This is a genomic window from Candidatus Woesearchaeota archaeon, assembly GCA_030651135.1.
Taxonomy (GTDB): Archaea; Nanobdellota; Nanobdellia; order Woesearchaeales; family JACPBO01; genus JACPBO01.
In genome coordinates, this window is sequence record JAUSCS010000013.1 from 107135 (window position 1) to 163130 (window position 55996).

Sequence of the window (55996 nt, forward strand, 5' to 3'; positions counted from 1 at the left end):
GTGATTTCAGACGAGGTTTATGAATTTTTTATTTATGATGGGAAAAAACAGTTTTCAATTGCATCTTTGAATGATCAAATAAAAGCTCTTACAATAACAGTTAATGCTGTTTCAAAAACATATTCAATGACGGGCTGGCGAATAGGCTATTGCGCCGGGCCGAAAGAAATAATAAATGCAATGGACAATTTACAGAGCCATACAACATCAAATCCAACTTCAATTGCGCAGAAAGCTGCATTGGAAGCATTGAACGGGCCGCAGGATTCTGTTAAAATAATGGTTGATGAGTTTGACAAAAGAAGAAAGTACATGACAGAAAGATTAAACCAAATAAAAGGGATCAGCTGCAGCCTTCCTGAAGGCGCTTTTTACTGCTTCCCGGATATAAGCAAAACAAAATTAGGCTCAATAGACTTTTCAAACAGATTGTTGGACGAAGCAAAGGTTGCAGTTGTGCCTGGAATTGCATTTGGATCAGACAAGCATGCAAGGCTGAGCTATGCAACTTCAATGGATGACATAAAGAAAGGGATGGACAGGATAGAAGAGTTCTGCAATAAATTGTAATCAGTGGTTCTTAATAATTCTTATTATCAAGAATCAAATCATCGCCAAATCCTTCAAAAGAATTGTTTAAAGGCAAGTATGGTTTTGCGAATAATCGAAGAGTGACTCCTTCTGACTCGACTTTTGTTTTTCTCGAGAACCCTCTTGCAAGAACTAATCTTGTTGAACTTTGATTCAGCCATGGCTCTTCAGGAATTGCGCAAATAACACCCGGCACTTTTTCTCCCCTGATCATATGCTCCCAGGCATCGCTTAAACGAGCAGCCAAAGTAAGCGGGTAATCTGGATGTAAAAAGAGCTGGTCAATATAAACAGCATTTTTATCAAATGCCTTAAGGCTGTTGTGAATGGAATCCTCTTTGCTTTCAAATTCAGGAATGTAGGATAAACTGTATGCCAGTACATAGCCAACCAGCCTGCCTTCAGATTTTTCCATAACCAATGAAAATGGCATTCTTGCCCTTGCTGCAATATCATCATAGCTCAGGTGATACTCATAAAACCCCCTTTTAGGCGCACTTCTATCAAGATTTTGTTTTGAGACTTGCGCTCTTATAAAATGCTCATAAATCTGTTCAGCATCAGCAGCTTTTGGCATTCGGATTATCATATCAGGCAGAAATCATTATTTATTTATAAATATTTACAAATCACTATTGCAATTGCATTTTATACATATATTTGACACACTAAAAACAAAACAGGTTCGGTAGCTTTATAAATAAGCTTTAATTAATATTATCATTATGTTAAGTAAAACCTCAAAAATCCTTTTAGGGGTGTATGCTTTTTTGTTACTGGTAATCTTACTCACCTTTTCAGATGACTTCGGAACTTTTTTACTTCTTGGAACAGGAGTATTTACTTTAATTATGTCGATATTTGTTGTGAAAGACATAAAAAAATTAAAAAATTCTTTAGCTTCAAGAATTTTGAGTGTTGTGTTAATTGGCTTAATTTTGTATTCAGCAATTATGCTTTTTTATGGTTTGGGAAATATCGGCATTGGCGATAAAGGGTTTCTCTTTGCATTTACTTCGTTGATTTATTTGGTTTTTTCAGGATTATCTATAATAATAGGGGTCATTTTAGTTATCATGAGTAAAAATCAAAATGTTCGAAACAATCCTAACAAAATTTTATCAATAATTCTACTGGCAGTTTTAATACCCTTATTTTATAGCACAGCTGTATCTGGAATGGCAAGATTAACAAATAACCCGGGATTCTGCACGATGCACATTGAAATAAAAGAGAATTCTTTTATTTTTAGGGAAAGAAGTAAGGATTCTTGTATTCTTAGAGTTGCTTTGGATACTTCAAATGTTGCTTATTGCAACCAAATAAAGGATACTTATGCAGATGTATTAAACTCACAAAAAAACAGCTGCATTCTCAATATTGCGAGAGATTTAGGAGATGCTAACATTTGTTATCAAATAACAAATGATGAGGAGAAACAAGGAAGATGTATCGAAAATATTGCTGAAAAATTAGGAGACCTTGCATTATGTGAAGCACCCGGCGTCATTAATAAAGATTCATGTTATTATGGAATTGCAAGAGAAAGTAATAATGGAAATCCAGAACTCTGCAATTATATTAAAGATAATGAAGCAAGATACCATTGTTATAGCATAATTGCTATAGATAAAAGAGACACAAGTATTTGTGAAAAGTATTTTCCTTCAAACGAAGTTTTAATACAAGAGGGAGTAAATCCTGCTTACTATTCTAAGGAAGAATGCATTAAGGATGCTGCTAAGGGTGCTTTCAATTAAACTTTCTTCAACAAATCCGCCTTTGTTATCAGCCCTTCTAACTTGCCTTTGTCGGCAACAAGTATGATCGGATAATGCTTCAGCAGATCACTTACCAGGCCCATTGATGAGTTTTTTGATATTATCGGCGGCGTTTCCTCCATTATGTCTTTTAATTCCAGCGATGCAATGTCCTTGCCTATGTTGTTTATTATTGTCGCTTCTGAAACAATGCCGACAACATTATTCCGCTCTACAATCGGAACCTGCGATATTGCATGCTTTCTCATCAGCTTTATCGCCTCATCAACCTTGTCATTGGGCTTTAAGGAAATTATCTTTTTAATCATGAGCTGCTCTGCCTTTGGATCTTTTTCCTCTTTAAAGGAAGTCAGCACTTCAAAAAGCTTCTTTGTTTTTGTGTAAGAAGGCTCGATTAATCTTGCTTCGAGCTTTGCGATGAAGCTCTGCGATACATTGGCCAGCTTAGCGAGATCTGACTGCGTTATCCCGAGCTTCTTTCTCAGCAGCCTTATTTCTTCAAGTTCATGCGGCATAAAAGCTATAAATCATAACCTATATTTAAATTTATTCCTATTGGAATATTATTTTCAATAATATTTATAAATAAGAATAAATGAGGGCATGGTATGTTTGTTTATTTAAGGGTGGAATTACATGTCTAGTTTTCTTTTCTTTAGTTTAAAACACAACGAAACAAGGAGGAATTAAAATGGCAAAAACATATTTTGTAACAAGCGAAAGCGTGACAGAAGGCCATCCGGATAAGATCTGCGACCAGGTAAGCGATGCGATAGTCGACAATCTGTTTGCGCAGGATCCTATGTCGAGAGTGGCAGTTGAAACAATGACAACAACGGGATTAGTAATATGCGCAGGCGAAGTCACAACAAGAGGATATGCAGATGTGCAGAAGATTGTGAGAGCTACACTGAAGGACATAGGGTATACAGATCCGCAATTCGGAATTGACTGCGAGGATGCTGGCGTTTTGGTTTCAATCCACGGCCAAAGCGCGAATATTTCACAGGGAGTTACAGAAGGAGCAGACCATGAGCAGGGAGCAGGTGATCAGGGAATGATGTACGGCTTTGCATGCAATGAAACTCCTGAGCTGATGCCTTTGCCGATAATTCTGGCTCATAAACTGACAAGAAGAATGGCCGAAGTCAGAAAAAATGGTGAGATAAAACATATCGGGCCGGATGGGAAATCGCAGGTAAGTGTTGAGTATGAAGATGGGAAGCCAAAAAGAATAGATGCGGTTGTTATTGCGCAGCAGCACAAAAAGGACATTTCAGAAGATGAACTAAAGAAAGAAATCCTTGAAAAAGTTGTAAAGCCTGTATGCGGCTATATGATGGATGCCAAGACAAAAGTCCATATCAATGCAACAGGCGTATTCGTGATTGGAGGCCCTGAAGGTGATACAGGAGTTACAGGAAGAAAGATAATTGTTGATTCTTACGGCGGAGTCGGCCGTCATGGCGGCGGCGCTTTCAGCGGAAAAGACCCAACCAAAGTTGACAGAAGCGGGGCTTATGTCTGCAGATATGTTGCAAAAAACATTGTTGCAGCAGGCCTGGCTGACAAGTGCGAAGTTGCTTTAAGCTATGCAATCGGAGTTGCAGAGCCCACATCAATAAATGTTGACTGCTTTGGCACAAACAAGATTCCTGAAGATAAGATAAATGAGCTTGTAAGGAAACATTTTAATTTAAAGCCGCGCGGCATAATTGAAAGCTTAAAGCTGAGAAACCCGATCTACAGGGAAACAGCAAATTACGGCCATTTCGGAAGAGAGCCTGTTGTGAAAGACGTGAAGATCGACATCAACGGAAGAACAACTGTGTTTGAGAACATTGAATTCTTCACATGGGAGAAGACTGACAAAGCAGAGATACTAAAGAAAGAAGCCGGGCTGTAAGTTTATTTTATTTTTTTCTTTTTTGTAAAGTCCTCAACTTTAACTATATCGCCTGTTTTTATTCTTTCTTCCATCATCTTTTCTCCGATCTTCATGGTTTTCCTGATAACATCTTCAGGAATTTCAATTTTGAAGTCATTCTTTAATTCATATAAAAAATCAAATAAATAAACCGGGAAAATATAGTCTCCTATTTCAGTCTGGTGCACGCTTTCCTTCATTATGACATTCCAATCAATATTGAATTTTTCTATTAATGAAGCAGCATCATCCCTATCTTTCTCCCTTTCAGTTGCGCATTTGAGCATTATTATGTCTTCAGGCGAAATTATTTTTATAATTAAATTGCCAAATTCGTGGGTTTCTTTGACTCTGCTCAATATTGAATCGGATATTTTCAGGCTTATGACCTCATTTAAGAACAGATTAAATCTTGTATCTCTGCCTTCCATCATTATTGGCTTGTTTTTTGCGATTTCATAATGCGGGAATATGATTTTTACATTCTTTTTTTCATTAAAGCCTATTTCGTATAAGGCGATCTTTACCAGCTCAAATGGTTTTTTATTTAAAAAAACCAAATCTACATCCTTTGTTTCTGTTTTTGCTCCGTAAAACATCATTGCAGAGCCGCCAATAGCCAGGCATTCAGCTTTTTCATCAAGCTTTGCTCCTAAAAGATTGAATAATTCATTTTGCCCGGTTATGTTGATCATTCTCTATACGCCTCTAAATCTGCTTTGTTAAAAGGAATGAAAATGCCCCAATTTTTCTCAATGTCCTTGAAATCTGACGACCTTATCCCTTTTATGATGTGCTTGTCTTTGGTTTTTCCTTTAAGCAATGCATTCCTTGTTCTTTCATCTATTTTCTTCACCCTGATTGTTTTTCTTGCAACATCATATAAGGCTCCTATTTTTCTTGTCATTTGCTCTTTTTTTGCAAATTCCAGCAATTTTGGCCAGCTCTTTATTCTATTGAACAAGCCCAAAGCAGCCAGGATTGTCCTGAAATCGCCCTCTTTAACTGCCCTCACTATCGCTTCTTCAACTGTAAGCTCATGATCATGAATCCTGTATTGCTGCGCAGTGAACAGCTTGACCTTTGAATTCTCATTTATTATATCATACAGCCCTTTGAATCCAGTTTCAGGCTTTTTTATTGTTCTGATCCTGTACATTCTTATTTTCCTTCCCCCATAGCCGGTTTCAACCAGGCCTTTTTTCCTTAGCTTCCAAATCGTGTTTATGGCGGTTCTTTTAGATACATTCAGCCTTTTGGCTGCTGTGCCTATTGTCTGCAGTCCTTCAAGCATTTTTGCTGTTTTAGTTAGATCCATTTACATCACTTTTTTTATTATTTTGAGTGATGTATGAGAATTAATATTTAAAGGTTACTGTTTTTTACTTATACTCATCCCAGCTCTTCACTTTCAGCTCTTCAACCTTTGTCCTTGCTATCGCTTCCACAAACCTTTTTGCGATCTGCAGATTGGTGATCAGAGGAACATCAAAATCAACTGCCTTCCTTCTTATTAAATAATCATTGTCAAGCTCTTCTTTTTCAATGCTTTTCGGGATATTTATGACAAGATCTATCTTCCCATCAGTTATATAGCTGAGAGTATTCGGCTCTTTCTTTTCCAACGGCCAGTATAAAACTTCTGCATCCAGCCCGTTGGATTTCATAAACTCGGCTGTTCCTTCTGTTGCATAAAACTTGAAGCCCATTTTTGCAAGAATCTTTTTGCTTTCCAATAACTCCGCTTTTGCATATACGGGGCCGGTTGACAATAAAATGTTTTTCTTCGGCAATTTAAAGCCAACTGAAATAAGGCTTTTTAAAAACGCTTCATTAAAATCATCTCCCAGACAGGCAACTTCGCCGGTAGAAGCCATCTCAACACCCAAGACAGGATCAGACCCCTTCAGCCTTGTGAATGAAAACATTGGCGCTTTAACTCCAACATAATCAAGATCAAACGCTGACTTGTCTATTTTAGGCACATTCTTGCCCATCATAAGCTTTGTTGCGATATCAATGAAATTTATCTTAAAAACTTTTGAAACGAATGGAAAGCTTCTTGAAGCCCTTAAATTGCATTCAATAACCTTGACATCATTGTCTTTTGCTATGAACTGGATGTTGAATGGCCCGGTTATTTTCAATGCTTCTGCAATCTTCCTTGTTATTATTTTGATCCTTCTCATCGTCTCCAGATAAGTTCTTTGCGGCGGCAGCACCATGGTTGCATCGCCTGAATGAACTCCTGCATTTTCAACATGCTCTGAAATTGCATAGCAGAATAATTCACCATTATTTGCAACAGCATCTATTTCTATTTCTTTTGCATCTGTTATGAATTTGCTTATCACAACAGGGTGCTCCTTGTTTACAGATGATGCTTTCTTCAAATATTCTTCCAGCTCATTCTCATTTAAGACAACGCTCATTGCAGCGCCGCTTAAAACATAGCTTGGCCTTACAAGAACAGGATAACTAACTTTTTTTGCAAATGCTTTTGCATCAGTTAAAGAAGTGAGTTCGTTCCATTCCGGCTGATCAATTGAAAGCGTATCAAGCAATTTAGAAAATTTATGCCTGTCTTCTGAATTGTCTATATTTAAAGGAGATGTGCCGAGTATTTTAACGCCGACATTGTGGCATTTCAAGGCAAGGTTATTGGGAATCTGGCCGCCCATTGAAATTATTACGCCGAGCGGAGCTTCTTTTTCATAAATATCAAGAACTCTTTCAAAGCTAAGCTCGTCAAAATATAATTTATCGCAGATATCATAATCCGTGCTTACAGTTTCAGGATTGTAATTGATCATTATTGTATTGTATTTCAAGTTTCTCAATGTCAAAACAGCATTAACGCAGCACCAGTCAAACTCAACTGAAGAGCCTATCCTGTAAGCTCCGCCGCCTAAAACTATGACCTGGTTTTTTTCATTGAAATCAATATCATCTTCATTGCCATTGTAAGTCAAATACAGGTAATTTGTTTTTGCAGGGTATTCTGCTGCTAAAGTATCTATCTGCTTTACATAAGGCACTATGCCTTGTTTTTTTCTTAATTTTCTAACTGCTAATTCATCGCTTTTTGTAAGGATTGCTATCTGCTTGTCAGAAAACCCTTTTTGCTTTGCTTCTTTTAGTAATGATTGTGAGATTTTTTCAAGTTCATATTTCATTACTTCTTTTTCCAGTTCAACAATGTTTTTAATTTTATACAAAAACCATTTGTCAATTTTAGAGAGATCGTGTATTTTATCTATCGAATGCCCTTTTTTAATTGCTTCTGCTATTGCAAAAACCCTCTGGTCAGTAGGATTTTTAAGCTCTTTATCCAGATTGTTCAGCTCTATCTCATTTGCAACTATGCCTTCCATACCGATTCCGAGCATCCTTATTGCCTTCTGCAGCGTTTCCTCAAAATTCCTGCCAATTGCCATGATCTCGCCGACTGATTTCATTTCAGTGCCTATCTCTTTCTTGACCATTTTGAATTTCTGCAGATCCCATCTTGGTATTTTGACAACAATATAATCAAGCGCAGGCTCAAAGCATGCCATTGTTTTTTTTGTTATCATATTCTGCAATTCTGTAAGGGAATAGCCTAATGCCAGTTTTGCAGCTATAAACGCCAGAGGATAGCCTGTTGCTTTTGAAGCAAGAGCAGAGCTTCTTGAAAGCCTTGCATTGACCTCAATTATCCTGTATTCTTCAGAGTCAGGGGCAAGAGCATACTGTATGTTGCACTCTCCGACAATGCCTAAATGCCTTATAACTTTTATTGCTGCATCTCTTAACATATGATATTCTGAATTTGTCAGCGTTTGAGAAGGAGCAACAACAATGCTTTCTCCTGTATGAATTCCCATTGGATCAAAATTCTCCATATTGCAGACTGTAATGCAGTTGTCATACTGGTCTCTTACAACTTCATACTCGATTTCCTTCCACCCTTCAAGATATTCTTCTACTAAAATTTGCTTTGTAAAGGAAAATGCTTTTTTTGCCCTTTCTGACAGTTCTTCTTCACTGTAAGAAACTCCGGATCCTAAGCCGCCTAAAGCATAAGCAATTCTTATCATCACAGGATAGCCGATTTTCTTTGCAGCTTTTAATGCGTCTTCTACATTGCTGGCAGCCGCGCTTCTCGGCACTTTAAGCCCTGCTTCAACTATTTTCTTAACAAACAATTCCCTGTCTTCTGTGTTCTTTATAGCATCTACCGGGGTTCCTAAAACTTTAACATTATATTTCTTTAGAATGCCTTTATCATGAAGCTCGACTCCAACATTTAATGCTGTCTGGCCTCCGAAGCTGAGCAGGATTGCATCTGGCTTTTCTTTTTCTATTATTTTTTCAACAAAATATACATCTATTGGCAGAAAATATATTTTGTCTGCAAGATTTTCAGATGTTTGTATTGTAGCAATGTTTGGATTGACAAGAACTGTTTTGATCCCTTCTTCCTTTAACGCCTTTATGCACTGGCTTCCTGAATAGTCGAATTCTCCGGCCTGGCCTATTCTGATTGCTCCTGATCCCAATATCAAAACTTTTTTTGGCTTGATCATTTTAGCATCTCCAGAAACTTGTCAAATAAAAATCCTGTGTCTACTGGGCCGGGCGCTGCTTCTGGGTGGAACTGAATTGACATAAATGGTTTGGCTGAATGTTTTATTCCTTCATTTGTGTTGTCATTCACATTGACAAACCAGGGCTTCCATTCATTTGGCAAAGTTTTAATGTCGACAGCATAGCCGTGATTCTGCGATGTGATAAAACACCTTTTTGTTCCGATTTCCAGGCATGGCTGATTCTGAGATCTATGCCCGTATTTCAGCTTATAAGTATCGCCGCCTGCTGCTAAAGCCAATATCTGATTTCCTAAACAGATGCCAAATGTTGGAATATTGCTTTCCAATGCTTTTTTTACATTTGCAATTGTTTCTTTTGCCATTTTAGGGTTGCCTGGGCCATTGGAAATAAGCAATGCATCAAATTCAAGCTTTAAAAAATCATAATCCCACGGAACCCTGATCACAGTGATGTTTCTTTTCAACAGGCTTCTTATGATGTTGTTTTTTATTCCGCAGTCTATAACAACAACTTTTGTTTTTCCTTTTTCATATGTAATCGGCTCTTTGATGCTTACTTCTGCAACCAAGTTTCTTTTGTTCGGGTCTTCAAGCTCAATGTCATTATTGCCATATATGATTTTGCCGAGCATTGTTCCTTTTTCCCTTAGTTTTTTTGTCAATTCCCTTGTGTCAATGCCTTGGATTGCCGGAATATTGTTTTCTTTTAGCCAGTCTGAAAGGGATTTCTTTGCATTCCAGTGAGAATAGTTTTCGCTGTAATTCGAGACAATCAAGCCGGAAATCTGTATTTTGCCTGATTCAAAATATTTCAATAAATTATCTTCTGTTTCATTTCCAGGAACGCCGTAATTGCCGATCAACGGGTATGTAAGAACTAATATCTGGCCCCTGTAGGAAGGATCAGTCAGAGTTTCAGGATAGCCGACCATTCCTGTGTTGAATACAACTTCTCCTGCAGCGCTTTTTTCAGATCCGAAGGAAGAGCCGCAGAAAACAGAGCCATCTTCAAGAACAAGCTTTATATCGCCCCCTTTTGATTGCATATTAAAAAAATAAAAGAATTAACCCAGTTTATAAGCTTTTTTGTTGTGGAGAATATATGTCATACAAGCCCGGTTGTTTCGTCAAAGCCGTGCATCAGGTTAAAATTCTGCACTGCCTGGCCTGCTCCTCCTTTGATCAGGTTGTCTAATGCAGAGATAATAATTACTTTGTTGCCGTATGCGCAGGGCTTTATATCGCAAAAAATAGTTGAAACTATTCCTTTATATGCTGTGTCTATTCTCTGCGGCACGAATAATGAATTTTCCAAGCCCAATGCTTTTTCGATCTCAACAATCTGCGGATGCACATTTCCTTCTTTATATATTTTAAAATTATCCTCTTTCTGCACTTCAAGCCCAGCTCCTGAAATGCCGCTTGTTGAGGCTATGTGAACATCAGAGATTTTTTCTTTTATCGGGGCTAATGCCAATATAATTGAAGTTGCGTAGCAGCCAGGATTCGCAACCTTTTGTGCAGCCTTTATCTTGTCCTTGTTCAATTCAGACAGGCCATAAGCCCAGCCATCATCAAGCCTGTGGTCAATGCTCAGGTCTATCAGCTTCTTTCCATTCAGTTCTGGCAGATAATTTCCGCTTTCCCCATAAGGCAGCGCAAGAAAAACAAGCTCAGCATCTGACAAGCTTCCTGTGATGCCTTCTTTCCTGCTCTCTGTATAGACTATCTCTGCATAAGGATGCTTGCTCAAAATCTCAGCTAAAGGCTTTCCAAGCTTTCCGGTATGGCCGATTATGCCGATTTTTATTTTAGTCATTTTGCCACCAATGTCTCTTTTTTGTTCAAAGCATACTCAATTATGTCATGCAGCTCATCTTTAGGGCCGCCTATCCAGAATACAATGAATGGCTTGCTGTAATAGCAGCCGCTTTCACTGTTTTCTTCTATTTTTTTCTTGTACATCTCTTTTTTATCATTATCAACCTTGCATCGCCAGAACAATCCTGATTTTTTTGAAAATTTGCCGGTATTTTTCAGCTTTAACAGTTCTAAGAATATCTTTGATCCAAGCCCGTTTCCCTCTACATTTTTATTGACAGCAAACTTATCCATATAAGCCCAGCCTTTATGATCTTCAATTATTGCTGCTCCATCGTAATCTTCTTCAAGAACAACATGCGTAATGGGCTCTGCACCAAAATAGCTCTCAATTAATTTCTTGCCTTTAAAGGCAGATTCAATAAGCTGAGTAAGCTTATCTTTATCAATTCCATTTATGCCATCATCATATGTAAGCGTATTATAACCATAAATGATCTTTGTTCCTGATCCCTTGTAGCTGAACAATTCTGACCACAGATCTTTCAATAAGGGCGATATAATCTGAACGCTATTTTTGTTTCCTAGCTTTTCAAGCAGGCTTTTTGCTTCATTGAGCTTTTTCAGCATCCCCCCGCTTACAACGCCTTCATCTGCAAGTTTTTGGTAATCATCAATTATGCTTATTTTTTCTATAAGCTTCCCATCTTTATCCAAAACACCACCTGTATTGGTTATGGATATGTATTTGTGCGGCTTCAGCGCCATTACAAGAGCTTTTGTTGCTGTATCTGCATTTATATTGTAAATTTGGTTTCCATCATACCCAAGCGGAACCAATAATGGCACAGCTTTGCTTTCGCATGCCTTTTTGATAAGCTCTGTGTTTACGCCAACAACATCGCCAACATAGCCCAAGCTGTCATTTGATTTTTTAGCAGCAAATATCGGCTCATTTGTAAGGTCAGCAAGATTGAGTCCGTATTCTTTTGATAAAGAAAAAATTTTGCCCTTCAATTCACTAACTACTTCCGTTATTATGCCCAATGTCTTAAAATCAGTAACCCTGTTGCCGCCAATGAATTTTGATTCAATTCCCTCTTCTTTTAATTTTTTATTAAGCGGCTTACCCCAGCCAAATAAGACTATGGGGCATAGCTTCAGATATTGCAGCACGCTTATGCTCATGATTATTTCTTCGAGCGAATTTTCAATGCAATCGCCGCTTACCTTTATGACTGCAAATTTAGATGGCTCTAGCTGCTGGTATTTGCACAGATAGCTCTCGAATTCCTTGCCTCCGATGCTGCTTGTTAAATATCCAATCATATCTGTCATATTTTTCATGTATTGCAAAAACCTATATTCTTTTATAAAGTTATCGTCCTATTTAAAACAAAATAAACATTAATGTCCGAAACAAAACATTTATAAATAAGCGAATAATTCTGCCTTTATGGCCAATATAACGAAGATTACGGAAGATTACATAAAGAACAGCCCGTTCATCAAGCAGGCCCTTAAGAATAATCTTGTCAATTATTCCAAATTGGCCAGATTGATAGCCAAAGAGAAAAACATTAAGAATTTTGACGCTATTTTGGTTGCATGCAGGCGGTATTATCACAAATTAAAAAAATCTGCTTATTCGCCTCCGATAATTGACCTGTTGAAAGGCAGCAAGCTGTCTATAAGGGATAAGATCATTGTTGTGATTCTTGAACCGGATACGTTTTTTAAGGAAATACTGCAGCTCCAGAAGGAAGTGGAAGATAAAAATGAAATAATGCATGTTATCAGGGGGGCAAATGCGATAACGCTGATAACAACAGAGGATTTTTTAAGCGACATAGAACGAAAGTTTAAGCATAAGATACTGAAAGTATCCAAAGATCTCGTTGAAATCATGATGAAAAGCTCAGTTAAAATGGAATCCATCCCCGGAGTAATGGGCTATATTTATTCTTTATTTGGCGAGAACAGCATAAACATCCTTGAAACAATGTCCTGCTGGACTGATACGATCTTTACGATTAAGAAGGAAGATCTTCCGAAGACGATGGAGATATTGAGCTTTTAATTCATAGCGCAGAAATCGTATGAAGAAAAAGAATAAAGGGCAAGAATTGTAGTTTTATCTATTTCTTATAGATTGATAAACTTTTTCACCTACTTCATAAAGTACTTTTCCAGTCATAGCTCCTAATGTGATGTATAAGGTATTTTTGTCTTTAATTTTATCGACAAATGTTTCTGGTCCACCTATTGCAGTTATTCCTGAGTAAATAGGATAAAATATGACTCCAAAACCTAAAGCATCTATTACAATTTCTTGTAAGCTTTTTCTTTCTTGCGTCATTTTATTTACCTCCTAACATATGTAAGATAGAACTACTATTTAAATCTTTCGGTTTTATAGTCTTTTAGAAGTAGTGACAATTATTGTCAAATCCGTTAAATTTGCCCTGTAATGACTGAGATCACCTATTCGCTCTTTGCAGCCTGGTAATTGCACTTCTCATTAGGGCATTTGTAGATATCATAATTTGTTTCGCCAACCTTATAGCTGGACTTCTTCACAAGATCTGACTTGCACAAAGGGCATTTCTTGGCTACCATATTGCGCTTATTAATTCAAAGAAATATAAAACTTTCTATTATTTCAGCGATCTTGCCAGTTTTTTATGATGGGTTTCCTGCGCTGTAAGCTTTCCGAATATTTTCTTCAGCCTGGCTTCTTTAGTCCTGTTATTCTCATACTCGTAAATTGCCCTCATTCCCTCTTCCTCTTTAACTGCCCTTTCAATGGCTGCTTTCAGCGCTTTTGCTGAAGAGCTCCTGCACAGCCTGCAAAGCTCCTCTGCAACAATCCTTAAATGCGTCATCGAACCAAAGAGCAGCTCATTTACAAGCTTGTAGTTCTTGCCATAATTTAAGTCATCAATGTTATCAACATAGAAGTTAATCGCATTTATCTCTGTTTTGATATCCTGCTTTAAAACCCTTATAAGATCCTTTTTTGTGTACATAAGATGAACCAGTGAAGCGTGCTTTTTAAACTTTTCTTTTTTCAGTATTCCACTCCCCTTCTTCCTACAACTCCGCTCTGCATCGGATGCTTCAATTCATCCATCACAGTAACAAGATCTGCAATGTCAATTATCTCTTTCGGCGCATTCCTTCCTGTCAGGACAAGCTCTACATTGGATGGCTTGTTTTTTATCAGCTCCAGAACAGCATCCACATTCACCAATCCCTTGTCCATACAGTTGTTTATCTCGTCGAGAACAACAAGATCATAATCGCCTGAATTGACAACGCCTTTCGTATGCTCAAATGCCTCTATTGCGAGCATTTTCTGCTCGCTGTCATCAAGAAAGCACTCCCTGCACTCCCCGCAGTCAACATCTTCCCTTATATAATTCAGATGCGGAAATCCGTTTGCTCCTTCAAGCTTCAGCTGCTTCTTCTCTTTCACGCAGTGCTTCCCAAACTGCTTTATCTTGAGCTGCGGCAGAAAATTAGTAGCTGCTATGAATTCGCCTGTATAAGCTCCTCCTTTAAGAAACTGCACAATATAAACTTTTAAATTCTGCCCAACAGCCCTCAACGCAATGCCTAATGCAATGCTTGTCTTCCCTTTTCCATTTCCTGTGTAAACCTGGACCAGTCCAAGCCTGTTTGTTGGCATTGTGTATTAAGTAAAGTTGCTAATGAATAATCCCATCATAGAAAAACACCACCACAACTGGCAGCAGACGGACATTTTCTCACAAAAATGTCCTGCGAGCCACCCCGTAAGGGACAACCCCCGTCTCGCCTGCGCCAGTGGTGGTGTTTTTCCTCGAATAAAAAATCCAGCCATGGTGCCTACGAGGGAGGGGTTGCTCCCTACGGGAAACCCGAGTAGGACAAAACTTGTTTTGTCCGTAGGCACCATGGTTGGCTGGATTTTTTGGTTTATCGCGACAATAATATTCGAAATTTAATTTGTTCTTATAAGCTACAAATTGAATATCCGCATTGCGGGCATGATGAGCAGCCCTCTTCGATCTTCATCTTGCTGCCGCACTCAGGGCATTTCTCTAAAAACTTGCCTTTCTTCTTTCCGTCCTCTTCTTTTTTTGTTATCTCTATGTTCAGCACTTGATTTTCCCTGCTTCCATCCCTATAAACTGTAATGCCCTTGCAGCCGAGCTTGTAAGCAGTGAGGTAAACTGTTTTTACATCTTCAGTTGTCGCCCAATTCGGGAAATTAACTGTCTTGCTCACAGCATTGTCTACGTGCTCCTGGAAAGCGGCCTGCATATTGACGTGCCACTCAGGCCTTATGTCATGGCTTACAACAAATATTCTTCTTCCCTCTTCAGGAATCTCCTTGACGTCATGTATTGATCCTTTATTGGCAATGCTTTTCATCAGCTCCTCGCTGTAAAACCCTTCTTTCTTTGCATAATTCTCAAAATGCGCATTCACATAAACCAGTTCCCTGTTGTCCATCACCCTTTTAACAAAGGATATTGCAAACAATGGCTCCACTCCCGAGCTGCAGTCAGCTATCATGCTTAATGTTCCGGTTGGCGCGATTGTTGTGACAGTAGCATTCCTCATTGTCTTGTATTTTGAAGCCCAGATGCTGTCCTTGAAGTTAGGGAAAGATCCTCTTTTTTTGCCCAATTCTTCAGACATTTTTCTTGCTTCATCACATACAAACTTCATTATATTTTTTCCTGTCTCAACGCCGTCTTTTGAATTATAGGCGAAGTTCAGCTGGAAAAGCATGTCAGCAAACCCCATGACACCCAATCCGATTTTCCTGTTGGCTTTTGTCATGTCTTCGATTTTCTTTAATGGGAATCTGTTCATATCAATAACATTGTCAAGGAAATGCACAGCTTTTTTTACAGTTTCCCTTAATGCGTCATAGTTTATTTTTTCATTTTCAACAAATTTGCCGAGATTTATGCTGCCGAGGTTGCACGATTCGTAAGGCAATAATGGCTGCTCACCGCAAGGATTAGTGCTTTCAACCTCACCGATTTTTGGCGTCGGATTAGCCCTGTTGATTTCATCAATGAAAATTATTCCAGGTTCGCCGTTCTTCCACGCCATCAAAACAATCAGATCAAAAACATTTCTTGCAGGCAGCCTTTTGACAACAGAATTGTCATGAGGGCTTATTAATTCATATTCCTCATCCTTTTCAACAGCCTTCATGAACTTGTCAGTCAATGCAACAGAGATGTTGAAGTTATTCAGTGCATTCAGTTTTTCTTTGGAAGTTATAAAGTCAATAATGTCGGGATGGTCAACCCTTAAAATAGCCATGTTAGCTCCGCGACGTTTTCCGCCCTGCTTTATAACCTCTGTTGTAACATCAAATACGCGCATGAAAGACAATGGCCCGGATGCAACTCCTTTGGTTGACATTACAAGATCGTTTCTCGGCCTTAATCTTGAAAATGAAAATCCTGTTCCGCCGCCGGATTTATGGATCACGGCAGTATTCTTTACAGTCTCAAATATTTCTTCAATAGAATCGCCGACAGGAAGAACGAAGCATGCAGATAATTGCTGCAATTTTGTTCCAGCGTTCATCAATGTCGGTGAATTCGGCAAAAATTCAAGATTTGACATCATCTGAAAGAATTCTTCCTCTGTTTTGCTTAGCTCTGCATCTTTATCATAAAGCTTGTCTGCCTGCGCAACATTCTTTGCAACCCTTCTGAACAATTCATCTGGAGTTTCTATTAAAGCGCCGCTTTTGTCTTTCAATAAATAGCGCTCCTTAAGAACCTGCAATGCATTGACAGAAAGCTTTGTTTCAACTTCCTTGCCCATTATCATTGACTTCGCTTCCCTAAGCTCTTTATGCTTCTGCCTGTAGAGAATGTATGCCTTTGCAGTCTGCGCATGGCCCTGCTCAATAAGAACTTTTTCTACAATGTCCTGCACTTCCTCAACATGGGGAATTCTTTTGCCATCGTACTGGTCATCAAGAACATTGACAACTTCATCAGCAAGCTTTTCAGCTGTTGCGCGATCCTCTCCGCCAACAGACTGCGCTGCCTTGAAGACTGCTGTTATGATCTTCGTCTTGTCAAAATCAACTGTACTGCCGTCTCTCTTTATTATCTTTGTTACTTTCTTAGAAACTGCCTTGCTATCATCCTCTTGCTTCATCTTTCCCCCTCTTTTCAAGTGATTTACTGGTATTTATTAATGATCTCTTACAAAAACCAACATCAAGCCATATTTAAAGTTTTGTGCTTTGAATAATATATATCGCAAAAATAACTTTGAATGATTTAAATTAAATTGCTTATTCTCCTTCAAACTCTACCAGATTGAAAACCTTGTAATTATTTTCCAGTAATTTGTTCTTTCTTTTCAATCCTTTTTCTTTTGTCTTTTTCCGTTGCAGAAAGGTAATTCTCACCTGAAATGATTGATCTGCCTATCTTTCTTTCAGCATCCTTCCTGGCGTTGCCCGCAACCTCTCCGCCTTCTTTTGCAGAATCTTTGCATTCTGGAAAACCCTCATCATCTTTATTTCTTGTAATTTCAGTAGTAACCCTCTCGCCAAGCATTGTAAAGATAAGCTCCAGATCATTCATATGATCCCTAAGATTCTCTTTTTTCAGCCCTTTGAGCTTTTGATATTCGCCTGGCGTCATTCCAAAAGTTGCTTTTGAGATCTCTGCCGTTAAAATAGCAAATTCCCTGTCAGCTTCCACCCCTCTTTTCTTCCATTCATCTGTGAGTTCGTCTCTTATAGCAATTCCCCTTACTCTTTTTTCAATCCAATCATCAGAATAGCCTTTAGCTTTGTAGATTTCCTTCATTCGTTTCTGGGCAAGCTCTGGGTTCTCTATTTCCTGCACTCGTTCATAGCCTGCCTTTGCTAACCAAAGCTTAAACGGCTCTGCTTTTTTAGAAGGGATTGACTGGATTAAGCGGAATATTGTCTGCGTATTTGCGCAGTCACCCTCATAGAACTTGCCATCAGATGCAGGTAATTTCAGTTGGTTACAATTTGTAACCACCTCACTGCCCTCCTCCTTCAATCTGTGTTTAAGCACTTTCCAATAGTTTCTTGGATCTTCACTTTCAGCTAAAATGCCTATAATATCAACTACGGAAAACCACCATTCATCATTATGCCAGATTCTTCTTATCTGCTTTCCTTGGAATACAACTAATGCGTTATTTTCTTCCAATTTATTCCCCTTCAAACTCCACCAGATTGAAAACCTTGTAATTGTTTTCCAGCAATTTGTTCTTGCCTTTCAATTCAGGAAGATCAACAATGAAGGCGCACTCTACGATCTTTCCTCCGAGCTTTTCGATTAATTTGCATGCTGCAAGAGCTGTACCCCCGGTAGCAATCAGATCGTCTATAAGCAGCACATTATCGCCTTCTTTTATTGCGTCTTTGTGCATTTCAATTGTGTCAGTGCTGTATTCTGTGTCATAAGTCAGCCTTTCAACCTCTGCAGGCAGCTTTCCTTTCTTCCTTATCGGAACAAATCCGACGCCAAGCTGATGCGCAACTGCGCCGCCAAGAATAAATCCTCTGCTTTCAATCCCGGCAACAACATCTATTTTGGCATCTTTATATCTTTCAACAAATTCTTTGATCACATCTTTTAATCCCTGGGCATCTTTCAGCAGTGTTGTAATGTCCCTGAACATAACGCCCTGCTTAGGCCAATGCGGAATTGTGCGGATTTTTGATTTAATATTGTCCATAACGCTCACACTCTTCATCATTCGGTGGTTCTTTGAGTTCGATCCTTCTTTCTATGCTTTTGAGTTTTTTATTCATTATTTCTTCAGATTTTTTATTAGAAGGGAAGGAATAAACATCATCATGTTCTTTTCTTAGAATGCAATAAACACCCCCTGCTTCCGGCGGCTCATCTGTTCTCACGATAAGTGAATTGTCAACAGTAATTATCAACATATGACTAAATTCTGACTTTAAGTCAGAAGAGATTTCATCAACGGACAGCGGAATAGTAAAAGATGTTGGTTTGATGCTGATTTCTTTCTCAATGCATTCTTCAACAGTCATTTTCTCACCTTATTTTGGGTATTGTTTTCAACAGCAATTTTTTTACGTTCTCAACATTTTTTTCAAAAACCTTCAATATCTCATGCCATTCAACCGGCGCTTCATCTGTTTTCCAGCAGTCATAATCAGTTGACATAGCAACAACAGCATAGGGAATTCCTGCTTCATTTGCAAGTATCGCTTCAGGAGCAACTGACATGTTTATCACATCTGCCCCCCATATCCTGAACATATTGGATTCTGCCCTTGTTGAAAATCTTGGGCCTTCAATTGTAACAACAGTTCCCTTTTCATGTATTTTCAAGCCTAATTCTCTTCCTGTTTCTATTAATTTTTCCCTTAATTCTTCTGAAAAAGGATCTGCCATCGAAGTATGTTTTGCATTCTCTATGCCTGCTTCAAATTCTTCATAAAAGGTTATCTTTCTGTGCCTTGTGAAATCTATGAATTGGTCGAGAATGACAAAATCTCCTCTGTTAATCTCTTCCCTCAAAGAGCCGCAGGCAGTTGTTGCCAATATATGAGTGCAACCCTGCTCTTTTAGCGCATGAATGTTTGCCCTGAAATTAACCTGAGTTGGCGGAATAGTATGCTGCCTTCCATGCCTTGCAAGAAGCACAATATCAACTCCATCTATAGTCCCGATTGTCAGCAGAGAAGAAGGCTCGCCATAAGGAGTAATAACTTCTATTTCTTTTGCATCCTTCAATATCTTTGGATCATCCAGCCCAGAGCCGCCAATAATTCCTATTTTGACCATTGCTTTACCCCAGCCACAGATTTATTATTTGATTTAAATAGTTTTTGCTTAAAAAACCTCGGAAAAGCCAAGCTTTGACGTTGGTTTTTGCTTAATTTTTATTTTTATATTTTCAAGAGAAACCCGACACCCCTCATCACAGATGAGGGGATTGCTCGCTCACTCCGTTCGCTCGGTCGGGTTTCTAAGAATGCAAATATTCATGATGGGTTGTTTCGCTTACAAACCGCCAGTCAAAGACTGGATGGAATATTGGCATTTAATCTAGCAACAATTTTCAGAAATGTTTTTAAACTATAGAAGTTATTTTGCTTTATCGTTAATGGAGGTTTTTAATATGGCAAAAGAAGATGAAGAAACTGAAGAAGAATTTGAAGATTATGATGAAAAAAAAGAGAAAGAAAGCGAGGCTGAAAAAACAGAAGAGTCTGAAGAAGAAATAGAAAAAGAAAACAAAGAAGAATCTGACGAAGGCGATGAAGAAGAGTCAAAAGAAAAAACCGAAGAGGAAAAGTCTGAAAGCGAAGACGATCAAACAACAAAAAATGTGGAAGAAACTGATGAGGATTCTGAAAAGGAAGGATCAGAAGAAGATGAAAAAGAGCTTGAAGATATAGAAGAAACCGAAGAGGAAGAATCAGAAGAAGAGCTTAAGAAAAAAAAGAAAAAAGACAAAGAAATAGACGAGGATGAAGAGGAATAAATTTATTTTTTGAGATCTTGTCCTTTTCTTGAATAGGCATCAACCACAAAATCAAGGCATTTGCGGATTACTGGGATCGAAGAAGGCAGATGTTTTTCGATAAAATGAGCAATCCCTTTTCCTGCGCCGCTATAATATGCGCTTACAAACATCCTTCCACCATAAATATGCATTAAAACATCACGTTTAAATTCTTGAAGTCTTAGAACATTTGGATGTTTTGCACTTCTATATACAACAGTTGCAACAAAACACCCTCGGCCGTAACCAAAAAAATGCTCATCATCAGAATCTTTTGGGTATACATCAATATCAGTAATTGTCTCGATTTCCCCTAGATTTTTGATGGGAAAATATTCTCCATTCGTCAGTTTGATTGAATCCTCGTTTAATTTGTCTTGTTCAGAAAGATCTGAAAATGCTTTTGATTCGCTCCCCACCATCTTGCTGCATACAGAAAAGTCAACATAATGTTCTCCTGGAGTTCCTATGTCTACCTTAAGCAGGCCGTCTTCCAATTTATCTTGTTTTTCAACCGAAAGTGTCTTTACGATTGCCATTGGCTCTGAAAATAAAGTGTTATTTATAAATTTTGCTGTTGTGACTACTGCCGAATAATCTCAATATAAAACCAATACCTTTTTATTTGAAAAGGCATTTTCTGAAGATATGATCAACAAGCTGCCGTTCGAATTAATAGAATACAAGATCTTAATCAAAAAACCATCTGAAACTTCTGAAAAATACGGCTGCGCTCCTGAAGAAAGAAAGACAGAAGACATCATAGAATATGGGATAATTAACTTAGACAAGCCAAAAGGGCCTACATCGCACCAGGTTTCAGCTTATGTCCAAAAGATTTTAGGGATTTCGAAGTCAGGGCATTCTGGAACTTTGGATCCTGCTGTTACAGGCATTCTTCCGGTTGCCTTAGGCAGGGCAACAAGGATTGTGCAGACATTATTGCCTGCAGGAAAAGAATATATCTGCCTTATGCACATCCATAAACAAATAGAAGAAAAATTATTAAGAAAAGTTTTAGATGATTTTCTTGGAAAGATAAGGCAACTGCCTCCGATAAAGAGCGCTGTTAAAAGAGTTGAGAGAACAAGAGAAATATATTATTTGGAAATTCTTGAAATCCAGGATCAGGATGTTTTGTTCATAGTCGGCTGCCAGGCAGGAACATATATAAGAAAGTTATGCGACGATATCGGAAAAAAACTTGGCTGCGGAGCGCATATGGCAGAGTTAAGAAGGACAAAAGCCGGGCCTTTCAAAGAGGATGAAAGCTTATCCACATTGCATGACCTGACTGATGCATTTTACTATTACAAAAATGATGGCAATGATAAATTCATCAGAAAAATAATACTTACGATTGAACATGCTGTTTCTCATATCCCGCAAGCATGGGTATTGGATACAACAGTCGACAGCCTGTGCCACGGCTCAGACCTGAAAATCCCAGGAATAAGCAAATTAAATGACCAAATAATTTTCAGCGATATGGTAGCTGTAATGACTTTAAAAAATGAATTAGTGGCGATCGGCACAGCAAAGATGAATTCTGAGGAGATTATGAAAAAAGATAAAGGCGTTGCCGTGAAAATAGAAAAAGTGTTTATGCAGCCGGGAACTTATCCGAGGATTTCCTGAGTAAAACTGCTCTATTTGTAAATTAATTTAGCGATTACTAACGAAATTGCCAGAATGATTTCTATTGTATTTGTTACAATGATCGGCATTTCTTTTATGCCAAACCCATAAACAAAATATAACAACAGGCCAAAAAACCCAATATCAGTCATTTCATCATTTGATATACCAGTATACAAAAACGTAACATTTATATACTAGTTATGATATCTATAGATTTCGAAAATCAAAATTCAAATCATATTATCCCTCACCAAATAACGCACATCACAGCTCACGCAATTATTCTCTTGATCAACAACAAAAAACTAAAACGATAGCATAAAAAATCGAGGTGAAAAAATGGAGGAGTTAGAAGTCGGGAACGCAAATATAAAAGTTATAGGCGTAGGTGGAGCGGGCAACAATATGGTTTCATGGCTCTATAAAAAAGGAGTCAAGGGAGCCGAAGTTATTGCTGTAAATACAGACAAACAGCATTTGGATATTTCTGAAGCAGACAGGAAGTTCTTGCTTGGCGTTGGTGTAACACGAGGCTTAGGCTGCGGCGGATTTCCTCAAAAAGGAGCAGCTGCTGCGCAGGAAACATTGAATGAGATAAAATCAGTGTTAACTGGTGCGGACATGGTTTTCATTTGCGCAGGAATGGGCGGCGGAACAGGAACAGGAGCAGCGCCGGTTGTAGCAAGAGTTGCAAAAGAAGCAGGCACAATTGTAATCGGCACAGTAACCATGCCATTCAAGATAGAAAGAGCAAGAATTGACAAGGCAGAATTCGGGCTGCAGGAATTAAGGCAGTCTTGCGACACAGTCATCGTGATTGATAACAACAGGCTAGTTCAGATTGCAGGCAACCTGCCTATACAGCAGGCATTTGCAGTTGCAAATGAATTGATAAGCACAATGATCAGGGGCATAGTCGAAACAATTGCTATTCCCAGCTTAGTTAACTTGGATTTCGCAGATGTCAAGGCAATAATGAGCAATGGAGGGGTTGCAGCAATTGGTGTAGGCGCATCAGACACAAACAACAGAGTGGATGAAGCAGTCAAAGGAGCATTATCCAACCCATTATTGGAAATAGACTACAAGGGTGCAACAGGCGCTTTGATACATATTGAAGGCGGCCCGGATATGACTTTGGATGAAGTAAGCAGAATTGGCGAAATGGTTACAGAAACGCTTGATGAAGACGCAAACGTCATCTGGGGAGCAAGAGTTAGCGATGCAATGAAAGGCAAAATAACTGTGATGACAATAATAACAGGAGTTCATTCTCCATGGATAATCGGCAAAGTTGACAGGAAAACAAAGCAGCAAATGGCAAAAAGGATGAGTGAGGAGCTTGGAATTGAGTTGATGTGATGATTTAATTTTTTTTATTTATTTAAATATGTCAAAAACCACCCATCACAGATGGGTGGCATGTTGCTAAATTCCACCGTATCAGGTGGTTTTTGAGCATGCTCGGAAATATAACATCAATCATAGACTGATGTTATATTTCCGACATATTAAACTGCAAAGAGGGGCGAGAACATGGGCGATGAAAAAATAATTAAAAAAATGGTTACTGAAATGGTTGAAAAAAACCAATTAGTAATGCCGAAGGAAGATCTGTCGAATTTCAAGAAACTGGTTCCGGCATTGATAGACAAAGGCGTAGACAATCTTAATTTATCAATGTTCAGCAATGAAATGAAACTAGGATTGCTGAATGCGCTTGGCGATGAATATCTGAGAAAAGGCAAAGTGCCTGAAGCGATTAAAGTGTTCATCTTGTCAGGCAACAGGAAAAAGCTTGTTGAGATAGGCGAGGACTATGAAAAAATAGGGCTGTTCTCTGATGCTATTGACGCATACAGGCTTTCTGGCGACCATGATAAATTGATGAAGACAGGCAACAAATGCCTTAGTGAAGGCCATATGTCGGATGCAATAAAGGCATTCAGGATTTTGAATGATGTTGACAAGCTGGCATCTGTAGGCGATGACTGCCTTAGAAAAGGAAAATGGGATTATGCGCTTGAAGTCTTTAATGCAATAAGCAACAAAAACAAGCTAGTGGAGCTTGGCGACAAATGCCTTGAAGACAGGCAGATTGCATTGGCTGCAAAAGCATACGAGCTTTCAGGAGACAAGGCAAAGCTCAGCTCATTGGGAGACACATGCCTGAAAGAAGGGCTGATAGCAACTGCTTTGAAAGCTTACACTTTAGCAGGCAATGAGATAATGGTCCAGTTCATCAAGGAAAACTTTTCGAACAAATTAATCTGAAGCTGAGGGAAGAATGGAAGACACATATTTATTGGAGCAGAAATTCCAGCTGTTAATGGATATAGGCAGCAAGAAATTGCAGCAGGAGATTGCAGCATTAAAAACAACAGTTTCAATGCTTCAGGATGAAGTGAGAAACTTAAGGAATGACAGGCGGAATGCCGCATTGGAGCAGCCCAGGCAGGCAAGCATGATTGAATCATCAGCGCCTGCAGTAAAAGCAGCCAGCGATGAAGGATATGTTCCGAAAAGCAACGTGAAGGAAGCGCATCCAAGGCTGGGCAATTACTCATCAGAGGATGTTTCAATAGAGAAGTTTTTCAACTATGGGAGAAAATGAAAATGGTGAATTATTTGCTTACTGAGCGCATAAGATGTGATGTCGTCGGCTCAAATACATCCCACAATAGTGAGTATCATGACATGTTAACCGCTGGAAAAATCAAAGGCTATATTTTTGGAATAGATGATACTGGCTTGTTCATCAAGATGAGAATAAATTCATCGCACAGGATAGTTGCAGTCAGTGTTCCAACTGCTATTGCGGAAGTGGGCGATATAACAATATTGCTGGAGGAAGCCCTCTGTTCATATTTAAAACAGAGAAATGGTGACTCTTTTGTATTAGTTCATCCGCAGAAAGAAGATTTATTCAAGAGGATAGTTGAAAATAAGGGCTATAAAGCGAATTTAGTTGAACTGCGTAATTATAACTAGCCCAGCTTCTCAAAATGCTAAAAAAACCAATCAACCTAGACAGAGAAGTCAAGAAAAGCCTAAGCTATTCGATAACAGAGGGATCCTTTTGGTCGATAATGGCTGGCTTCGGAGAATCGTTCTTCGGCGCATTTGCTGTTTTTCTCAATGCAAACAATGTCCAGATCGGCCTGCTTGGATCTCTGCCCCAGTTCTTAGGTTCAGTTTCACAGCTTTTTACATTGAAGCTGCTTGAATTTTTCAAATCAAGAAAAAAATTTGTAGTTGTAAATGTTGTGCTTCAGGCCTTAATGCACCTACCGATAATATTTGCCTTTTTTATTCCTCATGTGAAAATCCAGTACCTTATATTTTTTGTATGCCTTTATTTTATTTTTGGCGCGATTGGAAGCCCGGCATGGAACAGCTGGATGGGCAACCTTGTTGACAGCAGCACAAAAGGCTCTTTTTTTGGAATACGGAATAGGCTGATAAATATTTGCATGTTGCTGTCTTTCACTGCAGGAGGATATATACTCTATCGTTTCTCAGACGGCAGCATGAGGCAGTTTACAGGCTACGCAATAATCTTTTTCATAGCATTGCTTGCGCGATTAATGTCCTCTCATCTTCTGTCAAAGCAATATGAGCCGCATTATGCCGTGTCAAGAGAAAGAGATGTTGGCTTTTTTGAGATATTCAAAAAAAGCCAGTTCAAGAACTTCAAAAATTTTGCGTTATACATCGCTTTGCTGAATTTTGGCGTATTTATTGCAGGCCCATTCTTCACCCCATACATGCTTTACGAGTTAAAGTTCAATTACTTGCAATTCACTGCCATAAACGCGACAGCCATTCTTGTAAAATTTTTATTCACACCAGTATGGGGCAAGCATATTGACACCTATGGCTCTAAAAAAGCCCTGATATTGGCAGGCGTCATGATGCCTGTTGTGCCTGTTCTGTGGTTTTTCTCCCAAAATTTTTGGTATCTAGCAATAATACAGATTTATAGCGGATTTGTATGGTCGGGCATGGATACAGCGTCTGCCACCTATATCTTTGATTCAACTCTACCTTATACAAGGATAAAATCACTGTCTTATTATAATGTGCTTAGCGGAACAACAATGCTTCTTGGCTCTCTTATTGGCGGCTATACAATAAGGCTGAACAATATGTTCTGGTCAAGCTATCTTTTAGTTTTCATAATTTCAGGAATAGTAAGATTGTTTGCGTTGATACTGCTGTTAAAAATAAAGGAAACAAGGCCTGTTGAAAAGACATCTTATGACGGGCTGTTTTTCAAAATAGTCAGCAGCGAGCCTATAATGAACACAGTATATTCTTTTTTCTTTTTCAGGCAAAGAAAAATAAGAAACGAAAAGATTTCAATCCACAGTAAAAAGGGAAGAGTCATGATCAACATCAAATAAGCCCAGCCTTGCGCCGGCATCGAGCCAGCCGTGCGCGTAATTAAGGCAGGCGAATGCATTCACAATGTCGCCTTTCTCTTTGAAATGTTTTGCATCGTCATAATATCTCTGGGCCATGTCAAGAAAATCCTCAGCAGAGCTTTTCCAGCTGATCTTCCTCTCTTTGGCTATTTTTACCTTTTTCAATGCCCTGCCTGTGATGTCAAAGTATTTGCTTAGTTTATCGTTGGTTATCTTGTTTTCCATTAAGAATTTACTCCAGCGGCACCTGAGTCCATAATGTCCAGTCATTTGAGGGCGAGTAAGCTCCAAACACATAATATGGCGTCTGTGTTTTCCCGAAATAAGAATTCTCCACATCACTCCATTTTGTTGTTGATCCTCCTCTCATAGGACCAACTGCGCCGTAAATAGGGCTGCCGAACAATCTCCATGACTCTGTCAGCTGCCTTCTGCCGCCTTCAGCAAATCCCTCGCTGACAAGCGTTCCCTTAAAGCCTTTTTTCATTAGATATTCTACTGCAGACTGTATTGGAGTTAATCCTTGCCCTGCTGGCAAATGTGTGTGCCCTCTTCCAAAGCCATCAACAATATGAACATGGCCTAATATCTTTTCTTTTTCCAATTCTTTTATCTGGTCCATATACCAGCTGTCAAATCTTTTTCTAGTCTGTTCATTGGTTTCGCCTGGCTTTGGCTGGAAATATTTCCACCACATACCCAAATGCTGCGTATCAAGTGTTGCCTTAATATGATTCTCAGCTTCTTTTGTCGCTTGTTCTTTTGAAATGCCCCTGAAATAGGGATTTTCAACCATAATTATATTGCCTTCCCTATCACGATGGCCTTCTGGATCTGAAATCTTTTTTTCCGTCAGAAACTCAATCATTTTTTCTCTTGCGCCTTTAACAAGCTGTATCAATTCTTTAGGATGGCTTCCATATCCCATCTCTGGGAAAATATGCTCTGGCGCAACAAAAACATCGTTCTTCAGATGCTTCTCAGTGCTCTGCTGCATTGCATAAATCCCTGCCTGCGCATAAGATTTCAATGACTGCTCAATTGCATATTTATTGACGGGCAAGACGTGTTTTAACTGCTCCTGAATCAAGTCAGCCTGAGCATCAGCAGAAGCAGATGATTCATGCGTAAATTGAAGATGCTTCTCAAGTTGGTTTATGTTTTCCTTTAGCCATTCGCTCGGTTTTTTAACTTCAGGAGGAACTAAGCCGCCAAGTTCGCCTCCCATTTCTTTCATTATCTTCCATTTTTCATCTTCAGGAATATTTGATTCTAATTTTTCATAGTACTCCAAGGCTTTCAATGCCCTGTCCCTGTCTTTTTTATAACGCTCGTAAAATTGTGCATGATACAATGAAGAGCCCCTTGCCTGCAGCATCTGGTTTTCAAGCTGCGTTTTATAGAACATCTCTTCTGGCAGTTTTTTATCACCAGGATGCTCTATAGTCCATTCTTCTGCTCTTTTTACAAAATCATCCCATGTCAATCTTTTGGTTTCAAATCTTGATCTGGTTTCATCCCATATCGGGACTCTTTTGAATAAATCCTCTGCCTTGGTTGGATCAAGCCAAGTGCCACGCATATCAACCCAATCGTCTTTTCTGAAAACATGGCCTGTTTTTGGGTCTACCTTACCAACAAATCCATTAGTTTCAGCTGTCTTATAAACAGGCTCGTAAACAACCTGGCTCCTCTTGACATCACCAAGCACATGGCCTGTCCTGTCATCAACCATCCAAACTGTTGCTCTTGTTGCTTCTTCATCATAACCTCTAAACTCCCCCATCTTATTCCATTCCTGGTCGGAAAACGGCCTCTGGTATTCGCCAGTATGAACAACAACTGCCTGGCCGCCGACATCAGATGCAAATTCTATTGCCTTCTTTACTTCCTCTAAAGCAGTCTTTCTTACTTCGTCATTAAACCCGCGCTGCGGGTCAAATCCTGATAAATTTCCAATTTGGTGCGGAGCATGAATGCTCGTTATTCTAACTTGGTTGGCGATTGCTAAATCTTTTAGCTCCTGCCTTGCTTCTTTGCCGTATGACTCTGCTCCAGTGCCTGGCTCTGCCCCTTCCATCTGCGTTGCAAGCTCTACCTGGCCAGCTCCTTCTCTTATTGCTGCCTGAAAACTTTGCAGAAATGTTCCTCCTCCGGCTCTTCCTTCTGTCACAGTTGCTCCTAAATCTGCTATTCCGATAACAGGGCTTTCAATATCCTTTGACTGGCCGAAATAGCTGCGATCCATTGTATTGTAATATGGCCTTGCAAATTCCATTTTAATCCCTCAATCCCATATACTTTCTCAATCCTTCAGCTTCTCCGCTCACAATATCGCGGATATGAGCAACTTCATGGTTCTCATTGGCATAATGCTTCGCTGCCTCGTTTATATCTCTCACTCCCTGATAAAATGTTGCCCTTTCCTGCGGATTCAGATAATGCTCTTCTCTTGCCTTTTCAAACATATCTTTGACAATCTGATAAGTCTGGCCCAATCTTTCACGATCTAATCCATCTTTCTCTTTTCTTTCCGCTTCTTCTCTTACTGTCTCTTCCAGCCTTTTTGATTCTTTTTCCTTAAGCTCATCTTCCAAAGAGCCTTTTCCTTCAACAAATCTTTTGACCTTGAATATCTCTCTTTCTTCAGCAGTAAATAATCCCTGTATGTCTACTGTCTTGAGCTGCGGAATCGGTATTCTCTCAAGCTCTTTTCTTTCTTCCTCGATCTCCACATTGCTTTCCTTTATTAGTTTTTCAGCTTGTTCTATCTCGTTCTTTCTCTCTTCTTCCAGCTCTTTTAACTTTCTAATTCTTTCCTGCGGGGACAATGCCTTTAATTCATCTAATTTTGCCATTTTTATTGTTAATAATTTTTGTTTTTATAACCTTTATGGATTACTTTTCAATATAAATGATGTTTTCCTGGTTTTTAAAATGCTGATCACCTGAGATTAATTGCAGGTTATGAGCTTTTGCAGTTATGTATATCAAAGAATCTCCTAATCCCCATTTTTTCTCCCAGTTTAGTTTAGCTGCATTCAGGGCGGTTTTAGCTTCTACCGGCAGTATAAAGCATCTCGACATCATCATAGAAACAATCATATCGGCATCTTTTTCGCTTTTCCTGGATAAAGCATACTTGTATACTTCTGCAAGATTTATGACGCTAATAAACAGGCTTTTGTCTGAATCAATATATTCAGCTATCTTTTTTCCTGCATCTGTTCCGTTGAAATATTCGATCCAGCACCATGAATCAAGCAAAGCGGTCAATTTCTTCCCTCTTAAACTCGCCTAATCCTTTGAATTTTCCGAAATATGATTTTTTGGGCTTTTTTACCTCAGCCACGAGCTTGATTATTGTTTCATCGTAGGTTTCACTGTTTGTCTCTTCCTTCATCATCTTCAATATGCTAAATGTTTCCTCTTTCACAGCGATCGTTGTTGCCATGTTATATCACCATAGACTATATTGATATAAGTTATATTTAAACTTTATGTTTTTGAGAGTTGTTTCCAAAAGGCTGAGGTTTTTTCAGATGGCCCAGATGGTTGTTTGTTTAAACATTGGGTTCTGTTAAAATCGTCAACCTTGCGAAGTGGGGTTTACCGACGAGTGAAACGAGAAGAGTAAATTTGAAGTCCGTTTCCTCGAATGAGCGACAGCGATACATCAAGAACAAGAATCAAAGGGCAGTTCATTAAGATAATTATTTTCTTAAAATAAATTTGATCGCTATTATTAATATAATTACTGGAAATATTAATCCCAAAATTACTGCAAGAGGACCTGTAGCCATTACAATTGGATTTACGCCTTTTGCAACTGCAACAATTCCTAATATTACTCCTATGATTACTGAAAATATTTGATCGAAAATATAAAGTCCTGGAAGCAATAATGCAATTTTTTCAATTTTCTTAACAAAGATTAATATGAACATGACTATGTTTAAAATGAACCAAATAAATATAATCGGTACCCATATTAATCCAATAGATAAAAGCAAATCAGGAATAAAAAAAATTATTCCAGTCAAAATTGAAATAGATGAATATATTATTGATAATATCAAATACCATTTGTAAATTCTTTTTTCTTCTGACATATATCGTAATCTTAAGTATCATAGTTAATAAAACTTTCGAAAATGAACTGCTCTCTTCGTATCGTAGGACTTCAAATTTATTAATTTTAACAATTGTTAAACGAACAAACCCTCCTTCAAATCAATCAGAACTCAACTCATCTACCACGCAAGCATTGAATGCGCTTTCTTGAAGTTCTTGTAGCAGTTCCATATTGCGCCTATGCTGTGCTTGAGGGCTATGTCGCGTGTTTTTTCAACATCATATTCTTTCGGGCCTTTTTTCTTCCCGCCGGATGTAGGCAATTTTCCAAGCGATCCGAAAAGCTCTCCAAATCCGCCGAATAATGCTGTGAACGGCTCAGCTGCTGTCGGCAGCTTTGGCTTCTCTGTCGGCCCTTTTTTCTCTTCCGGAATCTCTTCTCCTGCTTCTATTAAATATCTTTGCAGCTCTGCCCCTAATGCTTCCATCGCAGCTTTAACAGATGAATCTATGTCGCCCAACAACTCCAGATCCTCCTCTCTTCTCATCCTTTCATAATTTGCAAGCTGCTCATCTGTCCATCCATACCCCCTTATGCTCCAGTATAATTGGCCTGCATGTATTGGCCCCCTCTGATAGCCTTCCTGCTGATAGCTCATCTGCGGCCTTGTCCTGAAATAAAAATTATGCACTACGCAGGAATTCACGCCGTTCCCGAACGGCCTCACTCCAATAAACTCTATTTCAATTACTGACCCTTCAAAAGCGCTTATCAAATCAACAGTCTCAGCTTTTTTCTGGTCAAGCTGCAATCTTTTAATATTAATAAGATATGGCTTGACCCAGGACATGTACATGTCAATGACATCCTTGTGCTGCCTTAGATACTGCAGTGTGAATCTCCTTCTTGTCATCAGCTCCTGAAAAGTTCTTTCCTTCCATTCAATGTAAGTTTTTAATTTTCTCTTCAGCACTTCTTTTACTTTCCTGTTAAACTGCAGGCTGTCAACATATTTATCAACATCCAATGATTTCAATGCAGTAGGAGCGGCAAAAAAGATGTCAGGCAGTGTTGTAAATCCAATCTCGCGCGCAAGCCCGAATACAGATCCTGGATTCTTTGCCCCGCCTTCAACCAAGTCAATCCAGTAACCTTTTAAGCTTATCTCTGCTGCCTCGCTTTTTTCTCCCCTTAATCCATAGCTGTCGCGGTAAAGGTCAAGCCTTTCATCTATTATCCTCATCTCCCTTACCATCTGGAATAAATCCTTTACAAGCTTCCCTACTGTTGCCAGCAGTCCGCTTATCCTGTCCTGCTGCAATCCAAGCCTTTGCTGCGCCACTCCGAAAAATGCAGACTGCTCTGATGCTGTGAAAACATCTATTATTTTTATGAACTTGGGATAGCCGTAATCAAATTTCATGTAATTGAGAATCCAATAGTAACTCTCCTCTATTGAATGGTTGAATTTCTCGTAAACCAGCTTATAGCGGTGCGGCGGCGCAGGATAGCCTGTTTGCTGAAGTACAATTTTTGTGCTTTTTTGCGGAGATAATGCTTCCTCATATTCTTCCTCATCAGCATGGCCCTCAACTGCCTTTCGCTCTTCTTCGGAAAGCGATTTAAGATAAACTTCAAATTCCTTGCTTTTTTTATTTATAGTTGCTGCGTCATCATCTTTTCTTATTATGAATCTTTCATATTTGCCTTTAAACTTATCTTTAACAAAACCGTATTTTATCAGCCTCAATGCAGTTTTTGGATCGCGGTAAAATCCCATTTTTCCTCTTGAATGTTGTTTGTTTTTTTGTTTATATAGTTTTGTTTTATTATTTTTTATATAAAGTGATTGTGAATCCTATAATCTGCATAATTTCTGAGCTTGTTTTTTCAGCAATTTCTTTTGCAATGCTTTTCTTATCCTTGCCAGCGATAAATGATTTCAGCAGCTTGACTTTAATTATTTTTTTATCTTTAAGCTGCCTTTTAATCTCAGCTATAATGCCTTTTGTCAATCCGTTCTTGCCGATTCTCGCTGTGGCTTCAATGTTTCTGGCCTTGTCTTTTAAGCTCATTTTGCATGCTCCGGATGCTCATGACCCAGTTTCTTTCTCTCTTTAAGCTCTTCTATGTGCCTCATTTTTATTTCTAAAATGCTTCTTAAGTCAGCTGAAAATTTCTCAATAAGCAGGGAAACGTGCTCTCCACCAAGGAAATGCGGCAGTATGACATAATCGGCTCCGGCATCATAAAGCTCTAAGGCATCATCAACATTATTTGCTGTAACAAACATAATTGCCTTTTCATTCGATTCTCTTGCATTTTTTATGATAAGAAGGTTGTCAAACTTGTCCGGAACAGTCGAAATAATCATGTTCATGTGGCTGAAGCCAAGCTTTGCCAATGTTTCTGAATCGCCGACATCGCCATACATGCACGAAAATTTCTGGCTTTTCAGCCTTTTGATGATATCAGGATTATAATCAACAATTATTGGCCTGTATCCCATTAATTTCAGTTTCTTGAGTATGCTGTAGCCTATCCTATCATAGCCCAGAAGCGCAACATCATTATGCTCTGTCATGTTATCAGGCTCTTCTTCATATCTCACAAATACGCTGTAAAAGTTGAGCAAATGCCCGATTTTTTCGTAAAGGAAATTATCAAACTTTATGAAATAAGATGTGAAAAGCATTGTTGCAGTTGCAAGCACTACCGCCATTGAAAAGAATGCATTGCTTATATGGCCCAATAATACGCCCTGCATTACTATTATCAGCGAGAATTCGCTTGTCTGCGCCAATGATATTGCTGCAATGAAAGACGGCCTTTTTTTATAGCCGAAAATGCTGCATATTGTTATTGTCAATAGGGGCTTGATGATTATTATTGCAAGGATCAATGCTATAAGAAGCGGCAGCATCGGCATTATTGTTCCGGGCAATATCTGCAATCCAAGCGAAACAAAAAATATTGTGGAGAAGAAATCCTTCAATGATTTTATTTTGCCTGCTATTTCTATTGAATAATTTGTATTTGCAAGCGCAATTCCTGCTGTAAATGCTCCGATAACTATTGAAAACCCAAGATAGCTGAACAATATTGAGAATGCAAATGACGTTGCCAATGCTCCTAAAAATAATATTTCCTGTGTTTTTGCAGCAAATTTGAACAGGTAAGGCAGTATATATTTGCTTGCGATCCATGAAATCACAAAAACAGCTATTCCTTTCAAAGTCGAGATTGTAATGTCATATAAGCCAAAATTGCCAAGATTCTGTATTAATGACAATGCGAATATTGCAACAACATCCTCCATAAGCAGGATTCCGATTATGATTCTGCCGTGCAGAGTTTCGATTTCGCCTTTGTCAGCCAGCAATTTAATGACAACCATTGTGGAGCTGAATGCTATGATCAGGCCCAGGTACAAAGGATCAAAGCTTTTAAAGCCGAAAAGAAATGCAATTAAAAATCCAAGGCCGAACAATGCAGCCATCTGAATCAGTCCGCCGGCTGTGCATACTAACGCAACGTTTTTCAGTTTCCTGAAATCCATCTCTAAGCCCACAATGAACAATAAGAAGGCAATGCCTATTTCTGATAATGTTGCTATTGATTCGTTGTTCACTATAAGCCCTAAAACAGGGCCGAGAAGAATGCCCCCGATAACATATGCAGGAATCAAAGGCTGCTTTATCAGCCTTGCCAAGAAGGCTCCAACTGCCGCAACAATTATTATTACCCCGATATCAAGGAATATGTTTTCCATCTTACCTCTTTATTTTCAATAAAAAGCCATCTTTGTGCTTTTCAAATTCAATTTCCTGGCCTTTGTCCAGATGCTCATATTCAGCGAGCACTTTAGGTATCGTTATTATTAACTGCCCTGACTGAAGTTTTTGGATCTTTACCATACTATTATTTTAAATGGTTTTTATTATATTTTTTGATATGTTTTTAATAATTATCTATTTAATAGTATATAAAGGTTGCGGTTTTAATTAGTATTTACTTAATAATAGTTACAAATAGAAAGATTTAAATATTGACCTCGTATTTTTGATGTATATTTTATACATCAAAAGGGGTTCTATAGGCATACGGATAATTCAGGGGTTAAAATTGAAGAATAAACAATTTGTGCTGACAAAAAGAATAGCCAAGCATGGAAGGCAGAACATAATAATTATTCCTTCATTCTTGCAAGATCAACTGAAGCCGAAGACAATTGTGAAATTGACGATTGATGTTGTGAGAGAGGTAGAAAACTAATGAAATCACGCCCAACTTCAGAAACAGTGGATGAAATAGTTGATTTTATATTAATACACGAAGGCCCAGATTTAGATAGACGGGCGCATCATAAGAAAAAACGAGTTCGATATGCAGATTTAGATGCAGCACTAAGCAGGATCCATCAAGAAGGACTTTTGCTTGATTTAAAAGATTATCATTTTAATTATATTTTAAATATATGGAGTGCAGATAGAAGAAATGGCAATCCTTTAGGAAGAGAAATGACTGGTTTATTAATAGAGAGATTAAAGCGGAGATATGGCTCTTTGATTGAAGTTATAAAAAATATAAAAAAAGATGATTTCCATAATGAAGAGTTTGAATTCAAAAATAAAGATGGTGTCGTAAAATATAACCCAATACAGATGTTGCAATACGTTTATGCAAATTCTCCAAGCACAGCAGTTACAGATTGGCTACAAAATAATCCTGATGAAGAAGTAAGAAAAGAGTATGCTGGAATAAAACCATGGCATTTTGCAAGAGTTCCTTTAAATACATGGAAAGGAGAAGAAGGCAAGAAGAATGGAAGAGAACTGACAGGACAGCTGATAGAAAGGCTAAAGCGGAGATATGGCTCTTTGATTGAGGTCATAAAGAACATAAAACAAGATGATTTTTTAAATGAGCAGTTTGAATTCAAAAATAAAGACGGCGTCATAGAATACAAGCTGGGACAGATGTTACTATCTGATTATGCAGGTTCACCCACTGCAGCAGTTACAGATTGGCTACAAAACAATCCTGATGAAGAAATTCGCAAAGAATATGCTGGTATAAAACCATGGCATTTTGGAATGGCTCCTAAAAATACTTGGCAAGGCGAGGAAGGTAAGAAGAATGGAAGAGAACTGACAGGACAGCTGATAGAAAGGCTAAAGCAGAGATATGGCTCTTTGATTGAGGTCATAAAGAACATAAAACAAGATGATTTCCATAATGAACAGTTTGAATTTAAAAATAAAGATGGGGTCATAAGCTATGATTTAGAACAAATGTTACTTAGAGTTTATGCAGATTCTCCAAGCGCAGCAATTACAGATTGGCTACAAAACAATCCTGATGAAGAAATTCGCAAAGCATATGCTGGAATAAAACCTTGGCATTTTGGAAAAACTACTCAAGGTAGTTGGAAAGGAGAAGAAGGCAAGAAGAATGGAAGAGAACTGACAGGACAGCTGATAGAAAGGCTAAAGCAGAGATATGGCTCTTTTATTGAGGTCATAAAGAAGATTAAACAAGATGATTTCCATAATGAAGAGTTTGAATTTAAAAATAAAGAGGGCATAATAAGGTACAATCTATGGTCAATGTTAACCTATGTTTATGCAAATTCTCCAAGCACAGCAGTTACAGATTGGCTACAAAGCAATCCTGATGAAGAAATTCGCAAAGAATATGTTGGAATAAGGCCATGGCATTTTGGAATGGTTCCTCAGGGTACATGGAAAGGCAAAGATGGGAAGAAGAATGGAAGAGAACTGACAGGACAGCTGATAGAAAGGCTAAAGCAGAGATATGGCTCTTTTATTGAGGTCATAAAGAACATAAAACAAGATGATTTTTTAAATGAACAGCTTGAATTTAAAAATAAAGATGGCATAATAAGGTACAATCTATGGTCAATGTTAACCTGTGTTTATGCACATTCTCCAAGCACAGCAGTAATGGACTGGATACAAAACAATCCTAATGAAGAAATTAGCAAAGAATATGCTGGTATAAGGCCATGGCATTTTGGAATGGCTCCTTTGAATACATGGAGAGGTGAAGAAGGCAAGAAGAATGGAAGAGAACTGACAGGGAAGTTAATAGGAAGGCTAACGCAGAGATATGGTTCTTTAATTGAGGTTATAAAGAATATAAGACTTGATGATTTTCATAATGAACAGTTTGAATTTAAAAATAAAGAAGGCGGTATAGAATACAATTTATTGTCGATGCTAGGTTATGTTTATGCAAATTCCCCAAGCGCAGCAATTACAGATTGGCTACAAAGCAATCCTGATGAAGAAATTCGCAAAGAATATGCTGGAATAAGGCCATGGCATTTTGGAATGGCTCCTAAAAATACTTGGCAAGGCGAGGAAGGTAAGAAGAATGGGAGAGAGTTGACAGGACTTTTAATAGAAAGATTAAAGCAAAGGTATGGCTCTTTGATTGAAGTTATAAAAAACATTAGACAAAATGATTTTCATGATGAGCAATTTGAATTTAAAAATAGAGATGGTGTGATAAGATATAATCTAGAATCAATGGTGGTGATTGTTTATACAAGTTCTCCAAGTGCAGCAGTAATGGACTGGGTAAAACACCAGCCAAAGCATATAAAAGAAAAATACTCATTTGTCAGACCTATACATTTTATTGGCTCAACAGAGACTAGAGGAAGAAGATTGACTGGAAAATTCAGTGCTTATGATTTATCAAAAATCAAAAAACAAAAGACATATGATACCTCGATATTTGGCTTTACCCAGTATCACTCTAGTGATAAGGGGGCAATAAGGGATATAATGGCTGAAGAAGCATCCAAAGTTCTAGGAGACACTAGTATTGCTTATTTAGGTTTAGAAACAGAAAGATTCCAGAGTTTATTAAGTGTTTATGAATTGCTTAATCTTGATAGTTTCTCATCCACTATTATTGAGAGAGCTATAAGAGTTTATAATGCGATGAAAGCAGTACAGCAAAGAAAAATGCACGGAAAGGCTCTAAAGGGCATAGAGATAATCCACAACAGTTTAGATAAAGAAGTTAGTCAAATGCATGATAGAAAATACAACTATGTTAACTACGACTTCACTGGCCACCTGAGCCAGGACAAAGAAAGAGCAATAGGAGCTTTATTTGAGAATAACTTGCTGGCAGATACTGCTGTTATTTATATCACTTTACAGGAAACTGAATTATCAAAAGAAAGAGCGAAGAGAGCAGGTTTTGAAGATCAAGTTAAGGCTTTAAACCAGATGATGCAAAGTTATGCGAAAACACATTCATGCGAGCAGATGTTTACCTTGGATTATCAAGGCGGTACTAGCGAAAGAAAGATGACACCCATGATTGTTATGGGTTATAAGGTGAGAAAATGTCAGGCTACCTAACAACTTCATATTTTATGAAAAAAGAAAAGGACCCAGATGCAACAATTATTGCAATCTGCAGAAAGTCTCTTCCCTTCATCCCGCGAATATACGAAAGAATGCCTTTTTTTGGACCTTCAGTAGAACTATTAAGGCAGTACAAGGCAGAAGAGATGGGTTGGGAACAATACAGGGAGATTTATAAGAATGAGCAAAGGGCGCATTTTAAAGAAAGGCCGGATGATTTTAGGAATCTGTTAAAGAGAGCGCGGCTAGAAAAGATTATTTTATGTTGTTATGAAAAAACTAATCAAGAAAAAAATAATTGCCATAGATACTTGTTATTTGAAATTTTAAAACAAATTGCTCAAAAGGAGAGATATAACACAGAATTTGTAGAAGAAAAATGACAACTTTAGATAATTTTCAGCCTAGGAGAATATACGTATATTCTAGTGTTGTAGATAATGATATAACCAAAAAGATTTTGCAAAAATATGAAGGGGTGCCTATGGAGATAGTTGAAACCCAAAAAGCAACAGAAATAGTCCCTACAAAGGACAAATCTTTTACTAGTGTTGTTAATGATGCAAAACAATTACTTATGCTTGGAACCACTGATAATTTTATTGAACATTTCCCAACAAGGGATGAACCTTATTGCGCTGGTTTAACAAAAATAAAGCCAATAACAAATGGATGTTATTTTTCTTGTGAATATTGCTATCTGCAGCAAACATACCGAAAAATAATGCCTTTCATAAAATTTAATGTGAACTGCAACGATTTAGTTGCACAAATAAAACAAAGAATGGCAAAAGGGGAAAAAGAGGTTTATGATATGGGTGAATTACAAGATAGCCTAGCTTTCGATGAGCTCTATCCGCTAACAAAAATATTGGTTCCGTTATTTGCTAAGTCAGATTCAAAGCTATTATTGTTAACAAAGTCAGATTGTATAGATAATCTGCTTGACTTAGAGCACAATGGCCAGACAATCGTTTCATGGAGTATCAATTGTGATTTTGTCACAGACAATCTTGAACATAGAACGGCCAGTTTAGACCAAAGAATCGAAGCAGCAAGAAAAGTGCAAGAAAAAGGGTATGAAGTGAGATTTCGCTTTGATCCTCTTTTAATGTTTGATGGCTGGCAAAATAAATATGCGCAAATGGTTGAAAAAGTGTTATCTAATGTGAGCCCAACTAGAATAACTCTTGGTAGCTTCAGGCTGGAAAGGGGGCTTTTTAGGCACATCAGGGAGAGATTTCCACGCAGTATCTTGTTAGATGAAAGCAAATTAGCTATAATAACCTCTAAAGGACAAGCGAAAAGAGTAAGGTTTGAAGATGGCAAAGAAAGATATGAACCAGATATAAGGGCAGAGTTATATCGTTTCGTAATTGAAGAAATCAAAAAAAGAAGTGATGCGGTTATTGCATTATGCAAAGAATCTGTTAGCATGTGGGAACAGGCTGGCCTGACACTAGACAAAGATAACTGCAAATGCCATTGCAAATTCTAACAGGAGTTAAAAATTTAAAATTTTAGTCTTCTAATTTCTTCCGCCATATCACTCGCCAAATAACTATAACCTTTATGTTTTTTCAATAAAATATCGCCGATCAATCCATTGAAATACGCAGCATTAACAGCAGATTGCCATAGATCCCTGCTCTGCGCCAGAAAGCCAACACACAATCCTGCTAAAACATCACCTGTTCCTGCCTTTGTCATTCCTGCATTGCCTGTTTTGTTGTAAGCTATTTTGTTTTTAGAGATTATTGCATCAATCGGGCCTTTCAAAAGGATTATATTGTTTTTTATCCTGCTTTTTAATGTTTTCAGTATTAATTCTGCTTTCTTTTCGATGTTTTTTTCATTTATTATTTTTTTGATGATATTTTCACTTATTCTGGAATTTTTCAACAATAATTTCAATTCTAAAATGTGCGGCGTAATGATTGCATTATTAGCATCATTTATCGAGATAACCTTTATCCCGTCAGCATCTATAACTAGCTTTTTATTAAGATTTTTAATTTTTTTAAAAAAAATCCTTGCAAATTCTTTTGTTTCTTCTTCAACAGCCATTCCATTTCCAATTAATATTGCATCAATATTTTTAGAAAAACCGATAATTTCATCAATGTGCCTTTTATTCAGATAATCACCATCTAATTTTTTTGTAACCAGATCTGCGCTCAGGCAATTTAATGCCCACGCCACTTTTGAAGGAGCAAATACAGTTACAATATCCGCACCTGATCTTAATGCAGCAATTCCCGCTAATGCCAATGTCCCTGTATAACCTAGACTGCCGCCTATGATGGCAACTCTTCCGTTCTGCCCTTTATGGCTTTCAGGATTCCTTTTTGGAAGTTTTATGGAGTTTTTTGTTAAATATTTCATGGTAAGTTTGTTATTTTCTTTGTTTATGTTCTTTCTCTTTTTTCTTTATCTCATTCCATCTTTTCACAGCCTCTTCGCTGCTCTTCACAGTTTCATTCCCGAAAACCCATGGCTTCCTTCTTATCAGTTTTTCTTTTACGCCGTCTATGACTTCTTTTGTTGTGAACAGCTTTTTCTCTTCTGCTATTGCGCAAATAAACAGAATGTCATAAAAAAGATCACCAAGCTCTTCCTTTAAATTTTCATAATCTTTTTTGTCAACAGCTTTAATGATTTCTTTTGCCTCGCTTAATATCTTTTTTTTGTGCTTTTCAATAGTCTGCTCTTTAGCCCAGGGGCATTTTTCAAGGGTTTTTTTGATCGCGATAACCAGCTCTTCAAAGCTTTGCTTCATTTTATCTCAATAAACTCAACATTGTCTTTTTCCAGATCCAGCAATGCAATTGTATGGATAGGATTTCCCAGATAATGCGTTCCCGGGTTTATGATCCTTGTTTTTCCTATTTTCTCATCTTTTGCTTTGTGATCATGCCCGTGCAGGATATAGTCGTATTTCCCTGAAAGCGCAAGTTCATTAATGTTGTCAGGCTTATGAATCAAAAATAGTTTTTTGTTTGACAGATTCAGCTCAGAGGAAATGCCGAGAAATTCTCCGCCAATCTCTTTTATTCTCTCTTTCATCAGTTCAACATCGCCGTCGCAGTTCCCTTTTATAAACTTCATTTTCAGTCCTTTGAAATAAAGCGCTGTAACAGGTGCAACAAGATCTCCAAGATGAATCACAAGATCAACTTTTCTATTCTTAAAAATATCAACAGCTTTCTTTATGTTCGGGATATTGTCGTGCGTGTCTGATATTATGCCGATCATTTTATCTCCTCTCTTTCTTTTTCAAATTCTTCTACAAATAGTTTTGTGAATTCATGCCTTTTTTTAACTATTTGTTTAGCAGTTTCTGTGCCAACAGAAGTTTCATCAATCTTCATTAGCTTATTTTTTATATGATATAAAGTCGAAAAATCATCATCTGAAACAAAAGGTCTTTTTTTATATGAACCGCCGTCAAATGTTCTAGCTATGCCTACTGCACCTGTAGCTTCAATTCTATCAGCGTCTTTGATTATCTGCGCTTCTGTTGTTTCCGCTTTAAGGCCCTTGCTCCATCTATGAACTTCTATGCAGTGCTTTATTTTCTTTATCTTTTCCTCATTAAAGTTTAATTTTTTTAAAATCTTTTCAGCAATCTTAGAACTCTCCTCGGCATGGCATAAGTTTTTTTCTTTTGTTATTTGTTCGATGCCTCTTCCAGCATCATGCAATAAAGCTGCTGCTTCTATGATATCCAAATTGCCGCCTTCTTTTTGTTGCAATATCCTGGCAATTTTCAAAACCCTCAGCGTATGATCCCATCTATCTGGATTGGTATTCTTGAAATAAGGTTCTGCCAGCTTTTTTAGTCTTTCTATATCTTTGTTATTCATTTTCCTTCTCTGCTTTCTTTAATATCTTTACGATACCATTATTGGCATCAACTTCAACTAAATCCCCCTCTTTGAGAATTTTTGTTGCATATTTAGTCCCAACAATGCAAGGTATCTTAAATTCTCTGGATAAAATAGAAGCATGGCATGTTAAACCTCCTGTATCAGTTATAATCGCTGCAGCTTTCTTCATTGCGGGCACTATATTGGGGCCAGTCATCTGCGATACTAAGATATTGCCGAAATTCATTTTTTTCATATCTTCAACTGTCTCGATAATGCTGACAATTCCCTTAGCATAGCCAGGATATGCTACCATTCCTATAAGATTATCAGGTTCTGTTTTTATGCCTTCAATTGAAATCTCTTTTTTGAAATTGTCAATTTCTTTTCCATAATAGAATATAATTTTATCTTTATCGAGATAATACAAGCTGTGCTTCTTTCTTAGTTCTAATTCAGAATTTGCATGCTTATGCAAGAGTAATGCCTCTTCAAACTCCCAAGGAAATAGAAATCCAATTAATTCAAATGTTGTTCCAGTTCTCTTTGCAGCCTCTCTTAAAAAAGGCTCGTAACAATAAAAAAGATGATAAAATGTATCTTTCCTATAGCCTTTTAGCCAAACCAGTTCTGAAGCAAATCTAAGTAACTCTTTGTCTTTTTTATTTGGCTTAAAACTAGAAAGAATCTCATTCTGCTTAGATTCGATCTCCTTATGCTTCTTTTCTATTTGGTTTAACAGCTCTTTAGCTTTTGCTAAACCAATTTCTATGAGTTCATCAACTCTTTCAAAAAAATGTGTAATGTCCTCTTTAGGCCCTATGTACATATAAGGCATCCAACAATATTTTTTATAATGTTTAATTAATTTATTGTACGAAATAGGTTTTTGTTTCTTAATAGATAAAATTAACTTGCCTTTTGAAAAAGTTTTACCTGAAAATTTCCTGTCTTTAAGAATTTCAATGCAAATTTCTAAAAGTTCCTTCTCTTCTTTTTCCCGAAAACTCTCTTCTCTGGGAGTAGTTAAGATAATCCAGCATTCAGTTAAATCTAATTCCTTTTTACTGGTTTCAATTAAATCCCGTATTTTATTAAGGACAGCATTTGATACTCTCTGCTGTTCTTCATCTGGAAGAAATGTTAAGATGCCTCCAATCAAATGATTTTTCCTTTGGAGTTCTGCTAATTTTTTGAATTCTGAAACAATTTCCAAATCAGACATCTTAGCAAAATCTAATGCCATGAATCTTTCTGATTTATTCATAAGCTCTCTAGCTAATTTGCGGTACTCTGCAACTCTATTTTTGTGCTCTTTTGTCATGTTAATTATGAATCCTGATAAAATATCTGCCGCTTTGTTAAACTGAGCTCTTTTAAGATGATAAGAGGCAGTGCCATTATTCCACTCAACAAATCCTTCTTTAATATATTCGCCAGCATTCACTAAGGGATAATCTCGGATAGGGTTGATTAAATTATAGGCAAATAAAGAAACATAATTTGTATTCGGGATATCTGATAACTTAAACCAAATCCCTTCTTTTGCAGAAGAAGTAATAAGATTCTCTTTCTCCCCCTTCTTCTTCGTTAAAGCAATAATGGGCTGAGTTTTCTCTTTCATTTCCTTTTTTGCCATCTGTTTCCTTATTTATAATTAATGGACCCATCGGGACTTTCATAGCCTCTTTGTTTGCGAAGCAAACCTAGGCGAGCGCACGCAGTGAAGCGAGCCGCATTTCACGAGGCTTTTTGCGTCAGCAAAAAGGCTCTTTTGAACCCGAGACATCCCCGCAGCGAACGGAGCATTCTACCGCTGAATTATGGGCCCATTGAATGGACTCGCCGGGACTTTCAAATCCTGAGTTTCCTCATGAATGTTTGAACCCGAATCTCACCCAAGCCAAGGGCGTATTCTACCAGGTTGAATTACGAGCCCATATAGCAAAAGAATAAGAGATAATATTTAAACCTTACTTAACCGCCAGCTTTATATCTTCTTCATGTATTGTTTTTCTGCCGGCGTGCTTTGAAACCTGCACTGATCTTTCTGCAATATCCTTCGCAGTATCTTCGAGAACTTCCCTGAATGCGTCGATAGCGTCTTCTCCTACGCGGCCAGCTCCGTTCTTGATCAAGATCCGAGCAACTGCCGCTCTTGGGATTATTGCGGTTCTTTTTGCCATAATCACCAAGTAGAATGTTTTTATTTAAAAATGTTGTTGTTTTTTCAAAAAAAATGTAATACTGCAGTATTGTGAATTTAGCCCTTAATTTATGAAAAAACACCACCACTGACGCAGATGGGGGGGAGGGTTGGCTCCTTCAGAGTACCCCATAGGGCAAAATCGAATGAAATGAGGTTTTGACCGTCTGCAGTCAGTTGTGGTGGTGTTTTTGTAATGTATGGTTTTTCTTCAAAACGCTTCAGAAAAGTAAATAATTATAAAAAACCGATAGCTTTATTAATCAATTATTTTTGCTAACCACTCAATGAAAGAAAGAAAATTGAGGGTGAAGAAGAACAGGCTGTTTATTATATTGGGGATTATTGCTCTGATAATCATCATAATAATTGCTGTTTCTATTAACAAGACAAAAAAGCAGGTCATTGCAACTGTGAATGGCGAGCAAATTTACTTAGAAGATATAGACAAAGAATATAATAACATAATCTTGAATTACCCTTATGCCACAAAAGAAATGGTTCTTAACTTGTCAATAAATGAGAAATTGTTGCTTCAGGCTGCTACCCAGGAAAGCATATCTGTTTCAAATAGGGAGGTTGATGATTTAATCTCCTCAATGCTGTCAAAAAGCGGCATCAGCATGGACATATTAATAGCCAACCTGGTCCAAAACAACATGACAATTAGTGACCTGCAAAACCAGTACAAAAAGCAGATAACTATACAGAGGCTTATAGATAATAAAATAATGCCTTTCGTAAATGCAACTGAAGAGGAAGCTGAGAGCTATTATAACAGCAACAAGAATCGATACAAGACTGAAGAAAGCTTCACAATCCAGCGGTTATTGATTACAAAAGAAGATATGGCTCCTGAAGAAGCATCTAAAAAAGCCAATGAAATAGGAGCAAAGATATTTTCGCACAATACAACAGATATAAGCAACTTTGATGAATTCATAGCTAATTTTTCAGATGATGCTACAGGCGGAATTTATGTAATCAAAAGAGGAATGCTGGATGAGGCTTTTGAAAAAGTTGTTTTCAATCTTCTTACAGGCGAGATCACAAGATACCCTGTGCCGACTCCAGACGGATATAATTTTGTAAAGCTGCTCAACAAAACAATAGAAAGAATTCCTCCTTATGTGGAAATAAAAGAGAATGTTAAGAATGATCTAAAAGAGATGAGGCTGAATAATGAGTTTGCAGCTTATCTGGCAAAACTAAGAAGCGAGGCTAAGATAACAATCAATTATGGCTTATTGAGTAGTTCTTGATTATTTCATATTGAAATGTTTTCTTAATAAGAACAAAAGCTCTGGGTGGAATTTCTCTCTGTCTTTAATCATTTTCTGGATCTTATCTAAACTAAAGAATTCAACTTTTTCAACTTCTACAGGGTTTATTTTAAATGATCCATTAAACACAGTTCTGAATGTAGCCAGGAATTTTCTGAAATTGCCTGTAACAGTGTAAAGATCTTTGTGCGCAAAATCAATCTTCGCCATAGTTCCGATTTCTTCTTTCAGCTCTCTTAAAGCTGCTTTTTCATAGCTTTCCCCTGACTGGGCATGGCCGCCAGCGCTGGTGCACCAATGCAGCGGACAAAAAGATGTGCATTTGCTTCTTAATTGCAAAGCCATTTCCCCTTTATCGTTGAAAACTAGAACATGAACTATCCTGTGAAGGAGCTGTTTTTCATAGATTTCTTTTTTAGAAGCTCTGCCTGTGATCTCATCATTTTCATTCACTGAATCTAAAAATTCCATCGTGGCTCTTATACGAATAATAAAAAAAATAAAAAATTAAAGCTCTGCGCTTGTTAAAATATTTATCCTCGTCTCTGTATTCCTGACTTTTGAGTCCATTGCAATCAGGTGCTTTATGCTCGATCTTTCAGCAATCTGAATCAATGCCCTGTCAATTATGCCGTCAAAGACAACTGCATAGCAGCCTGCGCCCAGGCTTTTTATTGTTGTCAGCAATTCCGATACAGGAACTTTTCCAAGAGTATTTGATTTTTCATCCAGAATATATGCTGCCCTTGTCCCTATAAGATCTTCAAGCATTCCCTTGAATGTTTTCTTTTCCTCAGGTGTTGCTATTGTTTTTCTTATCGGTGCAGGCGCATAAGAAGGCCTTGAAGGCTGTACAGGCTGCTGCATCGGCATCACTTGCCTTTGCGATGCAATAATTCTGCCTGCTGCTGTTGGTGCTCTTGATTCGCTTTCTGCGCTTCTTGAAACATCCAGCTTTAGCTGCTCTGCGCTTATTCTGCTTCTCAGTGCCTTGTGTATTTCCTTCTTTGTTATTTCTTCAACTTCTTTTCCATCAGGAGCTTTTACTGCATAGTCTATGTCCGTCGCAGACAACAATTCCTTTAAAATCAGGTCTCCGCCTCTGTCTCCATCAACAAATGCAGTAATTGTTTTTCTTTTGCTTAAGTCAATAATTGTCTGCGGAACAGATGTGCCGTTCATTGCTATTGCATTTTTTATGCCGTGCTTTAACAGATTGAGAACATCTGCCCTGCCTTCAACAACAACAATTTCATCAGATTCATCAATTGCCGGGCCTGCTGGCAGCCTGTCTTCGCCATATTCTGCTATTTCCATAACCCTTACAGAATAAGCCACTTCATCAGCAAGCTCCTGTGAATCCGGCATTGTTGTGTCAATAAGGCTTTTTAAAAGTTCTTTTGCCCTCTCTATAACAAAGCTTCTTTTTGAAACCCTGACATCTTCAATATTCTGCACTTTTGTTTTGGCATTGCACGGGCCTATCCTTTGTATTATCTCAAGCGATGCTGCAACTATTGCTGTTTCTGCTTTATCTAATGAAGACGGAACTATTATTGATCCTGTTGTTTTGCCGCTTCTTGTTTCGAGATTAACTTCTATTCTTCCTATTTTTCCGCTTCTCTGCAGCTCTCTAAGCTCAAGATCTGCTCCAAGCAGGCCTTCTGTCTGCCCGAATATTGCTCCAATCACATCGGGTTTATCAACTACGCCCTCTATTTCTATAACTGTATGAACTATGTACTTTGACGAAACCGGTGCTATTTTTCCCATTTTTTCCTCCAATAATCAATCTAGAAGGAGCATACTAATTCATTCTCATCTACACAACTATCGAATGAAATCATAATCATGATGCTTCCTTCCAAAAAGCTAGAACAGGCTTATTTTTCTCTTTAACGTCTATTTTTTCCTTTTTTCAATGAAAAAATAATAAATAAAGTGAAATTGACCTTAATTTTGATTTTTCAGCCTATTTTTGCTTTTTTATGACTATTAATTGTTTTTTAACGTTTTTAAACTTAAAATATGATGAATTCGGGTATTTTAACCCCCACATACACACCATATTTTCTTTAATTAAAGATACAGCGGGTATATTTAAAATTATTGGTTTATGATCTGATAATGCCGGCAATAAAAGCCGGAGTAACTTTTTATCCAAATAGTTTAGTGAACCAACTGATAATCTTTTGAATTAAACCAGAGCTTACACATTTTCCGTCAACACAGACATTTGTTGAGCATTCAAAATTATTATCGCAAGCCTCTTCTGATTTCAGCTGTTCTTTGAATATTCCGTTATCTGTGCAATATTTTCCGCCTTTTCTATAACCAAAAGGATAACACTTTCCATCTAATGGGCAGGAATCCTTGCAGAATAGTGTTTCTTCTTTAGATTCTTTCATTTCTTCTTTTAATTTTTCTAAGTCTACTGGCTGCGTTATTACTGCAGTCGCAGTTGGCTTTGCCGCTGCAGTCGTAGCTGGCTGTACTACTCCGGCCACAGTTTGTTGCGCTACTCCAGTCACTCCAGTAACAGCTGGCTGTGCTGTTGTAATAACAGTTTCATAACATTCTTCTAAAACACTGAAAGAATTAACCCCGCATTTGGACTTATCTTGGTAGCAATGTCCTTCACAATACAGTTCTGCTTTTTTATTCCAAACTTCAGCAGGCAAGCACCCTGCGTCTTGGGATACAGAGCTCGTCTTATCATAACATTCCCAGGCTGCGCGTTGAAATCCTCTTCCAACAATCTGTTCAGGAGTTACTTCTTCTCTTGGGATGCATTTGAATTCTGCATCCTCATTATTTCCATCTAATAGAATATATGCATATCCTCCGCAGCTGCTTTTCAAAGCAGTCTTTCTCCCCTTTTCGCCAATTACCTCCATTACACAACCAGTTTCTCCTTCACAACTTTGTCCAAACTCAGAATAACACTTTTGCAGCTGTTTAGATTCTAAAAATTTGCATGTTACCTGTTCTTTTACATTTTCAACAGGGGCAGCAGCCTCAGTGGAATAACATTTTTCAGTTTTAGTAAATTCATCGAAGACGCATTTAACGTCAGCTCCACAATTAAACTCTGCAGTTTCGTCAGCATTGTCAAAAGTCACATAAGCAACTCCGCCGCAAGCCAATATATTAACTTTACTTCCTTCTGAACCCATTATAGCCATAGTGCAAGAGTCAGTTCCTGTGCAAGTCAGATCCTGAACATTAGGATAGTAACATGTGTGTGTGGAAGTAGAACCTAAAAATTTACATGTTAACTGTTCATATAGCAGGTTATTTTTATTAGGAATCTGAGCCTCACATATTTTAGTTTGAGTAGCTTCATCGAAGACGCATTTAACTGCCATCTGAGTTTCGGTGCGGGTAGAGCAATTTTTAGTTTGGGTAGCTTCATCTACGACGCAGTTAACTGCTTTCTCAGGTTCTGGTGTATAACAATTGACCTCTACAGTTTCGTTAAAACCGTCAATAATGACATAACCGACATTATTGCACGCTTTTATATCGACTTTAGACCCTTGTGTACCCATTACATTCATAGTGCAAGAGTCAGTTCCTGTACAGGACAGATCAATATTAGGGGCGTAACATGTCTGTGTGGAATTAGACGCGGAAAATAAACACGTTACCTGCTCATATACTGTTGTTGAAGTAGTTGATGTCTGGCCGTCTGTTGGCGTTTCTTCTCCTTGGTCATTTGTAACCATTCCAGTAATCAAGTCGAAAATACCAGCATAAGCGATTGAACTGCTCAATACTGCAATTAAGAATAATACGATAATCTTTTTCATTGTTGATTCACCTCTACAAACTTATGTTATAATTTCTATTTTAGACTCACATATATATTAAGATATCGAATTTGCCCCAGCCATTCCCCCTAGTGAAAACACCCTCCCATATTGCACATAATTATATCATATATAATTATAAAAGCACGAGGCAAAATTTACAGATAGTGCAAGAAGTAATTTACCACCGTTAAGTGGCTAATAAATGGAAACATTTATATATGAGTCATCATTAAATATCGTAATGAAACCCATAATCATCAGACTTTATGAACTTTTATTGGCAGATCCAACTAAAGATGCCGATTATACCGAAGGTAATGAAGTAAATGGATATAGGGTATTTGGCTCAGCTTTGGAAATGGCAGACAGGTTTTCTGGTGCATTTAATAAAAAACCAATTGGTTCACCATGTAATCTGTTAACTGGACCATCAATATGGCATGTAGATAATTGCACTATAAGGTATGATACTAAAAGGGATAAAGAAATACCAAACAATCCGCTTTGTTTTGGCTATTTAACTGTTGTAGGTTCTAGACCAAATATTGATAAAGTTAATAAAATTTTAACAGATTCATTTTCACGAATAGATGATCTAGTAAAAGACTGCGAATATTAATTACTTCTTGCCATTTATTCTTTTTTATTAGTTGCGCTAATACACGACCCCTAACGAGAGAGCATAACAACGATTCGCACATCTTATTTGCTTCACACTTTCCAAACCTTTTTATATCATTGCCTTTTCCCTTATTTTATGCCGAAAGCAGTATTCCATGAATGGTTCAAAACTTACAAGAATGTATTTGATCAGCATAGCGAGCGCCTTATTTTCAAGCTGATTAGCGAGGGCTATTTTGAAGGATTAAAAAGTCCGATCTCAATCGGAAAGGAAGCGAATATTTTCTCAGCTGAAAAAAAGGACGGCAGCCCAGTTATTGTCAAGATTTACAGGCTGCAGAACTGCAACTTCAATAAGATGTATTATTATATCCAGGCAGATCCAAGATTTCCTGCTTTAAAGAAACAGAGAAGAAAAGTCATATTTTCGTGGGTGCAGAGGGAATACAGGAATTTACTAAAAGCAAGGGAAGCAGGAGCAAGAGTTCCAACGCCATTTACATTTGCAGACAATATCATTGTAATGGAATTCATAGGAGATGAAAAAGTTGCGCCAATGCTTAAAGATTCTTTGCCTTCAGATATGGCTTCTTTTTTTAATGACCTTGTTGATAATATGAAAAAAATGTACAAAGCAGGATTGGTGCATGCTGATTTGTCTGCATTCAATATACTTAACTTTAATGATAGGCCTGTTTTTATTGATTTTTCACAGGGAACAGTCACAGACAACACAGAAGCGGAAAGTTTATTAAAAAGAGACATTAAAAACGTTTGTATATTTTTCAGAAAATATGGATTAAAGGCTGATGAAGAAAAAGTTTTAAAGAAAATTAAAGGTAAATAAAATGCAGGAATTCAGATACGAGCTCATTATACCGAAAGAAAGAATTGCAGTTTTAATAGGCAAAAAAGGCGAGGTCAAGAAAGCATTAGAGGCAAATACAAATACGAAATTAAATATTGATTCCAGGGAAGGCACTGTAAAAATAGAAGGCAAGGATGCAATAAGAATGTTCAATACACAAGAGGTTGTCAAGGCAATAGGCCGGGGCTTTAATCCTGATATTGCAATGCAGCTTCTTAAAGCAGACTATATTTTTGAGCTGATTGATCTAAAAGATTACGTGAAAGATAAGAAAAATCACCTCATAAGGCTGAAAGGCAGGGTTATTGGTGAAAATGGAAAATCAAGGCGCATTATCGAAGAACTGACTGAAAGCGCCATATGCATCTATGGAAAAACCATCGGCATCATAGGCGAAGCAGGGCACGTTTCTGTTGCCAAAAGAGCTGTTGAGAGCTTGCTTAAAGGAAGCCCGCATTCAACTGTTTACAGGTGGCTTGAAAAGCAGAGGAAAGAGTTGAAGAGAAAGGAGATGTTTAGCGAGGAGATTGAATTAAAAGAAAGTGTAAAGAAAATGCCACAACGTGATGCCGAAAATGCAAAGCACGAGAAAATTTAAAAGAATTTTCTGTGTCCCGAAAACGCAAAGCGTTTTCAAGGACATTTTCAAGCACAAAAAGAATAATTATTTAAACAACCATCATGCCATTTCAAAAATGCCGAAAGAAAAAGAAGCGATAGAAGAAAGCAAAGAGCCGATCGCAATTGAGCTTGCTAAAGCTCAGAAAGAGATCTCAGTAGCGGAATTCTTTACGAAGAACAGGCATCTTCTTGGTTTTGATAATAAAAGAAAGGCATTATTGATGGCTGTGAAAGAAGCTGTTGATAATTCCTTGGATGCATGCGAAGAGGCAAGAGTTCTCCCGGAAGTAAAAGTTGATGTTATTGATATGGGCCAGGAAAGGTTCCGCGTCATTGTAGAGGATAACGGCCCAGGAATTGTCAAGAAACAAATACCGCCTATTTTTGCAAAATTGCTTTATGGCTCAAAATTTCATACATTGAAGCAGAGCCGCGGCCAGCAGGGAATAGGAATAAGCGCTGCAGTTTTATATGCTCAATTGACAACAGGAAGGCCTGCAAAGATTGTCTCAAAAATCTCGCCGAAAGACCCTGCGCATTATTATGAGCTGCACATTGATACGCAGCATAACAAGCCAGAGATTGTAAAAGAAGAAATCATTGAATGGAAAAAAGATCGTGGAACAAAAATAGAGCTTGACCTTGAAGCAGAATACCAAAAAGGAAGCCAGTCTGTTGACGAGTACTTAAAACAAGTTGCAATCGTAAATCCGCACATTACAATAATTTACACAAGCCCAAAAGCAGAGCAGATAATCTTCACAAGAATAAGCAATGAATTGCCTCCGCAGCCAAGGGAGATAAAGCCCCATCCTTACGGAGTTGAGCTTGGAATGCTTCTCAGCATGCTCAAAATTACAGAATCAAGAACCTTGCAGAGCTTTTTGACAGCAGAATTTTCAAGAGTCGGCCCGGGAACAGCAAAAGAGATCTGCCAGAATGCAGCATTACTCCCAAATACAAAGCCAAAAGATATGAGCAGGGAAATGGCTGAAAAATTATCGCAGGGAATACAGCAGACCAAAATAATTTCCCCTCCGACTGACTGCATAACCCCGATTGGGGAAGCATTATTGGAAAAAGGATTAAAAAAAGAAATCAATGCAGAATTTTACTGCGCAACAAGCAGGCCGCCGGCTGTTTACCGCGGAAATCCGTTTATAATAGAGGCCGCTGTTGCATATGGAGGAGATTTGCCAAAAGAGGAAAGCGCAAAACTGCTGAGATATGCTAACAGAGTTCCATTGCTCTACCAGCAGGGAGCCTGCGCAATTTTTGACGCTGTTACGGAAACAAACTGGAAGCCTTATGGCCTGCAGCAGAGTGGAACTTCACTGCCTTTCGGGCCTATAGCGATTGTTGTTCATATGTCCTCTGTATGGGTCCCATTTACATCAGAAAGCAAGGAATCAATTGCGCATTATCCTGAAATTATGAAAGAGATAAAGCTCGCAGTTCAGGAATGCGGAAGAAAGCTGGGAAGTTATGTTTATAAGAAAAAACGTGTTTTAAATGAGGGCGCAAAGCGCGATTATATCAAAACATATATACCTCATGTTGCAGAAGCTCTTAAAGAAATTGTTGGCTTTAAGGAAGCTGATGAGAAAAAAGTTGAGAAATGCCTTGCTGAGATACTTGAAAAAAATAGGGGAGAACTAGAAGACCTGGAAATTGAAAACGAAGAATATGATGAAGAATTTGCTAAGATCGGCAGGGAAGACAGCAAAGAAGAGGCAGAAAATGAATAAAGTTGCACAACAGATCATAGAACTTGCGCAGGGAATATATAAGTCAATTTTAGCCAAAAAACAGCCTAAAGTAGAATCGCCCCTGAGAGCTTTAGCCAATGTCAAGTATGACGAAAAAACAGGCTATTTTGATTTGGTCGGAAAGATGAAATCAAGAACACTTACTGTAGGCAGCGTTAAAACATTCGCCCAGACTTTGCGGATGATGGCTTTATCAAAGGAATTAGTAGATAAAGATGATATTGCAACTAAAAGAGAGGCTTATTATGTTTCTAAAAACTGGGGCGAGGCCAGATTCAAAGAACAGCCGGAATCAGATACTGTTATGGATGATATTGAAGCAATGCTGATGGTTAATCGCGAGCAAATGGGCTTTATCCCGGAGGAAAAAGGCGGAGAAGTTGCCGGAAGGCTGATTGTAATTGACAAAGACCAGGATACAGGGAAAGAATTAAAGATTGACTGCACTAAAATGGGTTCTGGCGCATATTCTATTCCTTCATCTGTAGAGGAATTAAAATTTGAGACAGACGCAAAATTCATACTTGCTATAGAGACAGCAGGCATGTTCCAGAGATTAGTAAAGCATAATTACTGGAAAAAAGCAGACTGCATTTTAATTTCAATGGGCGGGGTTCCGACAAGGGCGTGCAGAAGGTTTATCAGAAGGCTGGCGGATTTTAAAAAACTGCCTGTTTATGTTTTTACCGATAATGATCCTTATGGGTACATGAACATATACAGGACGCTTAAGGTTGGCTCTGGCAATTCCGCGCATATTAACAGATATTTTTGCGTTCCAAATGCGAGATTTTTAGGGGTTACAACGCAGGATGTCATAGATTATAAATTGCCTTCGCATCCTCTGAAAGAAGTAGATATTAAGAGAGCCAAAGATGCGCTGAAAAATGATCCATTTGTACTGCATCATAAGGAATGGCAGAATGCCATAAAACAGATGATAGACTTAAAAGTCAGGGCAGAGCAGCAAGCTTTGGCTGCCTGGGGGCTCAACTATGTGATCAATACTTACCTGCCGGATAAGCTAAAGCACCCTGAGAAGTTTTTACCGTAAACTTATCTTTCCATTATTTCCTTTGTCTTTGCAATGACCTTTTTTGCCAGTTCAAAAAGTTCTTTGTACAAATCATCTTTAATAGAAAGGCTTGTTCCGTATTGATACAGCTCCCTTATGTCAATTGTTGTTTGTTCCTCTTTTTTCTCAATATCTAAGGATGATATTTTATCTAACAGCTCTTTTTCAAAATCAATTTTACCATCTTCAATTAAGCTGTGAACTAAAGCAAAAGTGCATTCCTGATTCCCAGAATCATAACCGAATTTTGCAGCTATTGCAAGCAGGCAGTGATACATTGAATAAAACACGGTGCTTGCGCTTATGTCTGAGAAATTCCCTTTTTTCAAATAACCTGTTGCTTCAAGATAATGCTCTGCTTTTGTTATATGGCCTCGTGCTTTTTCTAAGTTTGGATTTGCCTTGGCAAGCCCTCTATGTTTTCCTGTTTCCTTTAATTCCCGCTCTGCTTTTTTCAAGCACCATTCAACCTTGTTTTTTGCATGGCTCATCTTTTCATCACATCTATAAATGTGTCCTCCCCAAAAGCAACTATGCCTTTTATGGCATTCAGTATTATCTTATCCTGTTTTTTAATGTTGCTCTTAATATCTTCTTTTGATTGGTATATGGGATGCAGCTTTTTTATGTTTACGAAATTTATTTTTTCCACTTCTTTCTTAAGCTTTTGAAATCTTTTTTGTTCTGCAGCGAGAAGCACATCTACATCTTTCGCTTCCTTCTGCTTATTTAAGACAGAGCCGAACAATAGTGCAAAATCTGCATTTTTTATTTTGCTGATTTCCCTCAGCCACACCTTTACGTAGCTTGAAGCCTGCTCTGCTTCTCTTTTCAGCAGAAATTTTATGTATTCCCTTACGTAATCATTTTCAAGAGCTAATTGATAAAACCTTGCTCTCCCCAATTGCCTTGAAACTATTATCCCTTCCTTTTCAATCCTTCTTGCTATCTTCAAAGCGCCCATCGGGCTGATTCCCATAGCTCTCGCTATGCTGCTCGCGTTATATTCTGTTGCTGGATTTTTGAAGATGCCCAGGATAAAGAGCATCTCGTTTTTGGCTATGTCTCTCATATAAACTCCAAGTTTAAATATATAAACTCCAAGTTTAAATACTTTTCGGTTTTGAAATGCGCAGATGATCGGTTTTATTGAAAATTGCACATAGGGTTTAAAACCCCGCACTTTAGTGCTGGGATGAGGTAACAATACTAAACTTTTCCAATTTCTTTTAAAATTTTCTCCACATCTTTTGCCGTTTTCTTTCCTAAAGAAGTTATTTTGTAAAATCTGAACTTACGCTCATTAGGATTCTCACAAACTATTACTTTTCTGCTCAAAAGCTCTTTTAATGTCCTGCTCGTATGAGATTCGTACATATTTGTTCTTTTCATAATTTGGGAGGGGGTTAGCTTCTCCTTTGCAAGTAGAAGAAGTACTTTTCTTCTATTCTTGGCTCTGAGGACAAATGAAATTAATTTACAATCCATATGTAGAAATGGTAAGTCAAATAATAAATAAGGATACTACCATTTCACTTACCAAAATTAGAAAGATTTAAATAGCCTTTGTACTTAACAGGCACCATAATAAGCAGGGCGGTTTTTATGAAAAAAATAATATTAATAGTATTGTTTGGATTGATTTTGGGCATTTTGGTTTTAAGCGGATGTAGTAATTTAGACTTGAATAAATTGAGCAAAGAAGATGTGAATAAGATAATTGTCTGCGAGAAACCTTATATAAGACATGCTTCTGAATGTTGTTTAGACCAAAATGACAATAAAATATGCGACAAAGACGAAACTCAGGAAGTTCCAAAAAATGAAACTCTTATTGAATCTCAAAAAACCGATGTTGTTGCCGAGAATAAATCCGAAAAACCTGTTGAATATATAATCCCAACAGACAAATGTGTGACTGTAAAATTTACTAAGGATGTTTGGGAAAGTTATACTGAACAAGAGCCTTACACAGATACAGAGTATTATTATGTTACCGAAAAGACAACAATGAGCTGCTTTGATGCAATGAAAGAAGGTCTTA

At 37.9% G+C, this 55996-nt stretch carries 62 protein-coding genes, 2 tRNA genes and 2 pseudogenes (2 of these 66 cut by a window edge); 22 read left to right on the top strand and 44 right to left on the bottom strand.

The genetic code is table 11. From position 1 onward, the window contains the following. A protein-coding gene (locus Q7J54_07190; GenBank protein MDO8741325.1) for a pyridoxal phosphate-dependent aminotransferase crosses the window boundary here: on the top strand, positions 1 to 570 show its 3' portion. The gene continues 606 nt to the left of window position 1, outside the view; only the last 570 of its 1176 coding nucleotides appear in the window; its start codon lies beyond the left edge, outside the window; it ends in the stop codon at positions 568 to 570. 10 nt (positions 571 to 580) lie between these two features. Here Q7J54_07190 and Q7J54_07195 read toward each other — a convergent pair whose 3' ends face one another. After that, complete coding sequence (locus tag Q7J54_07195; protein MDO8741326.1) at positions 581 to 1180, bottom strand: hypothetical protein; 600 nt, start codon at positions 1178 to 1180, stop codon at positions 581 to 583. A gap of 136 nt (positions 1181 to 1316) precedes the next feature. Between Q7J54_07195 and Q7J54_07200 the strand changes: the two genes are divergently transcribed. After that, positions 1317 to 2351, top strand: coding sequence for a hypothetical protein (locus tag Q7J54_07200; GenBank protein ID MDO8741327.1), 1035 nt, complete (start codon positions 1317 to 1319; stop codon positions 2349 to 2351). Here Q7J54_07200 and Q7J54_07205 read toward each other — a convergent pair. Then, a complete protein-coding gene (locus Q7J54_07205) occupies positions 2348 to 2887 on the bottom strand; it encodes a CBS domain-containing protein (protein ID MDO8741328.1) in 540 nt (179 codons plus the stop codon). The genes Q7J54_07200 and Q7J54_07205 overlap by 4 nt on opposite strands. A 176-nt stretch (positions 2888 to 3063) precedes the next feature. On the opposite strand from Q7J54_07205, the gene metK reads away from it, so the two are divergent. Next, positions 3064 to 4278, top strand: a complete 1215-nt coding sequence (metK, locus tag Q7J54_07210) for a methionine adenosyltransferase (GenBank protein MDO8741329.1) — start codon at positions 3064 to 3066, stop codon at positions 4276 to 4278. Positions 4279 to 4280: 2 nt separating this feature from the next. On the opposite strand, the gene Q7J54_07215 is transcribed toward metK, so the two are convergent. From Q7J54_07215 to Q7J54_07240, 6 genes are all read right to left on the bottom strand, one after another. Further along, positions 4281 to 4994: a nucleotidyltransferase gene (locus Q7J54_07215; protein ID MDO8741330.1), complete on the bottom strand. Its 714-nt coding sequence runs from the start codon at positions 4992 to 4994 to the stop codon at positions 4281 to 4283. Then, entirely contained in the window at positions 4991 to 5617 is a 627-nt protein-coding gene (locus Q7J54_07220; GenBank protein MDO8741331.1) for a hypothetical protein, read from the bottom strand. Before Q7J54_07220 ends, Q7J54_07215 begins: the two co-directional genes overlap by 4 nt. A gap of 64 nt (positions 5618 to 5681) precedes the next feature. Then, positions 5682 to 8867 (bottom strand): carbamoyl-phosphate synthase (glutamine-hydrolyzing) large subunit, encoded by a 3186-nt coding sequence (carB, locus tag Q7J54_07225; GenBank protein ID MDO8741332.1) that lies wholly within the window; start codon positions 8865 to 8867, stop codon positions 5682 to 5684. Beyond that, positions 8864 to 9937: a glutamine-hydrolyzing carbamoyl-phosphate synthase small subunit gene (gene carA / locus Q7J54_07230; protein MDO8741333.1), complete on the bottom strand. Its 1074-nt coding sequence runs from the start codon at positions 9935 to 9937 to the stop codon at positions 8864 to 8866. Before carA ends, carB begins: the two co-directional genes overlap by 4 nt. A 59-nt stretch (positions 9938 to 9996) precedes the next feature. Then, positions 9997 to 10710, bottom strand: a complete 714-nt coding sequence (locus tag Q7J54_07235) for a hypothetical protein (GenBank protein ID MDO8741334.1) — start codon at positions 10708 to 10710, stop codon at positions 9997 to 9999. After that, positions 10707 to 12059, bottom strand: a complete 1353-nt coding sequence (locus Q7J54_07240; GenBank protein ID MDO8741335.1) for a hypothetical protein — start codon at positions 12057 to 12059, stop codon at positions 10707 to 10709. The genes Q7J54_07235 and Q7J54_07240 overlap by 4 nt, the downstream gene beginning before the upstream one ends. 109 nt (positions 12060 to 12168) lie before the next feature. Here Q7J54_07240 and Q7J54_07245 point away from each other — a divergent pair, with 109 nt between their 5' ends. Continuing rightward, positions 12169 to 12792 carry a hypothetical protein gene (locus tag Q7J54_07245; GenBank protein ID MDO8741336.1) on the top strand — a complete coding sequence of 208 codons (624 nt, stop codon included), beginning with the start codon at positions 12169 to 12171 and terminating at the stop codon, positions 12790 to 12792. Between the two features lie 54 nt (positions 12793 to 12846). On the opposite strand, the gene Q7J54_07250 is transcribed toward Q7J54_07245, so the two are convergent. From Q7J54_07250 to mtnP, 10 genes and pseudogenes are all read right to left on the bottom strand, one after another. Next, positions 12847 to 13071 carry a hypothetical protein gene (locus tag Q7J54_07250; GenBank protein ID MDO8741337.1) on the bottom strand — a complete coding sequence of 75 codons (225 nt, stop codon included), beginning with the start codon at positions 13069 to 13071 and terminating at the stop codon, positions 12847 to 12849. A 125-nt stretch (positions 13072 to 13196) separates the two neighbouring features. Further along, positions 13197 to 13331: a hypothetical protein gene (locus Q7J54_07255; protein ID MDO8741338.1), complete on the bottom strand. Its 135-nt coding sequence runs from the start codon at positions 13329 to 13331 to the stop codon at positions 13197 to 13199. Positions 13332 to 13369: 38 nt separating this feature from the next. Beyond that, positions 13370 to 13741 (bottom strand): ferritin family protein, encoded by a 372-nt coding sequence (locus Q7J54_07260; GenBank protein ID MDO8741339.1) that lies wholly within the window; start codon positions 13739 to 13741, stop codon positions 13370 to 13372. A gap of 41 nt (positions 13742 to 13782) precedes the next feature. Beyond that, the gene (locus tag Q7J54_07265; protein MDO8741340.1) at positions 13783 to 14403 is read right to left on the bottom strand and encodes a cob(I)yrinic acid a,c-diamide adenosyltransferase; all 621 of its coding nucleotides are present in this window, start codon (positions 14401 to 14403) and stop codon (positions 13783 to 13785) included. 419 nt (positions 14404 to 14822) lie between these two features. After that, positions 14823 to 16559: pseudogene (locus Q7J54_07270) on the bottom strand (vitamin B12-dependent ribonucleotide reductase). Positions 16560 to 16589: 30 nt separating this feature from the next. Continuing rightward, positions 16590 to 16895, bottom strand: a pseudogene (locus Q7J54_07275) (ATP cone domain-containing protein). A 179-nt stretch (positions 16896 to 17074) separates the two neighbouring features. Then, positions 17075 to 17932, bottom strand: a complete 858-nt coding sequence (locus Q7J54_07280) for a Bro-N domain-containing protein (protein MDO8741341.1) — start codon at positions 17930 to 17932, stop codon at positions 17075 to 17077. Position 17933: 1 nt separating this feature from the next. After that, positions 17934 to 18485: an adenine phosphoribosyltransferase gene (locus tag Q7J54_07285; protein MDO8741342.1), complete on the bottom strand. Its 552-nt coding sequence runs from the start codon at positions 18483 to 18485 to the stop codon at positions 17934 to 17936. After that, complete coding sequence (locus tag Q7J54_07290; GenBank protein ID MDO8741343.1) at positions 18451 to 18789, bottom strand: hypothetical protein; 339 nt, start codon at positions 18787 to 18789, stop codon at positions 18451 to 18453. Before Q7J54_07290 ends, Q7J54_07285 begins: the two co-directional genes overlap by 35 nt. A 4-nt stretch (positions 18790 to 18793) precedes the next feature. Further along, positions 18794 to 19549, bottom strand: a complete 756-nt coding sequence (gene mtnP / locus Q7J54_07295) for an S-methyl-5'-thioadenosine phosphorylase (GenBank protein ID MDO8741344.1) — start codon at positions 19547 to 19549, stop codon at positions 18794 to 18796. Between the two features lie 337 nt (positions 19550 to 19886). On the opposite strand from mtnP, the gene Q7J54_07300 reads away from it, so the two are divergent. Beyond that, a complete protein-coding gene (locus tag Q7J54_07300) occupies positions 19887 to 20252 on the top strand; it encodes a hypothetical protein (GenBank protein ID MDO8741345.1) in 366 nt (121 codons plus the stop codon). Between the two features lie 2 nt (positions 20253 to 20254). On the opposite strand, the gene Q7J54_07305 is transcribed toward Q7J54_07300, so the two are convergent. Next, positions 20255 to 20812: a CFI-box-CTERM domain-containing protein gene (locus Q7J54_07305; GenBank protein ID MDO8741346.1), complete on the bottom strand. Its 558-nt coding sequence runs from the start codon at positions 20810 to 20812 to the stop codon at positions 20255 to 20257. A 109-nt stretch (positions 20813 to 20921) separates the two neighbouring features. On the opposite strand from Q7J54_07305, the gene Q7J54_07310 reads away from it, so the two are divergent. Next, positions 20922 to 21911 carry an RNA-guided pseudouridylation complex pseudouridine synthase subunit Cbf5 gene (locus Q7J54_07310; protein ID MDO8741347.1) on the top strand — a complete coding sequence of 330 codons (990 nt, stop codon included), beginning with the start codon at positions 20922 to 20924 and terminating at the stop codon, positions 21909 to 21911. Positions 21912 to 21922: 11 nt separating this feature from the next. Here the strand turns inward: Q7J54_07310 and Q7J54_07315 are convergent, their stop codons facing one another. Further along, positions 21923 to 22063 carry a hypothetical protein gene (locus tag Q7J54_07315; protein ID MDO8741348.1) on the bottom strand — a complete coding sequence of 47 codons (141 nt, stop codon included), beginning with the start codon at positions 22061 to 22063 and terminating at the stop codon, positions 21923 to 21925. Between the two features lie 190 nt (positions 22064 to 22253). Between Q7J54_07315 and ftsZ the strand changes: the two genes are divergently transcribed. The 5 genes from ftsZ to Q7J54_07340 all read left to right on the top strand — a co-directional run bounded on the left by ftsZ (position 22254) and on the right by Q7J54_07340 (position 26320). Next, positions 22254 to 23276 (top strand): cell division protein FtsZ, encoded by a 1023-nt coding sequence (ftsZ, locus tag Q7J54_07320; GenBank protein ID MDO8741349.1) that lies wholly within the window; start codon positions 22254 to 22256, stop codon positions 23274 to 23276. Between the two features lie 174 nt (positions 23277 to 23450). Beyond that, positions 23451 to 24188: a hypothetical protein gene (locus Q7J54_07325; protein ID MDO8741350.1), complete on the top strand. Its 738-nt coding sequence runs from the start codon at positions 23451 to 23453 to the stop codon at positions 24186 to 24188. A gap of 13 nt (positions 24189 to 24201) precedes the next feature. After that, the gene (locus Q7J54_07330) at positions 24202 to 24528 is read left to right on the top strand and encodes a hypothetical protein (GenBank protein ID MDO8741351.1); all 327 of its coding nucleotides are present in this window, start codon (positions 24202 to 24204) and stop codon (positions 24526 to 24528) included. Beyond that, entirely contained in the window at positions 24525 to 24905 is a 381-nt protein-coding gene (locus Q7J54_07335; protein MDO8741352.1) for a hypothetical protein, read from the top strand. The genes Q7J54_07330 and Q7J54_07335 overlap by 4 nt, the downstream gene beginning before the upstream one ends. 14 nt (positions 24906 to 24919) lie before the next feature. Next, positions 24920 to 26320 (top strand): MFS transporter, encoded by a 1401-nt coding sequence (locus tag Q7J54_07340; GenBank protein MDO8741353.1) that lies wholly within the window; start codon positions 24920 to 24922, stop codon positions 26318 to 26320. Here the strand turns inward: Q7J54_07340 and Q7J54_07345 are convergent. The 10 genes from Q7J54_07345 to Q7J54_07390 form a co-directional block, all read right to left on the bottom strand. Then, positions 26276 to 26566 (bottom strand): DUF357 domain-containing protein, encoded by a 291-nt coding sequence (locus tag Q7J54_07345; GenBank protein ID MDO8741354.1) that lies wholly within the window; start codon positions 26564 to 26566, stop codon positions 26276 to 26278. The two genes, Q7J54_07340 and Q7J54_07345, sit on opposite strands and share 45 nt — an antisense overlap. 7 nt (positions 26567 to 26573) lie before the next feature. Continuing rightward, entirely contained in the window at positions 26574 to 28619 is a 2046-nt protein-coding gene (locus Q7J54_07350) for a TIM barrel protein (protein MDO8741355.1), read from the bottom strand. Between the two features lies 1 nt (position 28620). Continuing rightward, the gene (locus tag Q7J54_07355; protein MDO8741356.1) at positions 28621 to 29199 is read right to left on the bottom strand and encodes a hypothetical protein; all 579 of its coding nucleotides are present in this window, start codon (positions 29197 to 29199) and stop codon (positions 28621 to 28623) included. A gap of 40 nt (positions 29200 to 29239) precedes the next feature. Further along, a complete protein-coding gene (locus tag Q7J54_07360) occupies positions 29240 to 29617 on the bottom strand; it encodes a type II toxin-antitoxin system VapC family toxin (GenBank protein MDO8741357.1) in 378 nt (125 codons plus the stop codon). Further along, positions 29601 to 29795 (bottom strand): hypothetical protein, encoded by a 195-nt coding sequence (locus tag Q7J54_07365; protein MDO8741358.1) that lies wholly within the window; start codon positions 29793 to 29795, stop codon positions 29601 to 29603. Before Q7J54_07365 ends, Q7J54_07360 begins: the two co-directional genes overlap by 17 nt. 259 nt (positions 29796 to 30054) lie before the next feature. Then, positions 30055 to 30453: a hypothetical protein gene (locus Q7J54_07370; protein MDO8741359.1), complete on the bottom strand. Its 399-nt coding sequence runs from the start codon at positions 30451 to 30453 to the stop codon at positions 30055 to 30057. A 141-nt stretch (positions 30454 to 30594) separates the two neighbouring features. Beyond that, the gene (locus Q7J54_07375; protein ID MDO8741360.1) at positions 30595 to 32196 is read right to left on the bottom strand and encodes a hypothetical protein; all 1602 of its coding nucleotides are present in this window, start codon (positions 32194 to 32196) and stop codon (positions 30595 to 30597) included. Positions 32197 to 32245: 49 nt separating this feature from the next. Further along, positions 32246 to 32491: a YhbY family RNA-binding protein gene (locus Q7J54_07380; GenBank protein MDO8741361.1), complete on the bottom strand. Its 246-nt coding sequence runs from the start codon at positions 32489 to 32491 to the stop codon at positions 32246 to 32248. Then, entirely contained in the window at positions 32488 to 34188 is a 1701-nt protein-coding gene (locus Q7J54_07385; protein ID MDO8741362.1) for a cation:proton antiporter, read from the bottom strand. The genes Q7J54_07380 and Q7J54_07385 overlap by 4 nt, the downstream gene beginning before the upstream one ends. A 1-nt stretch (position 34189) precedes the next feature. Further along, the gene (locus Q7J54_07390; GenBank protein ID MDO8741363.1) at positions 34190 to 34333 is read right to left on the bottom strand and encodes a hypothetical protein; all 144 of its coding nucleotides are present in this window, start codon (positions 34331 to 34333) and stop codon (positions 34190 to 34192) included. A gap of 208 nt (positions 34334 to 34541) precedes the next feature. On the opposite strand from Q7J54_07390, the gene Q7J54_07395 reads away from it, so the two are divergent. The 4 genes from Q7J54_07395 to Q7J54_07410 are packed head-to-tail and all read left to right on the top strand — an operon-like array spanning position 34542 to position 39323. Continuing rightward, positions 34542 to 34691 (top strand): hypothetical protein, encoded by a 150-nt coding sequence (locus tag Q7J54_07395; GenBank protein MDO8741364.1) that lies wholly within the window; start codon positions 34542 to 34544, stop codon positions 34689 to 34691. After that, positions 34691 to 37819 (top strand): hypothetical protein, encoded by a 3129-nt coding sequence (locus Q7J54_07400; protein ID MDO8741365.1) that lies wholly within the window; start codon positions 34691 to 34693, stop codon positions 37817 to 37819. Before Q7J54_07395 ends, Q7J54_07400 begins: the two co-directional genes overlap by 1 nt. Next, the gene (locus Q7J54_07405) at positions 37804 to 38208 is read left to right on the top strand and encodes a hypothetical protein (GenBank protein ID MDO8741366.1); all 405 of its coding nucleotides are present in this window, start codon (positions 37804 to 37806) and stop codon (positions 38206 to 38208) included. The genes Q7J54_07400 and Q7J54_07405 overlap by 16 nt, the downstream gene beginning before the upstream one ends. Next, on the top strand, positions 38205 to 39323 hold the full coding sequence (locus Q7J54_07410; GenBank protein ID MDO8741367.1) for a hypothetical protein: 1119 nt from the start codon (positions 38205 to 38207) through the stop codon (positions 39321 to 39323). The genes Q7J54_07405 and Q7J54_07410 overlap by 4 nt, the downstream gene beginning before the upstream one ends. Before the next feature lie 14 nt (positions 39324 to 39337). Here Q7J54_07410 and Q7J54_07415 read toward each other — a convergent pair whose 3' ends face one another. The 8 genes from Q7J54_07415 to Q7J54_07450 all read right to left on the bottom strand — a co-directional run bounded on the left by Q7J54_07415 (position 39338) and on the right by Q7J54_07450 (position 43880). Further along, a complete protein-coding gene (locus Q7J54_07415) occupies positions 39338 to 40210 on the bottom strand; it encodes an NAD(P)H-hydrate dehydratase (protein MDO8741368.1) in 873 nt (290 codons plus the stop codon). A gap of 10 nt (positions 40211 to 40220) precedes the next feature. After that, a complete protein-coding gene (locus tag Q7J54_07420) occupies positions 40221 to 40604 on the bottom strand; it encodes a MazG nucleotide pyrophosphohydrolase domain-containing protein (GenBank protein MDO8741369.1) in 384 nt (127 codons plus the stop codon). Continuing rightward, positions 40601 to 41080, bottom strand: coding sequence for a metallophosphoesterase (locus Q7J54_07425; GenBank protein ID MDO8741370.1), 480 nt, complete (start codon positions 41078 to 41080; stop codon positions 40601 to 40603). The genes Q7J54_07420 and Q7J54_07425 overlap by 4 nt, the downstream gene beginning before the upstream one ends. Further along, the gene (locus Q7J54_07430) at positions 41077 to 41691 is read right to left on the bottom strand and encodes an HD domain-containing protein (protein ID MDO8741371.1); all 615 of its coding nucleotides are present in this window, start codon (positions 41689 to 41691) and stop codon (positions 41077 to 41079) included. Before Q7J54_07430 ends, Q7J54_07425 begins: the two co-directional genes overlap by 4 nt. Next, entirely contained in the window at positions 41684 to 43333 is a 1650-nt protein-coding gene (locus tag Q7J54_07435; GenBank protein MDO8741372.1) for a PEP-utilizing enzyme, read from the bottom strand. The genes Q7J54_07430 and Q7J54_07435 overlap by 8 nt, the downstream gene beginning before the upstream one ends. Positions 43334 to 43355: 22 nt before the next feature. Then, positions 43356 to 43525: transfer RNA gene (locus Q7J54_07440), tRNA-Ala, on the bottom strand. Positions 43526 to 43531: 6 nt separating this feature from the next. Beyond that, positions 43532 to 43633: transfer RNA gene (locus Q7J54_07445), tRNA-Ala, on the bottom strand. Between the two features lie 34 nt (positions 43634 to 43667). After that, entirely contained in the window at positions 43668 to 43880 is a 213-nt protein-coding gene (locus tag Q7J54_07450; protein MDO8741373.1) for an NFYB/HAP3 family transcription factor subunit, read from the bottom strand. A gap of 307 nt (positions 43881 to 44187) precedes the next feature. On the opposite strand from Q7J54_07450, the gene Q7J54_07455 reads away from it, so the two are divergent. Then, entirely contained in the window at positions 44188 to 45162 is a 975-nt protein-coding gene (locus tag Q7J54_07455) for a peptidyl-prolyl cis-trans isomerase (protein MDO8741374.1), read from the top strand. Here the strand turns inward: Q7J54_07455 and Q7J54_07460 are convergent, their stop codons facing one another. The 3 genes from Q7J54_07460 to Q7J54_07470 form a co-directional block, all read right to left on the bottom strand. After that, positions 45163 to 45654: an NUDIX domain-containing protein gene (locus tag Q7J54_07460; GenBank protein MDO8741375.1), complete on the bottom strand. Its 492-nt coding sequence runs from the start codon at positions 45652 to 45654 to the stop codon at positions 45163 to 45165. Positions 45655 to 45690: 36 nt separating this feature from the next. Next, complete coding sequence (gene dnaG / locus Q7J54_07465) at positions 45691 to 46956, bottom strand: DNA primase DnaG (GenBank protein MDO8741376.1); 1266 nt, start codon at positions 46954 to 46956, stop codon at positions 45691 to 45693. A 383-nt stretch (positions 46957 to 47339) separates the two neighbouring features. Beyond that, on the bottom strand, positions 47340 to 48995 hold the full coding sequence (locus tag Q7J54_07470; GenBank protein ID MDO8741377.1) for a hypothetical protein: 1656 nt from the start codon (positions 48993 to 48995) through the stop codon (positions 47340 to 47342). Between the two features lie 244 nt (positions 48996 to 49239). Here Q7J54_07470 and Q7J54_07475 point away from each other — a divergent pair, with 244 nt between their 5' ends. The 5 genes from Q7J54_07475 (at position 49240) to Q7J54_07495 (ending at position 53931) form a co-directional block, all read left to right on the top strand. Further along, a complete protein-coding gene (locus Q7J54_07475) occupies positions 49240 to 49617 on the top strand; it encodes a hypothetical protein (protein MDO8741378.1) in 378 nt (125 codons plus the stop codon). A 138-nt stretch (positions 49618 to 49755) separates the two neighbouring features. Beyond that, positions 49756 to 50466, top strand: coding sequence for a serine protein kinase RIO (locus tag Q7J54_07480; GenBank protein MDO8741379.1), 711 nt, complete (start codon positions 49756 to 49758; stop codon positions 50464 to 50466). 1 nt (position 50467) lies between these two features. Then, positions 50468 to 51085: a KH domain-containing protein gene (locus Q7J54_07485; GenBank protein ID MDO8741380.1), complete on the top strand. Its 618-nt coding sequence runs from the start codon at positions 50468 to 50470 to the stop codon at positions 51083 to 51085. Beyond that, positions 51054 to 52856 (top strand): DNA topoisomerase VI subunit B, encoded by a 1803-nt coding sequence (locus Q7J54_07490; protein ID MDO8741381.1) that lies wholly within the window; start codon positions 51054 to 51056, stop codon positions 52854 to 52856. The genes Q7J54_07485 and Q7J54_07490 overlap by 32 nt, the downstream gene beginning before the upstream one ends. Continuing rightward, entirely contained in the window at positions 52849 to 53931 is a 1083-nt protein-coding gene (locus Q7J54_07495; protein MDO8741382.1) for a DNA topoisomerase IV subunit A, read from the top strand. The genes Q7J54_07490 and Q7J54_07495 overlap by 8 nt, the downstream gene beginning before the upstream one ends. Positions 53932 to 53933: 2 nt before the next feature. Here the strand turns inward: Q7J54_07495 and Q7J54_07500 are convergent, their stop codons facing one another. The 3 genes from Q7J54_07500 to Q7J54_07510 form a co-directional block, all read right to left on the bottom strand. Continuing rightward, positions 53934 to 54443, bottom strand: coding sequence for a HEPN domain-containing protein (locus Q7J54_07500; GenBank protein ID MDO8741383.1), 510 nt, complete (start codon positions 54441 to 54443; stop codon positions 53934 to 53936). Further along, the gene (locus tag Q7J54_07505) at positions 54440 to 55024 is read right to left on the bottom strand and encodes a winged helix-turn-helix domain-containing protein (GenBank protein MDO8741384.1); all 585 of its coding nucleotides are present in this window, start codon (positions 55022 to 55024) and stop codon (positions 54440 to 54442) included. Before Q7J54_07505 ends, Q7J54_07500 begins: the two co-directional genes overlap by 4 nt. A 137-nt stretch (positions 55025 to 55161) precedes the next feature. Then, positions 55162 to 55440 (bottom strand): winged helix-turn-helix domain-containing protein, encoded by a 279-nt coding sequence (locus tag Q7J54_07510; GenBank protein MDO8741385.1) that lies wholly within the window; start codon positions 55438 to 55440, stop codon positions 55162 to 55164. Positions 55441 to 55557: 117 nt separating this feature from the next. Between Q7J54_07510 and Q7J54_07515 the strand changes: the two genes are divergently transcribed. Then, a protein-coding gene (locus Q7J54_07515) for a hypothetical protein (GenBank protein MDO8741386.1) crosses the window boundary here: on the top strand, positions 55558 to 55996 show its 5' portion. It continues 272 nt past the right edge of the window; the window shows 439 of its 711 coding nt (coding positions 1-439); it begins with the start codon at positions 55558 to 55560; its stop codon lies off the right edge, out of view.

Bases quoted from the DNA above. Each gene is read 5' to 3' on its own strand.
- Q7J54_07195 (MDO8741326.1), bottom strand. From the start codon at position 1,180: ATGATAATCCGAATGCCAAAAGCTGCTGATGCTGAACAGATTTATGAG.
- Q7J54_07200 (MDO8741327.1), top strand. From the start codon at position 1,317: ATGTTAAGTAAAACCTCAAAAATCCTTTTAGGGGTGTATGCTTTTTTG.
- Q7J54_07205 (MDO8741328.1), bottom strand. From the start codon at position 2,887: ATGCCGCATGAACTTGAAGAAATAAGGCTGCTGAGAAAGAAGCTCGGG.
- metK (MDO8741329.1), top strand. From the start codon at position 3,064: ATGGCAAAAACATATTTTGTAACAAGCGAAAGCGTGACAGAAGGCCAT.
- Q7J54_07215 (MDO8741330.1), bottom strand. From the start codon at position 4,994: ATGATCAACATAACCGGGCAAAATGAATTATTCAATCTTTTAGGAGCA.
- Q7J54_07220 (MDO8741331.1), bottom strand. From the start codon at position 5,617: ATGGATCTAACTAAAACAGCAAAAATGCTTGAAGGACTGCAGACAATA.
- carB (MDO8741332.1), bottom strand. From the start codon at position 8,867: ATGATCAAGCCAAAAAAAGTTTTGATATTGGGATCAGGAGCAATCAGA.
- carA (MDO8741333.1), bottom strand. From the start codon at position 9,937: ATGCAATCAAAAGGGGGCGATATAAAGCTTGTTCTTGAAGATGGCTCT.
- Q7J54_07235 (MDO8741334.1), bottom strand. From the start codon at position 10,710: ATGACTAAAATAAAAATCGGCATAATCGGCCATACCGGAAAGCTTGGA.
- Q7J54_07240 (MDO8741335.1), bottom strand. From the start codon at position 12,059: ATGAAAAATATGACAGATATGATTGGATATTTAACAAGCAGCATCGGA.
- Q7J54_07245 (MDO8741336.1), top strand. From the start codon at position 12,169: ATGGCCAATATAACGAAGATTACGGAAGATTACATAAAGAACAGCCCG.
- Q7J54_07250 (MDO8741337.1), bottom strand. From the start codon at position 13,071: ATGACGCAAGAAAGAAAAAGCTTACAAGAAATTGTAATAGATGCTTTA.
- Q7J54_07255 (MDO8741338.1), bottom strand. From the start codon at position 13,331: ATGGTAGCCAAGAAATGCCCTTTGTGCAAGTCAGATCTTGTGAAGAAG.
- Q7J54_07260 (MDO8741339.1), bottom strand. From the start codon at position 13,741: ATGTACACAAAAAAGGATCTTATAAGGGTTTTAAAGCAGGATATCAAA.
- Q7J54_07265 (MDO8741340.1), bottom strand. From the start codon at position 14,403: ATGCCAACAAACAGGCTTGGACTGGTCCAGGTTTACACAGGAAATGGA.
- Q7J54_07285 (MDO8741342.1), bottom strand. From the start codon at position 18,485: ATGATGAAGAGTGTGAGCGTTATGGACAATATTAAATCAAAAATCCGC.
- Q7J54_07290 (MDO8741343.1), bottom strand. From the start codon at position 18,789: ATGACTGTTGAAGAATGCATTGAGAAAGAAATCAGCATCAAACCAACA.
- mtnP (MDO8741344.1), bottom strand. From the start codon at position 19,549: ATGGTCAAAATAGGAATTATTGGCGGCTCTGGGCTGGATGATCCAAAG.
- Q7J54_07300 (MDO8741345.1), top strand. From the start codon at position 19,887: ATGGCAAAAGAAGATGAAGAAACTGAAGAAGAATTTGAAGATTATGAT.
- Q7J54_07305 (MDO8741346.1), bottom strand. From the start codon at position 20,812: ATGGCAATCGTAAAGACACTTTCGGTTGAAAAACAAGATAAATTGGAA.
- Q7J54_07310 (MDO8741347.1), top strand. From the start codon at position 20,922: ATGATCAACAAGCTGCCGTTCGAATTAATAGAATACAAGATCTTAATC.
- Q7J54_07315 (MDO8741348.1), bottom strand. From the start codon at position 22,063: ATGACTGATATTGGGTTTTTTGGCCTGTTGTTATATTTTGTTTATGGG.
- ftsZ (MDO8741349.1), top strand. From the start codon at position 22,254: ATGGAGGAGTTAGAAGTCGGGAACGCAAATATAAAAGTTATAGGCGTA.
- Q7J54_07325 (MDO8741350.1), top strand. From the start codon at position 23,451: ATGGGCGATGAAAAAATAATTAAAAAAATGGTTACTGAAATGGTTGAA.
- Q7J54_07330 (MDO8741351.1), top strand. From the start codon at position 24,202: ATGGAAGACACATATTTATTGGAGCAGAAATTCCAGCTGTTAATGGAT.
- Q7J54_07335 (MDO8741352.1), top strand. From the start codon at position 24,525: ATGAAAATGGTGAATTATTTGCTTACTGAGCGCATAAGATGTGATGTC.
- Q7J54_07340 (MDO8741353.1), top strand. From the start codon at position 24,920: ATGCTAAAAAAACCAATCAACCTAGACAGAGAAGTCAAGAAAAGCCTA.
- Q7J54_07345 (MDO8741354.1), bottom strand. From the start codon at position 26,566: ATGGAAAACAAGATAACCAACGATAAACTAAGCAAATACTTTGACATC.
- Q7J54_07350 (MDO8741355.1), bottom strand. From the start codon at position 28,619: ATGGAATTTGCAAGGCCATATTACAATACAATGGATCGCAGCTATTTC.
- Q7J54_07355 (MDO8741356.1), bottom strand. From the start codon at position 29,199: ATGGCAAAATTAGATGAATTAAAGGCATTGTCCCCGCAGGAAAGAATT.
- Q7J54_07365 (MDO8741358.1), bottom strand. From the start codon at position 29,795: ATGGCAACAACGATCGCTGTGAAAGAGGAAACATTTAGCATATTGAAG.
- Q7J54_07370 (MDO8741359.1), bottom strand. From the start codon at position 30,453: ATGTCAGAAGAAAAAAGAATTTACAAATGGTATTTGATATTATCAATA.
- Q7J54_07375 (MDO8741360.1), bottom strand. From the start codon at position 32,196: ATGGGATTTTACCGCGATCCAAAAACTGCATTGAGGCTGATAAAATAC.
- Q7J54_07380 (MDO8741361.1), bottom strand. From the start codon at position 32,491: ATGAGCTTAAAAGACAAGGCCAGAAACATTGAAGCCACAGCGAGAATC.
- Q7J54_07385 (MDO8741362.1), bottom strand. From the start codon at position 34,188: ATGGAAAACATATTCCTTGATATCGGGGTAATAATAATTGTTGCGGCA.
- Q7J54_07390 (MDO8741363.1), bottom strand. From the start codon at position 34,333: ATGGTAAAGATCCAAAAACTTCAGTCAGGGCAGTTAATAATAACGATA.
- Q7J54_07400 (MDO8741365.1), top strand. From the start codon at position 34,691: ATGAAATCACGCCCAACTTCAGAAACAGTGGATGAAATAGTTGATTTT.
- Q7J54_07405 (MDO8741366.1), top strand. From the start codon at position 37,804: ATGTCAGGCTACCTAACAACTTCATATTTTATGAAAAAAGAAAAGGAC.
- Q7J54_07410 (MDO8741367.1), top strand. From the start codon at position 38,205: ATGACAACTTTAGATAATTTTCAGCCTAGGAGAATATACGTATATTCT.
- Q7J54_07415 (MDO8741368.1), bottom strand. From the start codon at position 40,210: ATGAAATATTTAACAAAAAACTCCATAAAACTTCCAAAAAGGAATCCT.
- Q7J54_07420 (MDO8741369.1), bottom strand. From the start codon at position 40,604: ATGAAGCAAAGCTTTGAAGAGCTGGTTATCGCGATCAAAAAAACCCTT.
- Q7J54_07425 (MDO8741370.1), bottom strand. From the start codon at position 41,080: ATGATCGGCATAATATCAGACACGCACGACAATATCCCGAACATAAAG.
- Q7J54_07430 (MDO8741371.1), bottom strand. From the start codon at position 41,691: ATGAATAACAAAGATATAGAAAGACTAAAAAAGCTGGCAGAACCTTAT.
- Q7J54_07435 (MDO8741372.1), bottom strand. From the start codon at position 43,333: ATGGCAAAAAAGGAAATGAAAGAGAAAACTCAGCCCATTATTGCTTTA.
- Q7J54_07450 (MDO8741373.1), bottom strand. From the start codon at position 43,880: ATGGCAAAAAGAACCGCAATAATCCCAAGAGCGGCAGTTGCTCGGATC.
- Q7J54_07455 (MDO8741374.1), top strand. From the start codon at position 44,188: ATGAAAGAAAGAAAATTGAGGGTGAAGAAGAACAGGCTGTTTATTATA.
- Q7J54_07460 (MDO8741375.1), bottom strand. From the start codon at position 45,654: ATGGAATTTTTAGATTCAGTGAATGAAAATGATGAGATCACAGGCAGA.
- dnaG (MDO8741376.1), bottom strand. From the start codon at position 46,956: ATGGGAAAAATAGCACCGGTTTCGTCAAAGTACATAGTTCATACAGTT.
- Q7J54_07470 (MDO8741377.1), bottom strand. From the start codon at position 48,995: ATGAAAAAGATTATCGTATTATTCTTAATTGCAGTATTGAGCAGTTCA.
- Q7J54_07475 (MDO8741378.1), top strand. From the start codon at position 49,240: ATGAAACCCATAATCATCAGACTTTATGAACTTTTATTGGCAGATCCA.
- Q7J54_07480 (MDO8741379.1), top strand. From the start codon at position 49,756: ATGCCGAAAGCAGTATTCCATGAATGGTTCAAAACTTACAAGAATGTA.
- Q7J54_07485 (MDO8741380.1), top strand. From the start codon at position 50,468: ATGCAGGAATTCAGATACGAGCTCATTATACCGAAAGAAAGAATTGCA.
- Q7J54_07490 (MDO8741381.1), top strand. From the start codon at position 51,054: ATGCCGAAAATGCAAAGCACGAGAAAATTTAAAAGAATTTTCTGTGTC.
- Q7J54_07495 (MDO8741382.1), top strand. From the start codon at position 52,849: ATGAATAAAGTTGCACAACAGATCATAGAACTTGCGCAGGGAATATAT.
- Q7J54_07500 (MDO8741383.1), bottom strand. From the start codon at position 54,443: ATGAGCCATGCAAAAAACAAGGTTGAATGGTGCTTGAAAAAAGCAGAG.
- Q7J54_07505 (MDO8741384.1), bottom strand. From the start codon at position 55,024: ATGAGAGACATAGCCAAAAACGAGATGCTCTTTATCCTGGGCATCTTC.
- Q7J54_07510 (MDO8741385.1), bottom strand. From the start codon at position 55,440: ATGGATTGTAAATTAATTTCATTTGTCCTCAGAGCCAAGAATAGAAGA.